Origin of the sequence: Candidatus Nitrosocosmicus oleophilus (assembly GCF_000802205.1) — an archaeon.
GTDB classification, from domain to species: Archaea; Thermoproteota; Nitrososphaeria; order Nitrososphaerales; family Nitrososphaeraceae; genus Nitrosocosmicus; species Nitrosocosmicus oleophilus.
Genome location: NZ_CP012850.1, coordinates 2,768,230 through 2,825,900 on the forward strand (window position 1 = coordinate 2,768,230; position 57,671 = coordinate 2,825,900).

The following is a 57,671-nucleotide window of genomic DNA, read 5'->3' on the forward strand; positions in this document are numbered from 1 at the left end:
CAATCTGGTCCAACAAGTATAACTAATGAGATTGACTAAATTTCTTGGTGTGATATGTTTAATACAAATTTTAAGGCTTGAATCTCGCCTTGCGTTTCTTTCTGTCGTATGACCCTCATAACCACAAAATTCTTCTATTTCAAGTAGCCTATCTCCGATTTGTTTCTCTGTTTGAGTAATATTATCGCTGGATTGTACTATTTAAAATAACATAAGAATATGGATCTCGACTCATCAAATATCCATATAGTCAGATTACAAAATACAATTAGTTCTTTTCATAAAGGAGCTAAAATGTATGTTCTTTATATCTCAGAACTTGGTTTATCTAACGCAAACTCTAAACCTGGATCTCCACTTGTAACTCTGCTGTACAATATTCCTCAATATTACAAAATATTTTAGCTTCGTAGACTTTTGCTTGCAGTGCTTTCTTTATCTTCGTAATTACCGTAGGTGAACATACTTTTTAAGACAGAAACGAGTTGATGGCCCGTTTTATGTTTTAATATTCGGCATATTCGTCTATAGCCTTTTGAGTCAAGTAAATGGAATCAGCATCATTTGGATCTATGAATATATACCCACTGCTAAGCAGGTTATCTCGGACATGTTGTCTCAGCTGCAAGTCTGACTCTTCCTTATTGTACCTGCCCCCTCGCCTCCTGCAAACATCATTATAGATATCAACAAACTTTACTGATACTTTCAATTCATTGTTGGTACTTTCAATCAAAACCTTGACAGATGCTAAGGTCAGACCTTGTATCTCCTCAGAAATATCTTGTTGTTCCAATCATATTGATATGGATAATATACCTTATAAGATACAAGGTAATCGTTCAATCTCGAAGAAATTTGAAAAAGGTTAACAAAGGGATACAATTACGTTTGATTAGATAGAAAAAGCTTAATTCATCAATTGTGTCATTATCTCTACTATCATGTTATCAAAAGCAGAGATTCTATTTCTCCAAGGGCAAAAGATTGTATCAAAGCCCTATGAAAGAAAGTTGAAATGTTTAATCAAAAGGAAGATAGATGTGTTTAGAAAGGAAACTCCTTTATTATCGAAGTTAATTCTTGATAATTCTTGTAAATCTGAAGATATAATATATAGAGTTAAGGAAGCTGGCAAGCTGAGCAATTTTGATAATCGTAATTCTAACAGAGCTTAATCAGCAAACTACTGACAATCAAGCTACTAAATATGGTAATATCAATTCTGAAAACCTTCAATCTGGTATTAAGAAGATTGCGGCCCAAGAGGACCTCGAGAGTTAAAAAGCCCGTTATCAAAGTCAAAACATACAAGATGCTAACGAATTTAGTAATACTAGGTATAATACCCCACGGTCTACTAAAATAATAGCAAGAATCAACCCAAGAAGCAACATGGTTTAAGAGACTTCCCGGTGGGAATAAATGCCTAAAGCAAGTTACAAGCGGCACTATTTACCAGTTAGTACCTGATATTGGGGAATTGGAGGGACCAGAACCAAAGTATTATATTAATAACCCCTCAAGTTTAATAGAAACCGCAGTAAGCTCCGGTGGTGTAGAGGTTATTAATTAAATTAACCACACAGTCCGGCTAAGCATTTCGCCCTCTCAAGGCGACGATCCCGGGTTCAAATCCCGGCCGGAGCATCCTCTGTTTGGAATTTATGAATAAAATGGTAAGAAATGATAATAATTTATCAAAATATACATTAAATGATAAATATTCTGAACATAATCAAAATGAGTCATCTGGGTGTAAGAGGGATGAAAAAGACACCTTACCAAATTCAGTAAGATTTTCAAACGATGACAAATTTTGGAATGATTTTAAGATTTATTTAATCAATGAAAAGCATAGTCAGTCTAGTATACGAGATAAGATTAGTTACGCTAGACGATTTTACCATGTATTAGAGAAGAATGATGCATCCTCATTATCTCTTTTAACCACAGATGTAAAATCTCACGCGATGAAGGCTTTGGCTGCTTTATCAAAATTCATAGGAATGTATGATTCTTGGCTTACTCTAATCAAGAAGTACAATCTCAAGTGGTCAAATGGAAGTGGCTCTCTTGCTACCTTCAAGACAATATTTGAAGATAATGGTAAAGACCTCAAATCGATGATTGATTGGATAAAGAAGGTATCGGCAATTTTACCGGATGAATACAAGAATATATTATTATTCAATACATTAACCGGCCTTCGGCCGGATGAAGCTCAGAAATCAATATGGTTGATAAAGACAAAAGAAAAGGAGTATATTGACAAAGAAAGAGGAATTTTAAAACACTATCAATTTCCTTCTATCTTTCTTAGACAAACTAAGAATGCTTATGTTAGTGTATTCAATGATCAAATTCTCGAAATTGCAAAAAGAACACCAAAAAGAGAATCCTACTATAATTCGTTACGGAAGAAAATAGCAATCAAAAATGGGTATGACATGAATATGTATTATTGTCGCAAGGTATTTGCCACTTATTTTCGTAATAAAGGAATAGAACCTGAGATAATAGATTTGTTACAGGGAAGGATTAGTAGTTCTGTATTTGTTAATCATTACTATAGACCAGACATAAACGAGATAATTACGAAAAGGATAAGACCAGTGTTGGATGAGTTAAGAAATGATCTAATTCAATAAATTCTATTAATTATGATCATCCTAAATATTAAATCTACTCTAGATCATCTAATGGACCACTTGTTCAGACTAAAAATAACAGAAACCTTTGATACTGACATTCAAGATGATCTGGGGCGCGCATTACATATACACGAATCTGATTGTGAAAGGGTTAGGGCCTCTAGTCACAATCAGTTCCAACACTATGGAGGTTTTTACGTTGAATAATAATGACAATTCGGATTATTTAATAATTGAGTTTATTATTGCATTGAAAATATTATTTGAGGCCATAAATGCAAATTCGAATCTAAACATTCTTACAAAATTCAAAGATAGAAATAGGACTAATATCGTATCAATAAAAATTAGTCAGGAGGTTGGAGTATAATGTCTGAGATTCTTAAGGACCTAGTCAAAGAAGACATCGACGATGATAAGAATTTAGAAGAATATGAGAATCCTAATGTAGTTTTCCGCGCCCCGCTCATTGATTCTAGTCTAGAGAAAACCTTGACCACTATGTTTATCACAACAGAATCCGAATTGTGTATCGTAGATAACAAAGGTAATAAGTTCAGAAGCAAAATAGTTTGGTACAAAAACCAATCTGACGAAATCAAAGTGGATTGGTCAAAAACAGGAGAGGACATAAGAGTTACAATTCGTAATAGTGGTGCAAGTGGAATAAACACTGAAAAGCTGTTGGCAGTTTTAAAAAAGATAGAAGAACCTATTGAATTATTTATGTCTGCAATATCAAATAAAATAGGATTAGATTCGGTTGTAGATTACATATGCACACCAAAAATTTCAGAAATGGCAATAACAAGATTTGGTGAATCCGATGATCAACTCAATAATTATGGTAAGACAGATCCAAAAAGAGAATTTTCTACCTACAAATACACAGTAAATAATCAAATTTATGAAGCCGTGTTAATCGAAGGTCTTCCATACTTCATAACAATTAATGGCAAAGGTCAACTTGAAATTGTAGACAAGATAGTTGAAGAAACCCGTATATTGAAACCCCCATTCAAAGAAGATTACATTTATCAACCTATTGCCTTTGAAAGTATAGAAGAATTGGAGAGTTACATAGAAACAGCTAGACACCTAACTTTTGATGATTTGTTTAGGAAAATTAGAAAATATGTTTCTAGATTCATAGTTCACCACGAACACGTTTTAGATTATATTTCTGCTTTGATAATTTTCACATATTTCCAAGATAAGTTTCCAACTGTACCTTATACCATGTTTGTTTCTGATAACGGAAGCGGAAAAAGCACAATAGGAGACATGTTTGAAGTTATAGCTTATAGATGCGTAAATATGACAGATCCAACTACGGCAAATGTCTATAGAATATTAGGTAACATCGAGACTGGTCAATGCACTCTGGTGTTTGATGAAGTTGATAAGATAGACCAAAGCGATATGATGAGCGTAATAAAGTCAGGATATGAGAAAAATAAGATAATAACTAGAACTAATACCAACTCAGGAAAACAGGAACATTTTCATGCTTATGGAGTTAAGGTAATGTTAGGAGAAAGGACTCCGGATCCTTCAAGGGCAAAGGGTGTTTTGGATAGGACATTCATAATTTCCAATTTTAAAGGTAAGCCGGAATTAGACATAAAGGAAATAAAAAATCCTGAGAATAAAGTCCATATCCGAACTGCTAAAGAATTAGACACCATTAGAAAAACTCTGATGGCATACAGGTTGATTCATTTTAATGATGAAATAATAAATATAGAAACAGGCCTTGAAGGGAGAGATAAGGAACTGTCTAAACCTATTCTTCAACGCTTTTATGGTACCAAGTGTTTGCAAGATATTGAAAATGCTCTCGAAAAGTTGCTAAACGAGAAACATGATAGAAAAGCTCATTCTCTCGAAAGAGATGCATTGGAAGTAATAGTTAAACTATTTGAAGAGTATCAAGATGGAGTAATCCCATTCTCTGAAATCTGGTATTCTATGGAAGTGAAGACTAATGGACATATCAATGAATATAAAAGACATCAATTAGAAACTGAAGTACATGGTACCCTCTATAAAACTTCGTTCTCAAAAATGTTAAGGGACAAATTCGGTGCAAAAGATCCATCTACCAGGGAAGCAAATACACGTTCTCTTGCATTTGACATAGACAAGACTATGAAATATTTAGAATCATATACAAAAGAAAATGGGCCAACACAGATAGAATGTTCTTTAGTAAAGAGTGACAGCAGTGACAGCAGTGACAGCAGTTCGGAATGCTCCGTGGAGAAGTTTTGGGATAGTGGATCATCAACCAAAGATTACAGGCATGAGGCAGAGAAAATTATGGCTGATATGGGTCTGATCTAGTTATTAACCATATTTTTTGACTTTCACATTTATTGGATCTGGTATTACCAAATTGATAATTTTGAATTATGATCTGGCATGGTGGAACAATCTGAGATATAGTATATTGTATCTCGGGTATGATGATAAATTGACCTGGCAATTTGAATAAGAGCGGGTAGTAAGTAACCAAACTATAAAACCAACAACAATATTTATTATCTTAATTAATGGTGATTTTATCAATGATTACCTTTTCCTAGGCACTGTCATTATTGTCACTAGTGTCATTTTCTGATACAAGATCTATTATCACGATTTTCACCTCTATAGGGACTGGGAAATTAACTAAGAAAAGAAAATGAGCCTCTATCTACCGGTAACAAATGATCAATTTTTTTTAACAAATAGAACTCATATAAGTAGATCAAATGCAACCATTTTTGTACATAACTGATAACGTTTTAAAGGGGAAAATAGAGTGCATTTTTATGATAAATAAGCAATTCAATTTGTTAATCATTGAAGGAGCAGATGCAATAGACCCTAATTCCAATGTTTTTACACTATATGATGCTCTTGATTCAAAAACATTTCAAAATGATACATATTCATTTGATCTTTTAGTTGAGGAAATCAGTAGAAAAACATTTACTGACATATCAGTAAAGACAGAAAAAATTCGTGGAACAGCATTGGCGAGTCTACTTAATTTCTTAGTAACGCTAGATTGTAAATTAACAAATAAACCGAATTATGAATACAAAGATTTCGAAGAGTTGCTTGATACTCCCACAACAAAATTGTTATATCCAACAACATTAAATTTGAAAAAGGATTAGTTTTTTCATCTTATCATAAATTTAATCCATATCTTATTCCAAGAGCTTTCACTGCTTCTACCTTTTTTTGGTCTGGTCCAATTTGAAGTTGATCTAAAGACAAAAATAAACCATGAATAATTTTGAAAAAAATCAAATGAGTTACTCAGATTAGCTAACTTGAGGAGATTTTGCAAAAAAACCAATAGAAGTTTACAGAAAAGAATGTTTATGGAGAATTATTGGACCTTATTTGTTAAATGTAAAGAATCTATCTGAATTAGAAGCTTCCAAAGTGATGGAAGAATGGTTAGATAAATGTGATATAGTCCGAAAATTGGATTTTGAACCGCGGATAAAAATCCATAGCATAATAAAAGGAAATAAAGGGTATAACCCTATTTCATATCAAAAACTTATCGTAGATAATAATGCACTATATTTTCTATTGGAATCAAGGATAGATATTGTCAGATAGAAAAGTCTATTTTGACATAACCACCATTGTATTTATGGACCCAGTGCCAGTATAACTAGTTGTAGTATAAGAAACCACATCATCAATCTTGTAACCATGTTTCTTAATAACATCAACACCTTTCCAGATCAAATCAATGTAGTCTGAGGAAAGTGCAACCGTATTAGGACTTTCGTATAATACGTCTACCCTATTTGAACACGTAGGACACAATCGTAATTCCTTATCTTCTGATATTATTTTGGTCAAATTTACGGTTGGAGTTGATTGCGCATATGATGACTGTTCCGACAATAACAGAATGACACTTACAGTAATCGCAAAAATGAAAATTATCTTAATCATTTCGTAAGAATATGAAAGAGGCTTTATTTAAAGCTAATATTTAACTTTAAGTGAATTGTTAGAACTCTAGTGATTGCGGTTCTTCATTTAGCAGGTATTATCTCTTTGTAGAAAATCAATAGGGATTCAGTTAATTCCTTACTTTGCTTTTATTTACAATTCTTTATTGTACTAGGAAAGTAATAGTCGAAACTTTCTGTTCTATCCTGCAAATCTTTAATTTATTCAAAACGATACTTAACTGGATATGGATTTTTCGTTTTTCAACCATCCAGTAATTTCGTTTAGTAGTAATAACGACGAATGGTGGCAAATTCTGATTCTTTTTATACCATTAATTATATCAGGTATTACCTTAGCATACACCGTTAATACATTTTATAAAACTATCCCGAGAATGAAGAAATCAGAACAGATTAAGATGGTTCATGACATTCAAACAATGTATTTGAGTGCTTTTGACAAATATGTGAAATCAATCAAAGATAATGATGAACATAGGTATATAGTTATTTGTTATACGAGTCTACTGAATGCCTTGGAATGGTATATGTTTCTGAAAGATACTGGCCAGCTAGAGGATGTATTCGATAATCACTTTGAAACATATTTCATTGCAACTTGCAAGGTATTTGAGGACTATAAAGACGATATAAAGGATAGAAACTACATAAGGGTTAGAAAAAAGTGGGAAAAAATGAAGTCTCAAGATCCACATATCATGGATTAATTTCTATGACTTTCTTCCCTTCATGAATGTTTCATTCTAAGTAAAGCACTATGATATCTATTTGAAACGTTGATGAGGTGTGAAACTAATCTTATGAAATGAAAAATGTAAAGGTTTTTGCAATAGTTAATAATTTCGACCAGATCTATACTCAGCTAAGATTTCGGGTTATGATTACAGTTTACCCTTTTAGAATCTTCACAACGTTCACTACCTCCACCTTTTATCCACATGAGATTTTTTGAACAAATATTTACCACGTCATCGTTAGAAATGACAATAATTGATCACTGATAAAAGATACCAAGTTTTCGTAAGCTCTACGTATGAAGACTTAATAGAAGAGCGTCAGTCTGTTTTACTGGCTCTACAAAAATTGGGTTGCATCCCATCAGGTATGGAACTTTTCACAGCGGCCAACGAAGATCAATGGAGTATTATACAAAAGGTTATAGATGAATGTGATTATTACATTACTATCATTGGAGGACGATATGGCAGTATGTCCCAATCTGGAATTAGTTTTACAGAAATGGAATATAAATATGCGGAAACGATTAAAAAACCAGTCATTGCTTTTCTATTTAAGAATATCAATTCTCTGCCTGCGAACAAAATTGAGTTAGAACCGAAGTCTAGAAAGAAGCTTGATAATTTTAGACTATATGTTGAAAAAAGAATGTGCCAATATTGGATATCACCTGCGGATCTTAGCTATCAGGTAAGTGTTGCTATGATTAAATTGATTGAAAATAATCCTGCAATTGGCTGGAAACGTGCTAATGAATCAATGTCAGAAGATCTCATACTTGAAAACTCAAAACTAAAATCACAAATCGAACATCTAAGTCTGGAATTGTCTTTATTAAAGAACTCTGTGACAAACGGAATTAATAGTATTCCTTTTGAAGAAAAGAAATTACATTCTAAATATATATCTGATATTTTTAAAAAAATTCAATATTTACACTTGAGTCATTATTTTAATCCCATTCAAATCGACTATTGCGTTCCAAATAATCCAAACGAATTTGGATCCTACATAAATGATCCTGAGCCTGATGAACGTTTGGATAGATCTACAAGACTACTCAGGTCTATAAACCATAGTACTTGGGCATTGGATCATATTAGGACGGGACAATATGGTAGTATCTATGACAATTGGTCATACTTAGTAGAGAAGAGAGATGAATATAATTCAACGTTAGAATATAAAATGAATTTATTCAGAAATTACGTGGAAAAACGACTACAAGAGAACGAAGAAACAATCAAATTACTTGTCGATTCCATAAAGAGTTTTGGAAACGGAACCCATATTACTTATAATTTTTGTAATAAAGTTTATAATCGAATTAACTCATTACCTGATCCTGAAATCTTGTATGGATGGGCACAAAACGAAACATATTTCGACAGTTATTCACTAAATCCATTAGAGTACTACTTTAAGGAGCAACAATCACTAATTGCATTAGATAAAGAAAATACATTTGATATGAAAAATGTTTCTCAAGAAATAAGGCAATTGACACTTGCTGCTAGAAATATTTTCAAGCATCAAATGATATTATTGTATGATATATCAAAAGTAATTCCCATGTTTGCGAATAAAATAGGAGAAATAGCTATAGATATAGAAGCTGGAGAGATAATTAAGGGGACCTGCAAGTTGAACTACTAATAGCTATCTAATCGGGTCTAAATTACCTTAAATCATACAGATTGAGTGGATTCTTCTAATAACGAAAATGTGATTTCGCGCACATAGCCGATCAAGAATATATACTTGCGCAACGACTGTAAATCGCCGTTAATAATTTTGGTCACGTTAAGTAACAGAATTATCATAATCCTATTTTTTTAACACTGCCTCTAAGGGCTTCACTGCTTTCATTTCATTAGACATTTAGTCATATCTTATTTTTTAACTACCCTCTTTACTACATAGATTTCATGAACGGCAGCCTTAAATTTACCTAATAGAGCTTTATCTTTCTCCAATGCATCCAAATATTTGTGCATCGATTTGATTATGTCATTAGAAAGAGTTTCTATATGAATTACGAATTTATGATCATATTCTAAATTTATTCTCGTATTTCCAATTGGTATTATGCCACTCTCAGTTATGGATCTTGGTAATATCTGTAAATGGTTTGCTTTATTATCGTCATTTAATTCCCAAGAAATTCTTCTATTATCAAATTCAAATACTGTTTCTGGCATTGATACATGAATGGTTTTATGTCTAAACATTTGCCATATTATTTCAATAGAATCATATTCATAGCCTAAAAATTGCAAAGACATTTTCTTTGCGTTATTACTCGTGTCGACGTTCTTGTTATTCATATCCTTTTTACCCCCTTGTCCAGCGTACAATGCACCCATAAAATCAATCATTGCGAAACAGTATAACAAGGCTGATAATGGGGCATTTCCTTCACTATCTTTCATCATACACCTATTAACGTCAAAACGTAGATTCTTGGTTTTATCATTAACAATCGCCTGGGCTAATCCTATAGCTTGATCATCAGTTATCTTTTCTAAATTGAACAAGATGCATTTATATTTAAATCATCTTAAATTTGTATTTTGCATTAGAAATGTACTAAATCATCAGATTATCTCGGCTCCATACCAAAATTGGTAAAGAATTCTTAGCGAAACTACGTTGGTGTTAAGAAAAACTACCCCCAAGCGGCCCGAAACAATTTATTATCTCCAAGATTTCCAAGGCGTCACGATGTAGTAAATAGTCTGTATCACAAACTTACCTTAGTTAAATTCTCATTATCAAGAATGAGAATGATAAATCTGATTACATAAATATAGTAGACAATTAGCAACTGAACCTGACAACACAAATGTAATTATTGCAAGTTTACCATTTTTGGAATGAATTCTTTTTTAGAAAAATATATAAAGATACTCCCATATTTGGGAAGTAATGTATTTTAAATACTATTTTCTGTTTGCGATCATATTAGGTATGATGGGATACTATGCTGTATCAAATATTATTCCATCAACTGCATTTTCCATTGAAATCCCGATAGTAAAAAGCACCAATGAAGATAGCGATACCGCATCTTCCTCTGGCATTGCTACAAATTCTACAAATACTTCTGGTACTAGTACTGAGGAATTTGCTTTACAAGCGACATTGGAACCACATGAGAATAAATTCTTAGCGGAAGATGGATATTATCAAACTGATGGATTTGGGCTAAATCTAAGTCCCAATTCTGATTTATGTCCTGCAAATAATTGCGAATTTGAGATTGAAGATGGACAGTTACGATCCGACCTATCAGGAGGTTATGTGTTTGACGGCAGATTGAAGATAGGTATTGAATCAGATGAAGGTACACGCTCAAAAATATTTGATATTTACAGCAAATTGGATAGAGTAGAAACATTGGAAAATGATGATGGAACAACAGATTATTTGAAGGGCGAATTTAATTTAGGATCGGAATTCGAGGCAATTTATAATCCCGATTACAGTTACACCATTAACAATGGAACGTTAACTTTTGAAGATGATGAAGGCACTCTCGTATTGCAAGGTGATAGGTAATTTACAACGTCTCAAATAGTAAACTATTTCTTATCTTCTTAGTGGCTACAGCTTTCATTATTATAGGACCAAGTTTACATAGTTTCGTTGATGCTCAGGTAGAAATTCCCGAAGCTCGGACAATTAATGAAGACAATACATCCGAAAGTCAAACTAATGATACAAATACTTCTTATCTTTCTCACACGGACAATGACTTAGGATTCAGCCTAGAATATCCTGATTCTTGGGAAATTGGTGTAGGAGGAAACGCGTACCAGATCGTATCATTTAGCTCTCCTGATGATACGGCATCTGCATATGTTATGTTTGTCCCACGAGAAGATGATCAATCTCTAAGAAGCTTTGGAGATGCATTTGTGAAGGAAAATGAAGATTTTAAATTCAACACATATTACAGAAACAGTACTACACTGTTAGCAGACCAACCAGCCTTCAGAGCATCGGGAACTTATTTCAATACGGTAACCCCAATCGAACGTTCTTTGGGGTATGAATCATCCAACACAAAAACTCTTCAGACTGTCACACTTGACGAAAAGAATGATGGATTCATTGGAATTATCTATCATGCAGATGACCAAGTCACCTATGATAAGTATTTGCCTCTACTTGAACACATGATTTCTTCATTAACTTTGTCTTCATCAGGTCCCGTTATAAGCGAGGACGAGTGATCTAATAATTTACTTTTTTATCACTCAGCGAAGAAATAGTGCAATAGTACACAATTCTTTTTTCTGACTGATTTCAGATCAAAATAATTCGGTCGCTATTGAAAAAGAGCAAATAGATGATCTGTTGGATCAATTGCACTTTTCGTGCTAATGTCTCTTCTAAGTTTATCACAGTCTTTATCTTTGATTGGTAACAGCAATTGGACAAAATGAGGATTACTATTGGGCGAAGACAATTGAATAGCATTAAGAAAAAACTCCCCCACGCCACATTAGTTTATAATTAGTGTCACAATGGCGTCTACAAAATTTACTGCTCCATTTAATTATTAGCCTAAATACCGTAGGCATTTTCTAGTTCCTCTTTCTATTTTAAATCTATAACGTTTCTCTGTTATACTCATCTTTTTCCCATTTTAATTCTACAAATGCAACTAGTTCTTTGGTATCATCATTTATTACAGGAAAACCAGTTAGTACCATAGTAAGATCTACTGAATCCCGCTTTACGATAATCCTGTGTTTAAACTTGTGAGAGCCTTCAGGCAAGGGGTTAAAGTCAACAGCTGAGTTAACCACAATTATACTTCTCATCAAAATCCAATAAGGTGTTAGTAAAATCATACTGTTAAATTGTAAAGATAAAAAGGACAATAGCTATTAAATTATCAAATTAATGGTTATTGTTATTGAAATTAAATAGGAAAAATCTAACTATTACATTATTCGTATTTTTGACTCTAAGTATAGGAGTCATGTCAACAAATTCTGTAGTAAAATCAGTACATGCTCAGTCTAATACTTTGGCACAAAAGGGGAATAGTCAAGCAGAGCAAGTTATAGATCAATTACAATCCTCTAATCAAGATGACCAAGTAGTCTCAGGTGATAGTAGTATTTTATCTGGAAATAATTTACAATGTCAAAATCAAGACAATTCACAAGGTTTTGACGAAGGTTGTAATTTAGGACAAACAAATTTACCGCCAAATGGTCCTACTGCCAAACTGATTGTAGATGCCACAGTTAAAGATGGACAATGTACGATTGCAAAATCATGTAGTATCACAATAACTTATGGTTCAAAATTAATAACTCAATCCGTGACTCATTCAATGCTCTTTGACATAGACGTACTGATTGACTCGAGATTTGCTATAACTGTTACAAGTTTTGGACCACTTACTGCTTCTGTAACCAATTCTGATTGCGAAATATTTTCCACAGAACCTTACTTTCAGTGTAGAGGAATTAAAAACCCACAACCGACTCAACTTAACGCCATATTTTTTTCAAGATAGCAAATTTTTTTATTTTGATATTTATAACCATCTTTGCCAAATCATTATAGTTATCCAAAATCAGATTATTAGTCCTAAGATATAGTTTGAATGTAATATTCACATCTATTCTCTAATTCTGTATCAATAGATCATGATACACTCGGGGGTGAATTTTCTTTACACCTCAATCCATGGAGAGTTACGACGAAGTCATAATACCCTTCGATCAAGTGAGACAGGGCCCACAAAAATTATCATCAGCTTCATATTAAATGTAGATAACAGAATCTATAGATGAAAGTGGTTCGGGTAATATGTCAAAGTCTCATAAAGTGGCTTCTCTCTTTCAGAGAATTAATATCCAAAAAATGATTTGATATGTTGCTACTTATAACTTTAGCTGCATATATCCCGCATCCAATACCCCCGATTTCAGACCCTACTGGACCTGTTGAAGGTTACGGTGCTGCTTTAGTCACACACTCGACTAATTGGCCTAGATCATCACCAAGACTATCCCTTCCTTGAGCTTGTTGTGGTTGCTAGTAATAGCTTCCACCACTATTGCCTCCGCAAGAGTTCACTCCTGAGTAATATCCATTCATAAATTCCGAAGTATGAAATGATGGTCCTTTTTCAGGTTGATTAATGTATTTATCTGAAGAATCTGATATTCCAGCATCATCACATCCATGATCGTATCCTGAATCATATGGACTTTTAGACGAGGCTAGCACCGAAGGGAGAGGGGCAGAAAAAACAAGGATCACGGTGAAGAATGCTGCAAGAAGAGCTTTTTGTGACGTAAATTTTACTATTGAATTCACCAGTAAAATTATTAGGACTAAATATATATAATTTATTAGATTGGAATTTATTAACAAATTCATGCACTTACTCTTTACAACGAACGAACTTCATAGTCTTGGACAAAGACTCGAGAGATGTTCCAACTGACAATGACCGTTTTTCAAGACCACAAGAACAAGTAGTGTTAAGAAAAACTACCCCCACGTAGTCAACATTTGTTTCCAACGAATATATCAAGATTGCGATAAGCATAATTTGGAGATTACAGCACCCAATCCTTTCAACTATTGTCTCTTCTAAAGCCTTCACAACCTTCACTACTTTCACCTTCACATAAATTATTTTGGTATCATTTCCGTAATGAAATATCCAAGGATAACGGGACCAATTATAGTAATGATTGGAAGAATAAAGGTTTTAAAAACTTCTACTATTATCTCACCAATCGTTATATGAATTAGAAAGTTCTGTGGTTCTTCCTCTATTAATAGTGCCAAGGGATGAAGAATATGATATCTATCATAATTCAAAGAAGAAAGTAGCTTATTTATTATATTTTCTTGTTCTACATTAGACATAAACGGGATTTTTGAAAAAATTTCGGTTTTTTTCTTTAGTTTCATATTTATAGTGCGGGATAAAAAAGAATCATAAAGAGCGATCCCTTTTTGAAAAGATATTATACGATCATCGCCAAGACCCTTTAAGGAAAGAAGTAGATAACCTTGAACGATCTTAACTAAGTATTCGTTATGAAATAACTTGCGACCATAATAATAATTTAAGCTAGACCAACTGACAATAGAAACAAAAGTTACAGCAAAGATAAAATTATCATATCCGTGCGGATAATCGAATGTAGAAGTAGTAAATACTACAAAATATGAAATAAAAGTGATTACTAAGTAAAACGTTTTCAAGGGTTTGATTAGATCGTATTCTAACGAAAGAGTTTCGGCATTTCGCGATGATAAATACCTTGAGTAAACAATAACAAAAATTATTACTAAAAACATGTAGAATAAGAGAAACCACAGAATTCCATTTCCTACAAAATTAACTAGATAGGGATTATCAGATTCTTCAAATCTGATGATCTCACTACTTAGTAAAAAATTAAAAGTTAAGTAGATAATTGGAATAAATATATAAACTATTTTTATTATTATCTTTCCAATTCTCATGTAGCTGACTCTTTTTTATTTTTATCTATCTTCTCTTAAATATATGATTTGATTGATTTGTCCATAAGAACATACCTTCAATATTTGAATACACTAAAAGTTACAAACTTCTGGATTATGATATAGTTTCAAATCAATGTGTAACTTGGGACAAAAGAACAATGAATATTCTATTTATGCTAACTGATATCAAAATCTTTACTTGGTGATATGATACGTAATCAACAGTAAATATATATGGTAAAAACCTTTCCTATTTTAAGAAAAAACTACACCCTAGCCTTCATGATTCATATATTTATTTGATATTTGATATTTGAGATAGTCGCTAATATTGCTATATTCAGCATTGCAATCTATAAATATCCTTCAGCGATATGGGACTAAACTGATAATATCACAGTGTGCTTTGGCGTTATCAATTAACAAAAAATTTGATTAAGAAAGATAAGACGAGCTAATTGCATCTTTATCTTGATGTGATCACATATGTAATCGTTTCTTATGGTAGCAACGCAACAATAAAAATAATTGAAATTGTGAAGAATCAATGTGCGTACGGGGTAATTTTCTTAACACCTATTTACGCAAAAAGTTTGGAAAGAATTCTCACCTATTGAGGTCAAGATTTCTAACCATTGATATACTCCTGTGCCTCTGTTTGTGAATTGAAGTTTGCGGCAACGTTCTTCCCATCTTCATCTATAACCTTATACTGTCCTCGGTGATCAGAATCAGTCATTGCGACAATAGACCATGTCGAAGGGTCACCCGGGTTAGTTGACCATTTGCTTCCACCTGATGTTTGAACATGATTGGGTATTGAATATGGCTTTGAAGCTTCTTCGGTTGGTATTTTACTCGTTATCAAATCACATGGTGAACCACCACCTATATAGCCCCCTAAAGTGCAACCGATACCAGATTCAATAGGGACCTGAGTGCATTCATAAGTAAATCCGCATTGATCAGGGATTTTACCTGGAATTGGCACAAGGCTGGTAACTACTGGTTGTTGAGTATTTCCATCTTCCGTAGTGGGTCCATTATGACGATAATTACAGGTTTCGCTATTATATCCATAGTTACAGTTTTCAAGATCTGTCTCCGTACTTTTTTGGAAATTGTTTCCAACTTTTTTACCCGCCATACATCCTGCTGCAGCTCCATCTGTGGTCTCTGTAAGTAATCCGCCGAGGATTCCTCCAATTACACACCCAGCATCCCCTGCTACTTTTGGATCTTCACCACCACTTAAAGCTCCGCCGATACCCCCTAGCGGATTTGAATCTCCACCACCACTTAAAGCTCCGCCGATACCCCCTAGCGGATTTGAATCTCCACCACCACTTAAAGCTCCGCCGATACCCCCTAGCGGATTTGAATCTCCACCACCACTTAAAGCTCCGCCGATACCCCCTAGCGGATTTGAATCTCCACCACCACTTAAAGCTCCGCCGATACCCCCTAGCGGATTTGAATCTCCACCACCACTTAAAGCTCCGCCGATACCCCCTAGCGGATTTGAATCTCCACCACCACTTAAAGCTCCGCCGATACCCCCTAGCGGATTTGAATCTCCACCACCGAAGGGAGTAGCATTTATTTGTTGATATGTCCCTATTGGAAAAATCATCGCTGCTATTGCAAAAATTATTAATGTAGTTGTTTGTATTGTCATTACAATATCTAATCTGCTGTGTTATTTATAGATATTGGTATTACAATACAATTACATACAATTACATACTCTCAATTCGAATATGCTTATAAGTAGAAATATAATTACTATGTCCTTCTTTCAAAAAAATGAATTTGACCTCTTTCAAAGAGATAGGCCCAGTTTAATGTTAAGAAAAAATACCCTCGAGTCGTGGCAAAATTCAAATGTTTAATTGATATTTACTTTGACCACTACTAGCTAATTTTTGGCTATACTACGGAGAATCAACTTTAGACAACACAAGATCGGGATCGATACTACTTTCATTAAATTTAGAATTACCCATTAATAATGGGCTAAATAATGTTTGTAATAAAAAAAGGTAGCTATGACAAATTAATATTGTTGTTATCACTCATATAATCGTTTCTTATGGTAGCAACGCAACAATAAAAATAACTAGTCTTGTAAAGAATCAATATGCGAGGGGGTTAATTTTCTTAACACCAATCATCAGGGCGGTTAATTACAATCTAAGTGTTAAGAAAACTACACCCAAGCGGCCCGAAACAATTTTTTATCTCTAAGATTTCCAAGCCTTCATGCTCTAGTCAATGGTCTGTATCACAAACTCACCTTCGTTAAATTCTCATTATCAGGAATGAGAAAGAAGACGTAGATATAATAAATACAGTGAGCAATTTGCAACAAAATGCACAAAATGATAACTTTTGGGTTTTTAACAGTATTGGGATTTATTAGTATCATTTGTCCGCTTATACCTCAACAAATTAATGGATTAGAAATTGTCAGCATTACGTTAGATGATGAGAGAAAACATTCTTCTGATACAGGGAGGATTATTTATAATGGAATATTGGACATAAAAACAAATTCCTCAGACTTGAAAGGTATTGAGGAGGGAAGTGGCAGAGTCTATATCTCAGTAGCTGAGGATCAAATAGGTGTCAAATTTCCTCTCAAAGTACCGGACGCTCTAAATTCAAATAAGATGAATGTAGAAGATTTGAACTTTAGATTAGACGTTAATTCAGTCGAAACTTCAGAATCGTCTGATCTCAAAATATATCATGCATACATGAGATCATCCTCCGATGCAAAAATGGGTGACAAGAATATTAGAGAAGCAATAGTGGAACAATCGGACGATGGAAATAAGGCTAACTTGATTCTAATTCTGTATTGAAATGTTACATCCAATCCATTTCAATTTCCTGATTGGATAGAACCTATTAAGAAAAAACTCCCCCACGCACTCAAGAATAATTCATTAATTACAAGCAATCATTCCTATCCTGTGGATACTTATAGGAATCTTGAACAAAATTATCTTAGGCGGTTTAACTCTTTTTTCAACAATGAAAAACTTTCGAGCACTTACAAACCTGTTTTTCTAAAAGCATTATTAGATATTTCAGATTACGACGATGACTTTACAGGAAGAAAACCAATAGGTCATCAGTGGATTGAAAAGAATGGCGAACAATTACGAGTAGATCTTAATTTTATTGCCATTAGATATATCAAATACTACTGGGAGTTTTTATTCAAGTTCAAGCTTAGACAGTCCCACAATCCCTTAGATGCCAACATAAACGCGATCCTAAGTAATGTTAACAATGAACCAAAAACTCCCTCACTCGAACAATTAGTAACTAATGAATTCCAAAAACTTAGAAAAGAAGTAATCAACAAGAGTATAAAACCAGAAGTTCTTTTTCATCTAGATCCTATTGGTGATTTATACAAGCGCAATGAGAGGAGCGATTCGATCACAATTGACAAACCGCTCGTTGACTTTTTCATAAATCACCGTGGAATATTATTGTGGGCTCTTAATTTCATGATTACTCACTACTTAGAAAAGATAAACTTTGTTCCCAGAATTGCAGAAAAAGTCGCAGGTTCAAATCCAAGGACTCATTAAAATAATAAAGAAAAAACTATTCTTTTAGAGTTACATGATTCCTGTTCTTACTGTCAAACTAAATCTCAAAAAGGATATCATATGGATCATGTTATTCCATTTAATTATCTATATCAAACTGAAATCTTTAATATTGTACCTGCATGTATTGCCTGTAATTCATCAAAAAACGATAGATTACCTATACAAGAAATATTTGAAAGAGTAAAGAATCGAAATGATAGACTAGTAATAAGAAAAGACTACAACCATGAATGGTACCAAAAGTTATATGAAACTTGTCTCACTTCTTATCACGGAAATAGACCTTTATTTGAATTGACAACAGATAATCTTAACTGACTCGAGGGTATTTTTTCTTAACGATCCTTATTAGAACAATAGACTGGAGATAGAATTTGATCTTTTAAACAAAATTGGAAAAAATTTAATGAGCCTCTCGGTGATAGATGTCTCTAAATAGTTCTATGAATCTTGCTAAAGTCTTAACAGCCTTCATTTTTTACCAAGTACCTTTTTCAGTAAATAGTTTTGACGCCATTTGAAAAATGCTAATAATATGATGAAATCTCATTGATTCCTGCTCGAAAATAAGAATCAAGAGTGATTATATATATTGGCCAAGATTTCTGAATCTGATGCCTAAGTATACAGGTGATATTAGAAATTTGATAATGTCGTCTACTACGATAATTATTGGCCTTCTGGGTTTTAATTCAGTTAATACATTTGATAATGCGAATGCGCAAATAGACGCTCCAATCACCATTGATATTTATGAGACTCAATTTATTCCGATTGATGATGCAACTAGTTACCTAGCCGTATTAGTGAACTACACTACAAACGATCCTTCCTTAGTTGATTCGAGGATTCAGGTTAAGATGGAGAGTTTTGCACCTAACGGGACTCTAGTTTAGACATCCTCGTTCCCAAATGGATTTGGAATAACTGAATCTGGAACGATCGTCATGAGTACAAAGTTTAATGATAAAACTCTAACCAGTTTAATAGTTAATGTAACTCTCACTGATCTTGCAAAAACATGGTCACTATCTGATACAGATACTGCAACAGTCCCATTTAACGATGAAGAAGGACAAGAAAAGTTATCAGAAAAATTCGCTAGACAAGTAGAAGAAGAACTTCAGAAGCAAGAAAGTGGTGCTGATAATAGAGAAATAGAGAGAATTGAATCTACTTCGCAATCGGAATTAGACATTACAAGTGCGACTACGTACTTCAGAGATGATTATTTTCGTATAGTAGGAGAAGTACATAACACAGGTTCAGAAGATAAAGAATTTGTCAAAGTAACCGCTACTATTTATGACGAAGATAACGAGGTTATAGGCACTGATACCACCTTTACTAGTCCATCTACTATTTCATCTCAGGAATCAGCGCCTTTTGAGTTCATGATAGGTGAAAGCGACGCGAGTAATTTAGGTGCAATAAATAGCTACAAAATCATTGCTAGCGATGAGTAAGAACTTTAGCTATTTTATTGCATTTGATTTGGAATTACAGGTTTGTACACTTAACCTATACTTTTAATAATAATGCACTCGGGGGTAAATATTCTTAATACTCCAGTAACTGTAATAAATGTCTGTGACTAATAATACTTGAGGAGTAAATGTCCTATTTAATAAATTACTTTTAACCAACAATTGCTTATGTACTGACTTATTACTATTATTAGGTAATACTTAAATATAATCGATGTTATAAATATGATATGTCTAACAGTAACAAAAGTTACAAACAAATCTTGATTGATGACGACAATTACAATGCACTAAAGAAATTAGGCCAAACTGGTGATTCATTTAATTCTGTAATTAGTAAATTAATCAATAACTTCAAGGAAGGAGAGATGAACTAAGTGTCTGAACTTAAAGATGTAATAATAAAAGATTCTAACAAGCAATTTAGATTACGAATTACTGGATTCCTCAGAGCCATAGGAGTTTCTCAAATTATTGGCACCAAAGAATATCTAGAAATAGAATTCATTGGTGGTGAATTAAGTGTCAGAGTTCTTTATCCTAGGAACCTAGGGGATCTAAATAAGCAAGTAAATACGGAATTATTAACTGAGACAAATTTAATGCCTAATGAGATTGACAATATTAGATATTATATAGATGAGCATATTGAAGAAATTGAAAACACATTAAAAGAGATAAAGAACATCAAAAATAACTAAAAACATGTAACATAATTATTATCTTTTTTAGGTATTTGCTATCTAATTATTTTGAGTAGATCAAAATAGGAGCCAACATAAAATTATTCAATACAATCGAATAATAAACAAAAAGAAGTTAGGGGTTGTCGAAGCACAAAGCATAGGCTGTGACTTGAAATCTTATTCCCGAGTCTCCTTGAATCTCAGAAATCCATGATGAGGTGCCCTCTGCTCGACTGAGCGTCACATATTCAGGTGTACCAAGATTATTGAACAGAAATCCTCCCGAGAGAACGCTATCCCCACTATTGCACTCGGCTATTGAAGAGGCCTCTCCTATGCCGGTATCGGTTTCACCTGTTATAGAATATGTCTTCCCAACTAGGGAAAATGAAACTTGATCCGTTTCTCCCGAATTGGAAGCACCTACTGAAGAAGAAGACAAGGTATTGCAACTTAGTGATGTACTATCACCCGAAATGCACATACTGTCCTGATTTGTTTTTTGAGTGTTTTCCTCATTTTGACCGGAGATCGGATTTGAAACCGTGTAAGACAAGATAAGAAATGTAGCTATAGCAATTATGAGTTTAATCAATCATTAACGGATTTTAAGAGAGAAATTTAAATTCTGGACTCAATTTTCTTAATTGAGAATTTAGTTTACTACGTTTGATTTAAGTTAAAAATTATTTTAAGATTTGAGTGATATTGTCTGGTTTAATTACAGGTAACCGGGTCTTGCATAGGCGGCTTGGGGAAGAACTATGGATGCAAGACCCTTATGGAATTGCTGTGGAATTAGATTAGACATTATTGAAAAGAGGAGTTTAAAAGCTCATTGTATCATCAAATAGCTTCGCTATGGTTACGATTTCATTTTGAACATCCATCCTAATTTTCGCTAGAGAATAAGGGAATTTGTCCTTTAGTTAATCAAGTTTAATCTTTGATATGTCTTCTAATCCTTGCCCATGCTTGTTTAGTCTTATGGTCCACAGGACGAATATCAGATTCTTTGAGTTTTCCATATCTTTCAAATTCTCTAGCAAAATGAATTTGCATCCAATCTAAGACCTCTTCTCTTTCAATTCCAACTATCACAGATTCAGTAGTATTTATCCCAAAATCATCAAGAAATTCTTCTGTAGGAATCTTGATTATTCCCAAGTGAATGTCAATAGGAATTGGATTAAATTCGTATCCATCAATTGGATCTGGTTGAAACAAAAATTTTGACATTCTAGTTTGGTTTAATATATTATGTATTAGTAAAATCTTACTACGAAATCATAATAGAATATGGTTCAATAGTCATTATATTGATAATTCAATGGTAATGGTTATTGACAATCAAAAGATTAAGTTTAACTTCCTTTTTCATAATTTTGACATTATCTACAGGTCTATTTTCTGTTAATTTACCAATTACAGCAAATGCGCAGAACAACGCCTTATCTCAAAGAGGGGGGGTGGGAACTCTGACCAGCAAACCGAACAATCTCAAACGTCTGAACAGAACAGTCAGGTTGGTTCTGGAGGAAATACAGTAGGTGCTGGCAACAACATTGACTGTAAGGTTAACAGTAATTCTGACACCCTTCAGCGAGATGTTATTGATAACTTACTAGATATTTGCCTACAACATCAGGAAGAAGAACCACCCTCATCAGCAAGTGGAACTCTAATAACAACTAAAATAACAAAATGCAATGATGAAAGTTCCACTGCTCCTGGTGAAGTATGCTCACAAATAACAAATGATAATGAACCACAGGATTGGTTAGTTTCTGTTTTTGGTAGTGACGTGAACAAAGCAATAAACAGTTTTCCAGGTTCTGAGTCAGGAGTCTCAACTACTTTACCTGTAGGTCTATATTCTGTAGATGAAGAGTATGCATTATCTGATGGACTCCCACAAGTACCTGGAAATGATGTAAAACACGAAAGTGAATTTTCCACTGAATGTAAGGGGACCATTGAAGCAGGCCAAAAAATAACGTGTATTATTACAAACACATTAGTATACACGGCTAAACCTGCTACGCTAATAGTAACTAAAATTGTAACATGTCAAGACGATAATATTTTTACAGACTGCGAAGACGTGGATAGCAACTTTGAACCGCAAGATTTTATGATTACAGTTGCAGATAAAGATCAAGATTCCACAACATTTGGAGGTTCATCATCTGGAACCGTAGTTACTTTAGAACCTGGTTCTTATTCTGTAACAGAGGATTTTAGTGGAGTTGGAAAAATAGTCACGGTCGATGATATTGGGAATAGATTGCGAAGCCCTATAACTATTTTTGTAAACTCCCCGGCTATAACACTTTCAGGCGATTGTTCTGGAACCATTGCTGCTGGAGAGACTAAAACCTGCACAATAACTAATCCTGTAATCTTGAGCCCATAACAATGACCAGTCTCTTTGGTTTGAATATGATGTCGATCAAAAAGGAGTCAGGGGTTGTCAAAACAGGTTATGATCGCCTCAAAGTCAAAAGAGAAATCAGCCTCATTCCTTAGATAGAACGCCCAGCCTTCAAAACCTTCTTCTAATGGGGTCTCGCCTAACATCCTAAAACTTGAATCAAAACCTGCAAGATACCCGTGTTCCAAAACTATATCCCCCGGATCACATTCTACTGTGACTAAGACTGGGTTCATATTGAATGGAATTTCGGTTTCATTATTTACTATGTACAAGTTAGAATCATCTATTTGATTAGGACCTGCTGGTCCCTCAGGTCCAATTGAACCAATAGCTCCTTGTGGTCCTTGTGGTCCTTGATTGCCCATCGGTCCAGCTGAACCAGTATCGCCTTTCGTACCTTGAGGCCCTGCCGGTCCTCTTTCTCCATTAGATCCTGGTATGCCCTGTGGACCTCGCTCCCCTTGAGGTCCCTGCGGCCCTGCTGGTCCCTCAGGTCCCTCTTTACCGACTTGAGCGGAACCAATATTTTGACCGGACAAATTATTACAACTTTGTGATGTGCTTTCACCGGAAACACACATGCTGTTCTGGTTTGTCTCCTGAGAACTTGTTTCACTTTGAGATGCTTTATTGCCTTCGCCTTTTTGACCCAAAGAATTACCTGATTGACCAAATACTAAATTAGACATTGAAGAATCAACAAAGCCAAATGAGATACCAATTATCAAAATTGACAATACAATAACAACAAATGTAATTTTCACAAGAAGGGAACCCTGAAGGAATTATTAAGCATTCTTTAGATTTTCTATTGGCTTTTTTGCTTAACGAAAATACGCTAGCTTTCCCTTTTTCTTACTGGCTGATGATGAAATAATAAGTATATGGAAGTCAATATCCACATAAAATCCAAAAGATCTTTTAACATCTTTCTGTAAACACTACTATGTCACTTCTCTCAAAAGCTGAAATACGATATTTAGAAGGCAGTAAGAAAATATCAAAATCATATGAGTATAAACTCAAGTCTATTCTCAAAAAGAAACTCGCCACTCTCTTGGATAAAGAATTGCCATTGCTAACCTCTTTATTTCCTAACCCAGATCTTACCAAATTTAGTAAGGGGAGGAGCCCTCTCAAGGCGACGATCCCGGGTTCAAATCCCGGCCGGAGCATCCTCTGTTTGGAAAAAGAAGCCCAGTCTGAGTTTCTTTTAAGGATCTCTGTTTTATGAGAATTTGTATACAGTTTTTTATCGTAGTGTATATCGCAGTATAAACATGAATAACCAATCTTTTTAAATGATCCGAGACTTCCTATTCTGACATATGTAGAATTTAGGCCCCCTATTGCAGATCTTACATTTGGTCATAGACTATGAATATTTGAAACAATTGGGTTTAAAGCTTTTTTGAATGTATCCAATGGAGATAGTAATGGTGTCGTCATTTGAGAGCGCGAAATGCTTAGCCGGACTGTGTGGTTAATTTAATTAATAACCTCTACACTCCAGAAGTCTTTGGATTTTTTTGTTCTATACGCATTGTTACACTGCGTAAAAGTTAAACCGTATAATTGTATATTCAAATCTAATGGGTCGAAGCATCCCTTCATTTAGACACTTAATTGAGATAGAGCGGGCTAACTGGTCTGAATTTAAGAAAGGACTATTAACAAAGAATGCGAGAGAAGCATTTGATATCATCTTTGAAAACGCTAAACTGTACACTCAGTATCTATCTAATGCCAACAGACCAGTACCAATAGAGCCTATCATGATTGGTGCTTTGTTCCATAATTATAAAACACTTTTTAAGTTGAATAGTGAGTGTAAGTTAAGCGAACAATCAATATTAAAGAAAGTAGCAGAGTTGGAAAGAGAGAAACCTGTAGTCAAAGCATTGTTTGATAAAACTTGCGAAAAATGGCTCGGTTTACTATACGCACTTCATAAAGATGATAGGGAACAACTACTAAGAATGCTAGTTGATTGTTGTAATAATTTGGACGATGGGGCGGCCAAGGCAGTAATGGACAAAGTTTCAGAGTCGAATATTTCAGTACTTTTCTTTTTCGGTCTTGTCTTGCAGAATCAAAAGATGATAGAGAGAATTAGGAATTCATCTGAGAACAGGGAGAATATCAAAGCGAATGGTACATTATTTGACTATGTAGATTGATATGTTCTAAGCTTAGGTTATGGCGGCCGCTTTATCGAAACTAGAAATTCTTTTTTGTAATTGATGAAGACTATTTTAGTGTGCTATCGGCAAAACTTTTGAAGTTAAAAAACTAGAATTTAGATGTTTTTCATTAACTAAAATTCCTGATTTTGAGTAACATGCTATGCAAGTTAAATAGCGGATTAACGTAACAAAACAATATGATTTAATAATGTTAAAGGTTTTTGGTTTGATAACAATTACAATAACGGCCTTGATTTTCTTAACGATATGGGCCCCAACAATTTTAGCCCAACAGCAAACAACAGACTGGACAACATATTATAGCCCAGATTATAAATTCTCCTTTGATTATCCAGACAATAGCAATATTTCAGACTTGCAGGGGACATGGTTTGATAAAAGTTTCATATCCCCTAATGTTTCATATGTGGTCAATATTGACAAATCTTCATTGATAGATCCACATGAGCTTGCAGTGATTAACTCATTAACGTTACCTCCTCATCAAACACTAATGGAAGGTGGGGTTCAACGTTTGGATCAAGGTGGAATAAAAGGTTATTACTATTCGGTAATGAATCATAAGACTCCAAGTATCATGACTTTTGTACACTTTAGCAACAATGGCAATGTATATTCATTCAAAATATTAGGTCCAAATGGTAGTTTAGACACGAGGAATATTGATAAAGTGGTAAGTTCGATAAAGTTTTTCGATTAGGGATTTTTGTAACAAAATCAGTTCTTCTTCTTAAACAAATTGCCGGTGACTGATCTGAAGTTCCAGTTATTGCAGTTAGGTTGTGTGGGGCTTTTTGTTTCTCATAAATCGACTTGATTTTATGTATTTTTTATAAAGTTTTTGTACATCAAGTTAATTTGTTATCAGATAACTAGTAAAAAAAGGAGGAAGAAGAAAAAAGATTAATCGCTACTTCTCACAGTTCCCAGTTTTTTATCTCCACCAGCTTTGTTATAATCTGTTATCGTATCACTTCCCTTACCACAATTGAACTTGTCAGCAGCAGCAGCACCTGTCAAGGTATCGTCACCCTTGCCAGCTTTAATCTTGTCATTTCCTGCTTCGCCATAGTTAAAGTCATTACCCTTACCGCGAGTGATTCTATCATTTCCTGCTTCGCCATAGTTGAAATCATTTCCATCTCCACTGTTTATAGTGTCATCTCCTCCTACACCACTGCCTTCATAGTTATCTCCAAAATTGTCATCATCACCATCTCCACTGTTTATTACATCATCTCCACCATCACCAGCACCATTATCATTATCACCAAGGTTGACATCATTTCCATCTCCGCTATCTATATTGTCGTCGCCTGCTTTACCGCTGTTAGTGTCATACCCATCTCCGCTATCTATATTGTCGTCGCCTGCTTTACCGCTGTTAGTGTCATACCCATCTCCGCTATCTATGTTATCATCTCCAACAGTTCCTTCAATATTATCATTACCAGGCGTGCCCTCGAAATCATCAACAAATACGTTAAATGAAGAAACTGGAGGCATAAAGAATCCAGAAAATACAACTACTGTGAATAAGAGTATAATCATTTTTTTAAGAGCATTAATTTTGTAAAGTTTTGAGAATATTAACTGTGTGAACATGTTGGTAACTTTGCATATAAATGATTGTATAATATTGGAAAAAATTGTCGACAAAATGAAATATATTTACATTACGTTTATATCTCTTCGCAAGGGTGTATTCGAAACTTAATTACAACTTTATCTGACCATATTAGTGATAAGATGAGAGTTCTACAACCAAATACCATTAACAGGTTTTTATGATTATTTCATTAAACTTTTTGTCTAATTCATACATGCAGAGAGGATAAGCATGCATTAATCAATTCTATTATGATTAGATATGAAATAAATAGTCCAAATACTTGTCAAAATTTGAACAAATTTCACTTGTTCGGATTGTTATAATAAAGATATGTCAATAGTTTTATGTAACAAAGTACTAGAAGATCAAAGGTATGTAAATTGAATATTAGCATATCGGAATCTGATAGATGCTTTGTAAAATATGAAAAGTTAAAAGACAATTTCAAATGGTTTTATTCAAATCATGAAGAATTGAAAAGAGATTATAACGATCAGTACATCGCTATTAAGAATAGAAAACAAATAGACAGTGATTTCAATTTAGATCTATTACTCCATAGGTTGAATTTAAACAACTGTGATGAATCAATAGCCATCGAATATGTAAACAATTGATATCATACGATTAATGATTAGCGAATGAAGATATAACAAAAGGATTGTAGTTTAGAAAAAAATGGTAGAATGAACAATTAGCAACTATAGTCTCAAAACTCCGAATTTACAGTTTGTTATAGCGATGGCATAGATCTTCCTACAGCATCTTTTCATGTGGATCCGAGGTTATAGTGCTGAAAGAAAAAACTATCCCTAGCACAACAACCTAAAGCAGTCATCTGATTCTGACAAATGAGATGATGGATAACACATCATATCGACAAAAATTTCATTGTTGTTTATCAATACAAAGCTGCCTTAGTACCGCTTTATGGTTTCTTCCCTGTATTTCTTTCTCATTCCCAAGCCACGAAATGACCTTGTTCTTAGCTTATAGTTACAACAAGGACAACATGGTTTTCCATCCCAGTGTATGAAAATTTCACATACGCTACATCTTTTCTGTCCTTCCTTGTATCTAGATGGGATATTGGGATTTCTTTTAGCTTTGTATCTTTCACAGATTCCGTTACAACTCAATTACTATATTTCGGGAGAACTAATCTAGATGGGAAATAAATATTTTATTGCATTTCTCCCATGTCAACACATTTCATACCTTCATGGGCCCCAAAAAACACATAAACTTCAAAGATTTATCTTTCAAAGAAATTCATTAGTAACCTATTTTTCGCCTTATGATTTAAGATTTGTATAGGGGTCTTCCATTAGCATAATAGATACCACGTCAAAAGCGTAGGATAGGGACTTTTGTTTTTGAGGCCGCTGCTAGGTTTTAATTAAACAATTACATTAAGCATTTAGAACTGGGTTATTGGCTTCATTCTATCATGCATTGGAATTGAAATATATAGTTTAGAAATAACTTAAATATTTATGATGGTTTTGTAAGGTATTGGATGAGTTTGAAATTACCAGTGTTGTAAAAGATAAAAACGGCATTATATCACACTGTAATGTTAAAGGGTATGGCATCCAAGATGTTTCAACGATAGAGAGATTGATTAGCGAAGATGCTTGTTCCTTTTTTATCTATGATGGAGAACAAAAGAAAAATGTGTTGGCTAAAACTTCAAATGGAGAAATATATCTTACCACCAATGCTAGCGGCACTGGTACAAACGGATTAGACTTTTTACCCCTATTCGATGAAATTTTATTAAGACAGCTGATAGAATCTGTTCGCTGAAGTAGATTTCTTCAGATTTACAACAAACTCATAACCATCAGCAAAAAGTCAAGATTTCTTATAATTATCAGATTTTACTGTTACTACTTGCAGGTTTGTTCTTGGAACATAGTTGAAGTATATGGGGCCCCAAGTTCTCCAAGTTTACTGGCTTTTGAATCACTCAGAAATTTGGGCCCTCTTAAAGTCGATACTATCTAATAAATCCCCTTTGCAATCTCCTGTAATTAAGAGAATTTTTACATGAGAGTTGTATTTCCTAATCTCTTTAGCCTATTCCAGCCCATCCAAACTAACCATAATCATATCTACAAGTATCAAACACTATCTCCCTGGACACGGTTTAAAATGGTCAGTAATGGTTACTAATGTATTTAAACACTGAAGATTCGATTAAAAGTTTCAAAAAGTATAGTACTTTAGAACTGCAAGATAACTCGCTATCTAGCATGGACATATATCATCCAACTCGATTAAACGGCCTAGAAGTAGTTACCCCATCTATCCGGAAACATGATTTCACATCCTCTTACTAGTGAATAATGTAGTTTAGTCAACCTTGTGTTATCGGATCACATCTGGAAAATCGATCTAAAAATAGCAGGCGCTGCTTATAAAAACAGAATTTGTTCCTCTTAATAACCTAAAAAAGGTGATAAACAGTTAAGAGATAAAGAATTGAACTACCTCGGGTTTCTCTGCAGGAGAGTTTTTCCCAAATATGTACTGATTATAGTCGTCACCATAATCAAGATTTACCTCAAATTCAATCCCTATAGGAACGTCGCTTGATTTGAATGTAAATGTCTTTGAAACAGTTTGTCCAGCTGGGAAATAGACACCGTATACCGGCTTGAAGATGTTTTCGGGGAAATGAACTACACTAACGGTGATTCCACCGTACGTATCCCGTGGTAACTGGTTTGTAACTTCAACAATCACCTTAAAGGTTCCCTCTGAATTTGAGAGTGGCTGGTTGCTTCCATTAGAACAAATTTCAAATCCATCATTGTATCCACTCATGAATTCTGGTGTGTGATAGTTAGGTCCCTTCCCTGCTTGATTTATGTATCTCTTAGAGGGATCAGATATTTTTGCATCCGAACAACCATGGGTGTATCCTGAATTGTAAGCGAGATTATTCGAACCACCGTTACCACCTTCATCTACCTTGCAGTCCGCAAGGTAAGGATATGTCCTACATACATCTTCTTTGTATCCACATGTTTTCATTTCAGGTCTAAATATCATGCCAGATGGACATCCATCCGAATTGGGAATGCATCTTCCAGTTTCATCATCATCTGCACTATGATACCCGTCAGGACATTCATCATGTTCCGGAAAACACTGACCATCCTCATTCATATTAAAGCCTTCAGGACAATTACCATTTTCATCAGGAGCACATTTGGGTAATGATGGGTCAAACAAACAATCTTCATCAGGTTGTGAATCAGAAGATCCACTCAATGTATTTGATCCGCCGGCTATGTCTTGTTCATCATTTATAACATCTGACCTATTTTCTGCAGAGCCAGTTTCTGATGTAGGTTGCTCATTTGTACTTTCAGTGATTCCTTCTTGAGAAGTATGTGGAATAGATGGAATTACTTTTTCAGTTTGAGAATTTGTTTCATTAGGTTGTCCATACACATTCCAGTTTGAAGTGGCTGAGCCCAGAATAAGAGTGGATAAAATTGTGAATATTAAAAGAATACTAACAATATGTTGTATTTTTTTTATATTTATATTGCTAAATTTAATATAAGGATATCGATCAACACTTTTTATCAATATTTAATATTGTAAATGCAATTCTAAAAAGATTTCTTATAGGACATCAAGAACAGGTGATATAGTTGAATCGCTGTTAGCAAATGTATATAATTGAATTGATACTAAACTAAGAAAAACATAAGATTGAAAATGTAATATTTGTATTAAATCCTCGTATTCGATCTCTACAAGGTTAGATACTAATCGCTAAGGGGTATTTTTTCTATCAGCCATGGAGATATTGTCGTTTTTGAAAGGGGGAATAAGAATCATTTTATACCCTTGTAACTTTGACGAAGGTTCATTAAATGACAAGGCCTCGCACTATGTAGAGTGCAAGACCTTTGAGGAAGTAATGGTTGCCGTCGCGTAGAATTCTCATAATAGATTTAATAATATTATGGTACTTTTTTTTATTCAAAAATTCTTCTATCTACTTATACTTTGTTGTCATAGGAATGATCTAAATGGATACTGTTCATAGCTTCAAGTCCATATCATATTTGATATAGCTTAGGAGATAACCGTCCACATTATGAATGGTTCAAGTGATGCAAGTGACGCAAATATAGAGTCCCTGTTCAGATCTTTTGATAAAGTGTGATGTCGGCCCCACTGCCAAAATCAATATTAATATTTCAAATGTGTAATCATGCAGATGTGTCGTAATGGTAGTAAAGGTAAGCCGTCGTCAAGATATTCAATAAATCTTAGACAATATTTATACCCATTTTCATTCCCAAGTAATTCTACATATCTAAGAAAATCGCCGAACCTGCACATGATCCCCTTTTAGGTTTTATACCGGCTAATTTTTCTAACTTTAACGGCGCTATTTAGTCAAAATACGAATCATATTCAATCTTCATAATAGTCAGCATCATAGTGCTTATACATTTCCAACCAAGTTCTAAAAATGTATTCTTTGATATCTTTATCTTTAATCAATCCAATAACATATTGAGTTCTTGTGTGATTACTTGGAGGGGGCCAGTATTTTTTCCCTCTCGGCTCTACGTTTAAATCAGGACCATACAATCCACCGCCTAAAGTCATCTTGGTACCCCTCCAGTTTTTTTCATGAAAAAATTTCCAGTGGCTTTAGGACACAAAATTAGCCAATAATATTTGCCAAATTGCAATCAATAGTCTCCAGTTTTTTAGTTCTATGAATATATAAGCATATATTGTTTCGTTGAATTATTGGACTGAATAGTAGCAGTTCTCAGAATGGGACGATTCGGAAGGGTTTCAGAAATAGTCCCTAAACAGAGAACCAATCCACTTTTGATAATTCATGGGGTTTAACGTTACACGAACTTTAGCCATCTACAAAACTGTAAATCATTGAATCGAATGGTTACCTAGATATTTTGACCATCCAAGATTAATCATGGGTTATAATAGTATTGAAAACCATTTGTAGGTTTTGCAAGTTAGTGTAGACATTATGTGGTACTCTATCCCAAGCTTAATCTATCTTTATCTCTTTTCCCTTTCGCTTTGCGTTATCTCTTTTGTTAAATACAATCTCTAGTATTCCGTTTTGGTATGTGGACTTGGCGGCCTCAGGATTGGCTTCCTTCGGTAGATCTATTGTTTTGTGATATTTTCTTTGGGAGTTGTTTGCTGATACCTCCACTGTTTCTTCAAAGGCGCTTATCTTGATGTCTTCTTTTTTTACACCAGGCAATTCCAGCACAACTTTGACCTCTTTATCACTTGTGTTCAGGTCAACGAGAGGTTCTCTCTCGGCGGATATCTGTTGTGAAGATTCTGTTACATTTCCGAATGTACCTGTAACCCCCGATTGGTTAGGTGATCTTACGTTTCCAAACTCTCTCACTTTGGGTTTGCCATAGGGTCCAATAGTCATTGAGTAGCCATACACTAACGGTCCAACTTCTCTTACCATTGAACCATCAGAAGTTTGATACTCCCTTACCAACTCTTTTGGAGCATTGGTTTGGATATCCCTTAAACGTCCAAACATGCTATCCAGTTCTCTATCCATATCATCAAATTCTTTGAAAGGGTCCATGCCAAACAAATTGCGGTGCCAATCTAACATTCTCTTTGTTCTCCTCATGCCACTACCAAAGTCAAAAAATCTGTTATACCAATCGTTATCATTGTTGTCTATGGGTTTAATGCTCATATTTATCAAGAATGTAATATATATTACAATATATATTTTTTTCTAACATAGTTGGTCATAATTTCACAATACGTAAAAATATATATTGTCTATTGCAGATCTAAGGAGATAAAATGGGTCCAGAGTTTTGTTGCGAGAAATTTAAGGAAGAGCGTGAAAGTGAATGTATTAAACAGGATACAGAGATTTTCAAGTATTCAGGGGATCAGAAAGGAGTGTACTATCTAATGTTTGGACGCAATATTGCAAGTGCACCATTGGAGTTTTGTCCATATTGCGGGAAGAGATTGGTTGTTGCCCAGAATCATGAATCAAATGATCGTTAAGGCGGCCCCATTTTTCAGATCGACGTTAATATTTCAAATGTGTGTCTTTGCAGATATCGTAATGGTAGTAAAGGTAAGCCGTCGCCAAAATATGGAGACAACAGCAGAATATACAGATGTCTCCTTTTTATCCACACAACACTAAACTTATCTCAATACGAATAAAAATTAGATAGTAACTTATCGACCCCATTATCCATTACTTGCCATTTAGACTAGGAATCCTCAGTTGTCTTTAGTATAGTGACTATTTTGGTATACAATCTGATTATGTTTGGCCCGGCCAGCCACCTTACAATAGAATAGAAATAGAATCACGCTTTGAAAGTTTAATATCGCTTTATGGTAGCTTCTCTGTATTTCTCCCTCATTAGGCCCTTGCGATATGGCTTTGTTCTTAATCTATGGTTACAACATGGACAATATAGATTATCATCCCATTTTATGAATATCTCTCATAAGGTGCATCTTTTCTGTCCTTCCGGGTATCTAGTTGGGAATTCAGGATTCCTTTTGGCCCTAAACCTTTCACATATTCCGTTACAAATCAAAGAGCACATTGTAGAAGGAAATTTATGCTTATAATCATTCTGGTACTTTTTTTATTCAAAATTTCTATTACATATTTATACATTGTAGATGTGGGAGTTAAATTCAAGAGATAAAATAGCGGCGCAAAAGACAAGATTAGAATATTTGTTCAATACTTTTAGTTAAAATGGGGATAACTCCCTCTTTAATGCAATTAATTTCAATGTGGATATATTAGAAAGTAGTCTAAATCAAGCCCCTTGATAGTTTTGACTGGAAAACCGAAAAAGCAATATCATCAAGTTTTACCAAGGGATTGGAAAATAGTGTCATTCCTGTCAGTCCGGTCACTATCCATTAATTAACTAGCAAATCGTGCAATCTAGTTAACTTCTCCCGTATCTCATCGAATTTTGACATGTCTGGTCTATAATAGTGTCTAACAAATATCGAATTAGCTATTCTACCTTGTAATAGATCTATCAACTCTGTCTCTACTCCTTCGTTTCTCAAGAAGGTAGCAAAGATCTTTCTACAATAGGACATGTAAAATTTTTGATGGTTTCGTTCAAAAGTTAATCTAACTTTGTCATAATTCAAAACTTCATCTCCATGTTCTTCGACAAGATTCAATATATCCTCATTCATAATCGAGATAAATGTCTTTTTGGTCCTTCTCAGGGATATGGACGGAAATCTAAAATGTTCTAAAACTTTTCTATCCTTAGAGAGATATTCTTTCTTTGGTTCCCTAATTGGAAGTAAATTGAATGATTCCAAAGTTTCGGCCGGCCGCAAGCCTGTCAAAACCCCAAATTACATGATATTTGAAAATCGCGGATATTTTTCAATTGACTTTTTAACTCAGTCGACCATATTACTGAATTCATTGTCTAGATTCGTCATGATCTGAAAACTCGCGAGCGAGTCTCTGCTTACGGTCCATTTCAACTGATACCTATTCTTGTAATCTTGCCACCTATCGTAACAACCCAAATATTTAGACAACAATGCCAATGATTTCATTATGTGCTTCTTCTTGTCATTAGAAAACTCCATTATCTCTGAGAAATCTCCTGTTACCATCAAATGATCATACCTCCTTGCATATGCGATCCTAGTTTTCATTGTGACACGGTTTAGACCAATTGATTCCATGTACTGCAAGAATTTATTATAATCTATATGTTTTTAGTCGTTGGAGTTACTATAATCGTTAATTTGTCCTCTCAAGGCGACGATCCCGGGTTCAAAACCCGGCCGGAGCATCCTCTGTTTGGAATTTCCAAATTTGGAGGCTTAAGATAGTAATAATTTATCAATATCTAGTTCAAATGATGAAAATTATAGCGTTATCAATCATTCAAACGAGAAGGGAAGGATTGAAAAAGAAAACACGTTATCAAAATAAACGTCAATAAGTAAGAACACTCATGAATTATTATAAGAGAGTAATGGATTCTTAAGCACGGAAATGAGGAAATAAACTAATCCAATGATGTATTCGTTTAAAAGCTTGGCCTAAGAGAAAATGTTTAAAGGATTAACATAAAAATATTCTGATGAGTTTTGAGGATAATATCCTCATCAAAAGTAATCTTGTTGTATGCGGACAGTTACTAGGAATTTACGATTCTAAAAAAACACTTTGGACAATAGAACAATTATACCAGAAGATATTTGATGACTTTAGACTAAATCAAAATAGGCTAAGTTTAAAACGATTCGTAAAAGATGTAAATTGGATTATAGGACACCACCTAATCTCCTTTCAAGATCTTAAGGTTCAGCCACTTTCAAATAAATAATAATAATCAACACATATTCTTTTATGTATTGTATAAAGATTTTGGGAAACCATGTCCTTGGTGTATGTCTTGGGTTAAAAGTGAAATTAAGATAGAAGTCTCGCTAGTGAATTGGAATAATCGAACTGGACTGTTTACTGTGTATGGTAGGGCCGAATGCCGCTATTGTAAAAAAACGATGAATGGGAAGAATAGATTCAACAAATTCAGTCAGGATAATAACCCATCGAATTGGTGGACGGATTGGAAAATAATTCCTTTGGCTCTCATGGAGCATGCTGAATGCCCCAAATGTGGTTCGAAAAATATTACCACAGAGAATATTGAGGCTATCACTACGAATGAGGGTATTGACATTTTAGTCTCCTTTAGGTGTAAAAATTGCAATAATACCAAATTTCAAATTATTAGAGAATTTCAAAGTTTATGGGATGAAATTGAATCAATCAAAATAAGTCCAGACAATATAGAAATTGTTAAGGTTCATTCAGACCAAATAAATCAATCTTTCAATGATTAAAATATCTTAGGAGGAAATAAGACATATGAGGCTTATAACTTAGAAGTAAGATTTTCCTAATCCCTTATGAGGGTTTAATGGGAATCATAATTGTGGTTAGTTCGACTGTTGACTTTGACCCATTACCAGATAACTCACACAAATTTAAACACAGAATTATAGTAAAGAGAGATTCTAAAGATTTTACTAAGGTATTGACTGCTTTTCCTGTAATAAATGATAAAACAAAAGAATTAGTCGCTTTTGTAGAATTATAATGGGAAAAAGACGACTATAATAGGGATACGACGTAAGCCTAAAATGAGTTTTGATGAAATTCCTAGTCCTACATCTATTTCATAATCTTAGATTTTTTTGACTTCTGTTTAATATAATTTGTATTATAGATCTGAAATTAATACTGTTTCGTGGGGGTAAGTTTTTCTTAACATTATTGGATTGTTTACTTCAATGACGATTGCTAAATTCCTACTTAATTTCAACAAGAGTAGCCTAAGGATTATTAATTTAATGTCTACTGTTATCCATAGCTTTATTTTCTAGCAGTAAGATTTTACTAATACATTACTCGATAGACTTACTATAAAAGATGATTGTAACAAAAGAGATGAAAGAAAAGATTGATAAAAACGGTTTTCCAGATGATTTTATTTTTTGTTCTAATTGTGTAACCTTTAATTCTATTGCACATAAGAAAGTAGGAGATGAAGTAGTTTGTATCAATTGTCATACTGATAAATATTTTTCATAATAGACCATAATCATTTCTGTCAATCGCAATTATCCTTCCAATAGGATCAAAAAGAGTAAAGGTTGTGAAGATTCTAGAAATGGAATTGTACAAAAATAGGTGAGGTCAGTGGCTTAATTACTTCAAATTATTGTTCTATTACATGGCATATTAACAAATTGACTACTCTCTTTGACTAATTCCTAATATTTCATTTGATGGTAAAAAATGAGTGTTAAGATTAAAACGAGATAATATAAGAAATTCGACCTTATTGCCTTTTACGGTTGGATTTTTGTTAATGACAAGTTTTGGTATTTTGAACATGTCATTTTAATCCAACAATCAAGCTTATGCTACCTTAGAAGATAATAACAAGATAGTCAATTCAATTAAAAAAGCTTGTCCAAATTATGAAGGCAATGGCAATATCAGAGTTTTAGCATCTGATATTTTTGAGGTGTGTTTAGGACACAATAACCAACCTCCAGCTACTCCAGGTCCTAATCCAACTGCATTCCCTCATAATTATGTGAACTTTGTGGCCACTGCGGTTGCTTTTGAGGACGAAGCATTTGAGGCGAATATTACTATTAGGGACAATAGTAGTAATTATTTACAATCTTATTTGATATCTGTAGACGGAGATGATCCCACTACATCAAATGAAAAAGTCCGATGAATTTGTAATTCCAGTTGAAGACGAATTCGGTGTTAGTGTCGCAGTAAAATCCCTATTTGAGCAAAGACCTTACACCATTGTCCTTGGGTCAGAATCTTGTCAACAAGGGTCCAATACTACGTGCGTTGGGACCATGGGCATCTCTAATTAACACCTTGAAATTGAGATACTAGGCCAGGATGAGAATAGCAACAATTGATTCATAAAATGAACAATCATTGAAGACCTGTAATATGAAAGGTGAATATCTATGGCATTCTAGAGGTCACCACGTAAATAGCTAATAGTGCCTCTATGATTGAGCGAAAATGGTTTCTTCTGAATTTTTACACAGGTTCATCAGATAGTGCTTTAACACTACCATAATCGAATAGCAAGAATATTTTGTTGGATCAAATCGACTTAATTTTGTCTTGTAAACTTTTTTGATTAATTTTTATTAGAAGACTTTCATTTACGCTGTAATATAGCTCATATATTTTTGTCGAAAAATTTGTTAATGAATTCGTGGCAGAGAGCCAAAGATATCAGAACATAATATTGGGTTTTAATAATCGATACCTGCTGCCCAGAACTAATTTACTCAAAGTATTGATTTTACAAATAAGTTTAATGGATTAGATGTTTTACTGTTTGCCAACCGATCTGACAATTATTCTTTTGTATTTGTGTGAAAAAAAGGAAGGAATGGTTTCGATCCGATTATCTCACATCCACTTTGTCTTCCTGATGTTGACTAAGGACTGGACTCTATTGAAGTTAAGTTATTGCTTCTAGCATTACTAGTCTGATTTGAATTAGGATTGGTCACAGAGGTATTGTTCATTTGATTGCTGGCATTGCTTGTGTCTATGCTGGATATTGTGGAGGCTATTGCTGAAAGTCCTGCTGTGGCACATTCCTCGTCGATTTTACCACTAGGAGCTCCACTTACACCAATCCCGCCGACGACCTCATCGCCTGCTCTAATGGGGAGACCACCAGGAAGGACAGTGAACCCTTCAACTGCTATTATTCCAGGGTTAGAGGTCTTTGCACGCTCCTCCAATCCAGATGTAGGTGACTGGAAGCCCACAGCAGCATATGCTTTGTCTTGTGCAACATCTACTGAAGCGCCGGTAGTTCCGTCACCCCTGGCCAGCAGAATATCTATACCGTCTCGATTCAAAACAGACACGGTGACAGGAAATCCTTTATCGGTACAGGCATCTTGTGTGGCCATTGCTAACTGTTGGGCGACTTTTAATGGAATCGTATGCTGGGTATTTAGAACCATTGATGTTGAATTATCCTCAGTTGCATTGGCATCGTTAATCATCGATGACATAAAGAAAAACCCGGGTCCTGATAATACCATCAGCAGCAAAAATTTTGAATCTCTAAATTTATTAAAAACTGGTAGTTTCATTTTCATTTAATAGCTAGTCGATAGATTATTTAAGAAGTATTTTGTCGAAGTTGTACTATTTTGATAATCTCCTTCTTTAGATTCGGAATGAATATCATGGTGTCAACAAAATCTGCCTCCAGTACATGAAGATCTTTTAGCATACTACAGCATAGTAAATAGCCTGAATGTAATCTAGGTCCAAGCTGATTATAATTCACATGTAATTGAGGCACTAATACTGAAACCAACATTCAAGTCGGCTGTATTAGTAATGTGTTAACAAGAAAAGACATCAAAAAAAAATAAATTAGGCACTCGAATTAATTGTAATAAATACCCATTTCGAAAGATTACCTTTCTTCAATTATCAGAAATCATAGCCCTGTCAGCATGAGGATCAATGTGGACCCTATGCTTTTCCACACATTCGAAAGATCTTTAAACTTGTGATTATTGGATGCAATTGTCTCCCCTCTCGAGCCAAAGTTCAATTCTTTGAAGACCAAAAACTAATCTCTAAGATGAGTGTGAATTCGTCCATCATGAAGGAGAATTAGGAGTAGAATATAGCCAAACCTCTTCATCTTCATTGGTTGAAATAGTTTAGATAAATTTACAAATTCCATCACGTTCTCCCTGCTGTCAAGAGAAAATACTTCAAATCCAGATTGATGACATTTTGTGAAAAAATCTCGAGACAGTCTGTTAACTTCTACCATTTCATCATGGTTTTTCTTAGCTCGACAAAAGAAAATTTTAATCTGCCCACACAAACGTTTTTTATTTGAAAAAGCAGTAGTGCTATTAATGACGAGTCATATCTAAAGAAGGATATCAAAATTATTCAGGGATCGAAGGTACACTTACAAATAATAGGGAGTTTGATCTTTATTCTAATATTGATTTTTTATGAAAATTCTAACTCTTGATCCCAAGGATCATTGAAATTGGGAAATAGAAGAAAATTTCTCCATTTTTCAAATGACTTTTCATGCCCAGATTATCCAACGTAATATCGATCTTAAATAATTGTCTAATTTTGGGTATGTCCTCAGGATTTGGAAATGACGATTCTAATATGCTCTCGAGTCCCATTTCTAACTCATGATGCCTGGATTTTAAATTAGTTAGGCCGGCCTCATGCATTAATCCTCTTAACATATCAAAAGTCATTGCTCCGGTGTGTGAGCTATCGCGTAATTTCTCTACTTGGTTATACGCCTCAACTTTATTTTTATCTGGAGTAACATCAATTATGAAGATTTTTCCTTTTGGTTTGCAAACACGCTTCATTTCTTCAAGTACTTGTTTTGGTTCAATCAAATGATGAAAGCTATATCTTGTTACCACCAAAGAAAAGGAATCATCCCCAAAGGGAAGTCTAGCTACATCCCCTACCTTCCAATCTATATTACTAAGTTTTCTTTCTATCTGGAGATTTTTTGCTTCTTCAATCATAGCAGGAGTTATGTCAATACCTGTAACGTGATTTACTTTATTAGCGAACTCGCAAGCTATAATTCCTGGCCCACATGCCACGTCCAAAACTTTGTCATCGATTTGTGGGAGGCTCATTTCAAACATCAAATCTAATCCATAATGATTTGAATGTTGAGCCATTTGTGAAAATGGAATGGCCTGTTTTGTAAATTGAGATACTATAATGTCATTATGGGATACACCATTCTCATGAGTATTTGAATCCACATTAAGGACATGATTTTGCCAAATATAAAAATTATTCATATGAACCAGTCCAAAGTCAAATACACTACAAATATCCCTTCTAGAAAGTCATGAGCCCGGTGGTAGGAGCGAATTCGCTCATCTATTCCCGAAATTCAAACAAAATCTTTTAGATCCATAAGTCAACACATATCTCTGTTTTCTTATACTCCGACAAGATCTTATCACTTTAAATTTATATGTTTTTTTACCAAAGATAATAATCCTGCAAGTTAGATAATATTCAACATATGCTAGTAACTTTCCGTACAATAATATTCCATTCTTAAACCATGTAAATCTCTATAGGTTGTACGCACTTTCAGGACCTTTTGCAATCAAATCAGCATCTAATCTATGGGAACTCATTTTCATTTTAGTAACTTGCTTCCGTCTGGTCTGCACAAGCTAATAGGAACTAATGGCATTGCAACCGTTGTAAGAGTGATCATTGTTTTAAGCCGTCAATGCAATACCATGTGAGATTATGCATATTTAAAACCTTTCATACAATAGTAACCATATTATTTACTTGGATTGAAATTTGTATCTAGAAATATCAAAACTTTGGTTTCTGAAACTTATCTTTAAGCTTGATAATTAAATAAATTGGATTTCTAGGTCATATAACTACATTCTCAGTAAACATTTATATTCTGATATATGTTTCTATTGAAAGTATTAGATGATTTGTACCAAATGCAAAACAGACTATGAGGTGGAGAAATCATTTTATGATAACAAATTACACCGCTTTGTTTGTCCCACTTGTAAGGCATAAACTCCATATTAAATAATTTAGCCCGTTAATAAATATGAGCCGTTAGATATTTTTGTACATAATCACCTAGGTACAATTAGGTGAATTACTATTACCATGTAGGAAATTACAATTTATATGACATGATGTGACGTGGTGAAGAATTGGCTTAGATTCACACATCTGGTTAGGCATCAATCTTAATACTTTTTATATGTTGAAAAGTTTCAAACAGGTGAATATATTTTTGACACCCTTATTTTGAAGTCGATAGGAAAAGTCAAAATTTTTCATATCGTCTTTATGGATATTTGTGGAATAATTATTAGAAAAAAATTTACTACATCAGAATTTCATTTGTTATCTTGAAGATGTAGAGTCTATTGACCTAGGTCATCAAAAATTGATCCCAAAACATACTCCGGTATTCAAAAAACAATATTGATTGAGCGTGGTTTAGACATCTAACACATCAATGAACAATTGGAATTGACAAAAAGTGTTGGTCAAATTAACTATAATACTTTTAGCATCCAAAGAGGATATTGACAACATGAAAGATTTTGAGGATATGACTCTTGATGAAAGGGAGGAAATTCTTGAACAGGTAAGAAATCTTCCAGATGAACCAAGTGATCCAATAGATGTTTTTACACATTCTTTTAATGAACTCTCTCAGAATTGGTCTAATGTTTTAAAAGAATTTGATAGCATTTATTCAGACTGCAATATAGGGAGTCATAAGAATATTGAGGAAAAAGATGAGAATAGTTGGTGTGCGAGAATCTACCGATATTTTTACTAACAATGTTTTGAGGTCGTAAGCAGTACCTCATGATCCACTAGATTGCAATGTCGACAAAAAATAGCATCACTCATTACCGAGGCTTGCGAAGCATCGGAAAAATGGGAGGAAATTCTTTTACTTGAATCGTACCAAGCAAATCAAAGCCGTGTCGTTTGTAAAAGGAAATGTTCCTTGGATTTGATGATTCGAGATATGCCAATGAATTATCTTTATCACACATAGTCAGTGCATGTAACATCAAAAAGGAACCTAACCCTTTACCATGGTGATGAGGATCCACTCCTAGAAGTGGTAAGTACCAATGGGGTTCATTTGGATGATACTCACCCATTTTCTCAAATACTTCTGGAACAACTTTTTGAGATTCTTCGGATGTAGTTTCTTGAAGTAGTCCAAGAATGGCGTCAACATCAGGATCAACATTTGGAGGTAGCCAAAGTGCAGCACCATGATAATTTCCGATATAGTATGCAGTTTTGTGTTTAAATGCTTTTCCTCCAAAGGCCTTGGCAAATTTGAAAAAATGTAAAAGGTATTTCTGTGAATCTGGCCATACCCACCGAGTGGCAGGATCGGCTACAAAAGCTAATTTTAAAGCATCAATAACAGCATTTTCTTCAAATCCTGTAGCTGTTTTGACCAATGGTATCGTCATTAATTTCCTCTTCTTCTATATGAAACCATAACATTTTAAGATTTATTCCAGATCTCAAAATTTGAAATGGTTAACACGTCATATATCTTGTATTGCCGGACCTAATTAAAGAAAGATTTATTTGAAAAATCAGATGATATTACAAACTTGAATAATTCATCACAATCACCCAAACCGGAAAAAGGGTCGAAGTTCCACAATGCAACCAATAATTTGGGACGTAAGTATGTGAACCGCTTCTTATTACTTTCCTTAGGATCTTAAACTGTGTTTGTATTGGATCATAACTGTAATCTAATAAGGTTAATTTTAGATTTTCAGAATTTGAATGTACCTTTGAATAGAACTTGCAAAAAACCATAAGGTAGACCAACACCAGAGCAAAAATCTTGTTGTAAAAGGCTTCTGATTCATCGGAATAGGGGGATAAGTAATACTTTAGAAAGGCAAGAACTGATGACCTATTCAAAAACCAATTGACCTTTTGGGCTTTGATCATAGAATAATTACTCTAATAACCTTAAAGATCTACTAATTAGAATTTCGATGAACGCTAATTTAATAATTAAAATTTTATTTCAGATTTGAAATGTAAAATGACTGAGTCTTTAATCTTATCCAAAAAGGATTATATATCATATAGTCTCTTGATAAGTATCATCAAGAATTTTCAGCAATTTATTTCATAGAAAATAACTAAAAAAATGTGGAGGAATTATTGTTGTCCTGCGGCTATGTTACCGTCTTGGAATTGAAGGCCTAAACCTACGTTGTTACAATCTAACAATGATATTGTACCAGTGACACACTGTCCATTTTGTTTATTTGATTGTGCTTGTTCGATTTCTTGTTCTGAATCATTGTGTTTCTTCTTCCCACCTGCATATGCCATGTTATCACCAAAAGATACTACTGAACCAATTAGGGCTGCTGCAATAAATATTGCGAATATTCCTACTTTTTGAGTTTTTGTTATGTTGCTCATTATAGTCAGAATATATAATTGAAATTAATTATATCATAGCTTAGATGCTTACTACTGTTTGATTTCAATAAAACTAAATTATAGTATTTTGCTCGCATAAATAATTTAGTAATATTGTGCAACTTACTTTGGAATTAATATCCACGAGTTGTTTAGTGTGATATTTATAATTCATTCTCCAGTGTTCTTAACTGCAGATACGATACTTTTACATGAAGCCTGGAATCATACTTTAATATTGTAATAATTAGCTAGGGAAGGATGTAGGTGAGCCCACAATCATAAATTTGAATGAAAAAAATTATTCATGTTTATTAACTTTTCCTCCCGGTAATTATTAAGAAATTAGCCAAAAAAAGAAAAAGATTGATGATAGATGTGTTTTTCTAACTGGTTCAAGTATTTAGAATATAAAAGTAGAGATACTTTAGGAAACATCAGGATGAACTACCTCAAAATCAGATTATGAGATCTTGAAAAACCAACTTCATAGCGAATCCTTAGTTGTTCTAAGAAAAAAATAGAAATAATTCAAGAATTTTTTGATAAAAGTATATAATGGATTCAAGTGCTAAAACTGTTAGTTGGAATATTGATTAAAATTCTTGTTGTAGTAACACTTTTGACATTTATCACCATAATTATTGCTGTGCCAAGCTCATTAGCTCAACCAACATGGGAGGCTTATGAAAATAACAACTGTGGTATATCATTAAAACACCCTTATTCTTCCGATATTGTGTTAGATAATGACAAGTCTAACAATAGTTTTAAAATCCAAAGTTTCCAGAACCTTGCGGATCCTGATTCATTGAACATGACCTTGATGGTTTCATGTATCGACAAAGCAATTCCAATAACTCAGGAAAATATGGAATTAGCAAGATCGAGTCTGTTAAAGGATTCCAAAGCTATTGTTATTGAAGATATTTCATTTAATAGAACAGCAGTTGACGGTGAAAAAGCAGGATCAGTGGCAATTAGCAAACCCATCGGCTTAACAGACATCAAAGAGATCGACAAAATCATAGAAACCAATCATTCTGACCATACCTATATATTCAAACTAAATTTTGCCGGAAATGAAGGGGTTAGCGGATTTTACAACAATTATAGGTATTTGTCGGACAATCTTATTGACTCGATAAAATTTTCTCAGTAATTACGTCATTGCAAAAATTGGTGTTAGACATGAAGTAATTTAACCACATCTAGGACAGAACAAGGATAATCGTATGTAATCGTATGATTACCATTATCTGGGTTATCTAAAGAACAATAATTATCCGTAAGTTGCATAAGGTAGCAATCTATTGTTTGACCGATCTGTTCATTATTCACGATGCTCTCTTAGCTTATTCAATTTACCCTCCTATCATGAAGCTACCTGGTTCAAAAGACCTAAGGAATCAGATTCAAGATATGTTCAAAGGCACCTGAGCATTTGTTTATCGCAGTAATTTTATCTAGCTGATTGGCGGAGTCTAATTACAAGCCCAATGATTTAAACAACTTAAAATCGGTTTTTTAAAGGTAGATTCATTTGTAGTTATTTAATATTATTCGTTGCATTACATTGCTCTCGTTTTTTTACTATCGGACTGAGCACACGATAAGAGATCTCTAAGTAATTGAAATGGTGATACTATCCAAATTTGGTTTCATGAAAGTATAGCGAAACAAACTCGATCTTGGCAAGGGTTGAGAGAACTTAATCCAAAATCATCGCTTCAGCCGCTTAATAATTTCAACTAGTTCATATACTAATTCTACCTCTTCTTTAAGAATATCATGTTCCTTGAGATAATATTCATATTCGTTCTCCAATAGAACAATACCACGATCTAAATCTTTCCCATATATATTGAGAACACTTCTCAAAAACACGGTATTCAAATATTGACTTTTTCCATAATTTTCAGATTTGTCAAAAAGAATACCTATATTATCTAAAATAGTCTTCTTATTCAAATCCAATGAATTCAATATGAGATTTGTTTGGGCGATTACTATTGGATTATTATTATTTTGTTGTTCTAGTTTTATTAAGCTGCGGAGGCTATTCTTGTAAAAATCAAACGCATTTTCAACCATTCTAGAATAGCGTATAAAACCATTAAGATAATCTTCATCTATCATTTTATTATAGATAAGAAAGCGTATTTGTCTCTATAAATACTTCAAATATGATAAAAGTTTTCATTTCTGTTGAAAACACGATATTCATATGTGGACCAATTTTTATCCACAATATCAATCAGGAATACAGTGGATCACTTAACGAACATCTAATTTATTACTGGTGGGTCATTTTGTTCCTTCGTGATATAACCTAGTTTAACTATATATCTCAAATTCCTTATCAAATATTTGAAGATGTAATTATATGAAGACCTATTGTAAATCTAATTGCATCAGTCTAGCCAAAAAAGCCTTCATCTGAATTCATAACAAAGGAACAAGAGTTTGAATTGGTGACGACCCGTTTGATTTTTCGACCACTCTTGAGGCGCGAGTCGAGTTCTAACAACCAATTATTCTGTGGATTCATTTTGGCCCTTAATTTACTGAAAATTAGGACTGAAGTATCATATACCAACAACTAATTTGGGATGAAAACGCCGTTGCATAAAAATAATTATGAATGCAGGTGTCCAAATGCATCGAATTGAACTACGCGTACTATGAATACGTAGCAAAATTATTTCAAACAAATAGAAAATTAGTTGGTACTATTTGTTGTTTGCTTCTTTTTTGGTTGTTTGAATATATTCATTATTTTGTCTATGAATGAGTTATTAGTTTTTGTCATTTACTACTTGTATATATAGGACGGATGTCTATCTTAAACCTTCTTATGGCTTTTTGGCTGTCATATAGGCGTTTTCAAGTCAATGGGTCAAATAGTTACTATTACTATTTCTAGTCTGAGGAAAATACTTCCTCATTGTACACAAAAATATTTTTTGATCGGATGTACAAAGAAACTTTTGAAATGGTCTGAAATAAAACGGTTGGTTAGATCCGGAAAGCAAACTTTAGGCTTTAGTGAATCCAGTGACCGTGTTCAAAACTGAATTCAGAATACTTCGTGTTTTTTATTTTTGAGATTTCAAATGAGAGAGTGTAATTTATGTGATTAATTTTGGGAAAGATTGAATTCAGGGATTTGCCACTTTCAAATTCACACGATGAGCTGACCGAATGAAATTCTAGTAAATAGAACTTCTGTAGTTCCACTATAGCATTGACCGTATCCTTTTCTTGAAATGGTTAAGAGTTAGTAGGATTTGTTGTCGATTTGGAAACATTTTTTTTCATTTTATATACCTTGAAAATATCCTTTTTGCAATCAAGTCCATAATACTTAAATTCAATTACTATATGTTAAATCAAGTCGATTATGAAATTCCCACTATCAGGTTCACAAATCTAGTAGTAAAAAACCAGACAATTATTCTAGAAAAAATTTAACTATCAATCATAGTATAGCATTGTATTAAACCTAATTATACATATATTTTCACATAGTGAGTTATGGCGATTACCTTGTCATCATCTGCATCAACCACAAATTCGCTTATGGAAGAAGATGAAATGAGGTTCCGTTTAGAGAAAATAGAAGAATGTAACTTGCTCCTTAGAAGATTAGATGGAGGAATACACCATGTAAAATGGGATGGAATCTTGCCATTGGCAAAATATTCAGAAAAGTCAAATATACAAAAAAAAATAGAAATAAGAATTGAATCAGATATTGAATATGGCAGATTTATTTATCTAAGAAAACCATACATTACCAAAAAAATAAGGATATGTGGAAGAGATTCATCATGGATAAAATCTTGGAAAACTGAGCAAATAAGCGAATTAGTATCAAAGCTTTCTTTTCTAAAATGAATTAGGATAGTATGACTTCAAGCTTTTTTACTGAGAACTAACTACATAGGTGTTAATTGCTTACTCAACTTTATAGAAAATGCAAAACTTTTGAAATCCATATCAAATTGAAAACGCTTTATTGATTTATTTCTGTTTAAGACTAATGATCGGTCAGGGACTTGGCAGATTTAATTTCAAACAAATTTACATATAATTAGCAATAATTAAATCGACTAGATCTCTTGTGTAATTAGTTCAAACACCTTTTGAAAAGACGTGTGTGAATATGTCGCAATTTCTCTAAATTATTTTAAAGCTGATGCAAGAAGACAGATCAAACGATATTCGTGTTACAAATAAGGCTGAAGGTGTTGACTGACCGTTTGATTTAAATTTAAGCCGAATCGTGTATAGATGTATTAAGGGAAATTAATTAAATGAATGTGTTTCAAGTGACAAGTGACACAGGTTAACTTTTCTTAGAAAAACAAATTTATTCCTACTATTGATAAAAAGATTCAATCCAACGACCACCACCAGATTGTGACTATATACTAAATATATGTTAATCAAGTTATAAAAGATAGAAAGAAGATCTACTTTGTGTAATTAGTCCAAAACAGATTATTTCTGTACATCTTATGTAAAGATGTCTTTTCCATTTGTTATCCTACGATAGGTTATCCAGGAAATCAGCACTTTTTAAGTCATTCACCGGTCTGTCAGTCAAGCAGTTTGATGATATTTATAAAGTAATATATCAAATATCCTATCCAAATCATGAGATAATGTGCTTCTCAAAATAAGAGAAATAGAGAGAAAGAGATATTTGGAGCTGGCTGGTAGACGACGTTTCAAACTGGATGTTAAAGTCAGGTTATCATTATCATGGTCTTGGGTATACTATCGTCTATGTACCTCACCTATGTCTTGACAGGTTTTATGTTTGACCTTGGCTTTCTAGGAGTGGAAAAAAACTTTCCTAAACAAAAATCATCAATACCTATCAAGAAGGAAAAAGGTTCCCAGCTAACTGCATAATAGAAAAAGATTACAACAAGAACCATTCTGCAAAAAGAATAGTGGTAGAACACGTCATGCATTCTGCAGAATAAGAAAGGTACAGGGTAATGGATGATGTGCTTAGGATTAGGTTAAGAAAGTATGATAAGATATCAGTCATGGTATCTTGATTGATAAACTAGAGAATAACGAAAATCGGTTAGCTACAGAGACAGATGATGGTCAGAAGAGATTGCTATCTTTAATAATTACGCAAGAGGTCTGCTATTTAATCTTGTTCCTCACGAGATATATCGACATAATACAAAATCTCTAATGTCTTATTGATCGAAAATTAAGTTAGAATGAAAGCATATTTAACAGGTTAAGTATAACTAAATAAAAAATTGAATAGAGTTTAAATAGTACATTTTATCCCACATTGAATTAAAAATCACCTATCATAACTAGGTTTGGTGTATAAATTGATACGTTCTATGCATGTGACACACACATCATCCATAATACCTGATAAATTAGATAAAGATTGTTCAAATGAATATCTGAAATTATTGTATCTTGTAATTATTAAATGGCGAAATCAATTATTTAATTGATATTAAATTGCTATATGCGTGAAAGAATATCTGAATTCAGTAAACTAATAACTATCCGTAGCATTAATCGAAATAACACTCATTTTCCGTTGAGTTAAATTATCCGAATGACTGAAATCTAAGTTAAATAGTAGGCAACAAAAGTTCTGCAGGTCAACAACGAAAATAGGATGAGCCTGTTCCTGACCAATATTTCTAATTATAAACATCTATGTAAGTTACAGCGTAATTTTAGAACTTGTCATCAGCGGATATGTCATGAACACCATGTATCTAAATACAAATTAATTGATGATTTAAAACTAAAGGTAGAACAAAACAAAAAAACTAAAAAAAAGATTATGGAACTGATCTGCTGTAGAGTTTTCCTTCTAATGCTAGTTTGTACATTTCTGCTACATAGGGGTTCCTTGCAGGAGTTTCGGCGCCAAGTTCCACCAAACGTGCGTATACTCTAACTACATAGGCCAAAGCACCCATGAAAGCTACTACTACACCCATGTTAAACATCCAGTGGTTAGGTACTGAAAATATTTCTTCAACAAACCAAAAGTGCCACATTTCATTGATACCAATGGTGAACATGGTAGCTAAATAACCGATAATGGTTATCTTTAGACCCGTATTCATTGAATTGTTTGGCCCTCTTAAAGCTGGTACTCTCCTGTCATACATTGCAACAAATCCCCAACCTAGTGGGAGTGCAATAAAGTGACTGTATAACCACCAATGAGCTGGTGTAAATGCACTGTCTCTGATGGCTGTTTGATGCAATGATCCGTCAACAAAGTTGTCTACTTCTACTGATGCAGCAATAGACCCTAGCATAATGACCATTAAATAGATCTTTTTTAGCCTTTGGATTTCTACTTCCTTTGGAATTAATGCAGGCATTTGTGCCATTTTACTATCATTATGTCTTCGTCGATTAAATATATAAGATGTGAACTAAAATATTTATAAATAATACTAGATATTGATGTAATATTATATGATTATTAGACTATTAATTAATTAATTAACTAAAATTCTGATGTTTTATCATAATTGCCAAGCTTATCTTCAATGATTATCATTAGTGATAATTTTGTTCAAAAAAAATTTGGAGATTATTTTATAGTTATGTTCTTGTTCAATTCGAAAGTTTTTCCAGAATTTTCATCCGTAATCTTGTAAATAATGACATAATCACCAGCGGGGAAAGGTACAGATTGTGTCACAGTAAATGGTATGAAAACCTCCTTATTCTGATTGTGTGATATTATGTTTCCGATTGGTACATTTTCCTGGCCTCCGAGAATGGTACCATTAGAACTTGTTATTAGAAAACTGGCACCAAAGTCGATGGAGAAAAGTGGGGTTCCATCTTCATCGGTAACATTATTATATTCAAAACCAACCGGTTCAATATACAATATTATTGATTCTCCAGGAGAATAAGAAGTAGAATTCTTTTCTTCATATATTCCGAAACCACTAGGTTCTGATGTCACAAATAAATCCTTATTTGAGTAAAAGCCACTTGAACTATTGGTGTCACCTGTACTATTGGTGTCACCTGTACTATTGGTGTCACCTGTACTATTGGTGTCACCTGTACTATTGGTGTCACCTGTACTATTGGTGTCGCTTAACCCCTGTGCGTTGGCCTGTTCATGGTTAGATCCATTTAAAGAGCTACCCATGACCGCAAGGAACAAAAGTGCAAATAAAAATACAATCTTTGATGATTTATTTTTCATACTACATTTCTTTAATTTTTGATAATTTATTAAGATAGCTGTGAAATGGTATGCAATTTTAGAATTAATTTAATAAATATTCTTGGTAAACGTACATGGATGATAAGTCTATTAGAATACCTCCCGATAATAACTTCGGGACTTTTGTTCCTGGCCATCCTAACCTTGGTTGCAAATAGAAAAAATTTGAGATTGCAGAGCGAATACCAAATATATGCAAGGATGATAGAGGCAAGACTGAAACTAGAGACCTCAGAGCCTTTTATAAAGATGGCAAGAGAAAGCCCATTCTATGCAGACAGATTTGCCCTAGTGGATAGCCCTGACCAATTCTACATGCTGAGGGCCTTCATAGACTTATACGAATTCATTTATAGACTTCACAAGACTCATGTAATTGATGATCAACTTTGGCTAAGGTGGATGTCATCTGCGAAAGCCATGAAATCAATTCCTAAATTCTTGAATGTATGGGAAAAAACTAAGTCAGTCCATTCACCTGAGTTCGTCAAGTTTATTGATTCCTTATAGCCGAGAAGACTCTAGATAATCTTCAAGAAATGAGCTTGGAGGCTTATCCCTTCATTCGTTTATTACGAAATAAACATAACAATCATCAATTACAAATCCAATGTCCTTTCTTATTAGAAAATTACTGAAAATCGATATATTTTTTTAAAATATACATAATGTAAATGGCAATACAACACAAGAAAATCTTATCGATTGCAATACTAGCATCTTTACTAGTTTTTAGCTTCACCGTTTCATCTTCAACGGCTATTTCCTTTGCTCAACGGGATGGAAGTAGCGGAGGAAACCAAGCTGCAGCTCAAAACAGTCAAGACGGAAATAATGACTCAGAAAGTGGAATAAGTCAATCTAGCTCCAGTTCTCAAAGCTCTGAATGTCTATCTGGAGGAAGTACCACAGGTAGCTGCAACAACATAAGTGTGCAAGCAAACCAGAATGGAAATGACGAAGAGGAACCAGTAAAGAAAGCACCAGTAACACCAGAAAGTGAAACACCAGCAACTGCCGAAGCAACAGGCCCAGTCAGTGCATCTGTCTCTTGCGGAGAGGTAATCAAACAAAGTGTCAAATTGACTTCCAATCTTGATTGTAAGACTGATGGTATAATCATTGGAGCAGACGGAATTACAGTAGACTTAAACGGTCACACGGTTTCTGGACCTGGTGTAACAACATCTAAAGTCGGATTCATGTTGAGCGACAAAGACAATGTTAACATTGTAGGCCCAGGTATAGTCCAAAACTTCCAAGCAGGAGCACTAAATACAGGCGGACAGGACGACAAGATATCTGCTGTAACATTTACCCAAAACCAAATAGGATCATTTAACACAGGCGCAGCAAGAACTACAATAGAAGACAATTTGTTCTTTAGTAACAACATTGGTGTAGCATCTCATTCCTCAACAGGGACCCATTTGATTACAAACCTATTCAAATCAAATGACCTTGCTGGAGCAACATTTGTAAACTCTGCAGCAAACGAGGTATCATTTAACACCATCCAAGGTTCAGTAAGTGGACTGTTCTTTGATGGGCAAAGTAGCGACAACACAGTCAACGCAAACAACATCTTAGACAACAAAGGCGTAGATATCAATAATGCAAACGGCCTCCCATTGAACGTGAACAACAACCTATTTAACGACAACAACTGTAATTCATCAATTCCAGTTGGCCTCTGTCTAGGTAAATAATACCACCTTTTTTTTCTTTAAATCTCAATTAAATACATAATTTTCTTACTAATAATCAATCTGCCTTTTGGATAAATATACTCCTTAGTTATAGAATATTTGAAAAAAGATCATTATTCTGTTTGTTTTCTACTTTTGCACATCTTGAACTATAAGTTGTCTTTTATAGCAAGTTCATATAGCTGATCTGAGAGTATTGTGAACCCCAGATCGAAATTAGAAGTTGAATTATTTAGAGCCCAAGTGTTTAATACTAAGGTAACCTTGTCCCTATCAATATGAATAATTGGGTGATGGTTTAACATTTGGGCCAATTCGCTAACCATGTACGAAAATTTGACAGATTTAGGGAAGCTGTCAAAGATAAAAACTTTTGATAAATTCTGGGTTTCATTAATACTATCTCCTAACGCTTTCCAACCATCAGACTTTGTTAAATAGTCTAGGATAGTATCATATTTAATAGATTGATAATTATTTGTCAAATTCTTTTGTAATTGTATTAAGTTTTGTTTCAAAATTTCCCCAATACTAATATTTGTACTTATTAATCCTCCGCTTGAGTAAGTGAAATTCTTATTATTGATGTATGAATGAGAAGGAATCACCAACAGGTCATAGCGGGTTTCATAATCCCATCCTATTGGAAGTCCGAATGACATACTCTCATTAGTAACGCCATTACGTTCTTTAGAAGTATTAGAAAAACCGCCTTCAAAGGTGATTGTGTGTTTTCCTACAGTTAATGGTTTCAGAAAAACCCAGTTGCCGTCAGAAATGGCAGCACTTATTTCACCTTTAGTCAGATTCAAAAAATTATTCGCAGGCAGTGAAAAATTAAACAAAGGAGATTGAATTCGGTATTCATCTAGATTCAACAAAGGTCGATCATCTAATGTTGCATTCAAGTGATTAACATGATTCTGAATAGATTGCGCACACTCCATTAATCCATCCTCATTTTTTATCAATGGATATTCAATGTAAGAACATTCGGAATTAAGTATAGGAAACAGAATTCCTATATTATCAGGTATAAGACAGGATCGATTTGCTGAATGATTAAAAGTTCCATCAAGAAACCAGACCGGACCATATTGGTTAATGTTGCAATTGATTCCATAGACATCATATGCAGGATTTTTGTTAAGAGGGATTGAATATGCCCACTTCCACCATTCAGCAGTCCAATCTTTATATGATTTTCCAAATATTTGAGATTTGTTATCATACATAACATCGGAAGTTGGAAGATTAGCGCGGTAGTCATAAGAATGTTCCTTACCATAGGCATTTTCCATCATGTAGACTAAGGGGAGCAACTGACTCAAACCAAGAAATATCATTATCAAAAAAGGGAATAGAATATTTGTTGTAGTGCTAAAGTGTCCAAATAAATTAAATCCAGAGATGAAGTTATTTGTCATGGTGATATCGCCAATCTAGGATTATATAAATATGATTTTACTGATTAGAGACATTTAAGTAAATGAGCAGTAAGGATACAATAACAGAAGTTTTGTAGCATTACTCTATTGAATCAATAACATCTTGAATGTATTACTATTGAAAGCTGCACGATTTCGGATAATTATATTTATGATGAAAGGTATAGATAGCTAAATACCATATATTATTCCTTTTCTCACAGATTGATAGCTAAGATTCGATAAATTATTATACAAATTATGTATTTAAAAAATGGATGAGCGGCATTGACACTATTGTAAAGAAATTTGATGAATTTGAAAATTCAATGAAAGAGGGACTTCCAAAAGTGGATCAGAGGTTGGTTATTGATATGCTTCATCGAATGAAAAGGGATGACTCACCAATGTATACGATTGAAATATTTCTCAAGGAAAAACCAAACACTGAAGAAATAAGGTCCATTATTGAACAAGGTTTGGGGGTAATGCCTGCGTTTTACGATCATGGAACTCACATAGTGGTAGCACATCGATTTAATCTGCAGATGCTTGATTATGTATCAAATAATTTGAATGTTGAGAAGATCAGAGGGACATTTACAGGAGCAGGCAGAGGGGCTTCTATAGGTCCTGTATTTGAAAGAGACGATAGACCAGATTACTAGTGCAAAGTATAGGCAAGGAAAAGCGAAATCTGATATTCACTGGATAGGAACATGTTTCTTATTTTTGGTTATACACAAATTAAACTTTCCTAGTTCCTAAAAGCTCACTTTCTTTGCTTTTTAACAAGCCGGTATTTAAGTGGTAGTAAGGATAGGATAGGTTAAAGAAAGTAAAGCTACTATGTAGATATCTAAAAAAAGGAGCACGCAAGTGGAAGATGGCTGATCAAACCCGATATGCGTTACTTTCACAATGTACTAGCTTAGAAATACTATCAAGTCAGCTCAAGTTCTTTATTATTTTACTGTGTTTAAAATAACCATTTGAGGTATCATGTCTATCGAGTTGCAAATTTAGAAAAGTGGAAATTAATCTAGTATGAATCAATTTCAAAATCAAACCAAAATAGGAATTTACGTGAACAAAAACCCCCATTTAGCCCTATAGAAATCAAGATTTTCGTTTCCTACTATGTACATTTACAAATTTGCCGTATTACTCTAATCCTCAAAAAATACTAATATTCCCAATAATCAAAGAGGAAAATTGATAAATTTGTTCGTAATTTATTAACTACTTGGAGTAAATTGATTTTAATATCCGACCAATTAATTTAATGTGAGCATTTATGGACAAACATATTTCTTATTTGTTGGGATCAAAATTTCCTGGATTGGATTCCATTTTAATAGGGTGTCATGCCGATAATGGAATAGTTCCCCATGAATGTTGCGAATACGATATTATAACTTTACATGATAAAAACATGCCATTACATCAAGATCTGATCCATAAAAAAGGACCTATTTTGGTACGTAACAATGAAAGTATTTATGAGATCTCGATATTATCCGTACAAGAGTTTATCGAAAATTCAAATATTAATTATGCCAAATTTGTTCAATTTCCAAGCCAGATTCTGAGATCCAACATTGTTAACCATTTTGTTGATAAATGTAACAAATATCACAAATCATTTAACTTCAACTTGAAAACTAATACTATTAGAAATATTTGCGAAATCACAAATTTGCACAATTTACTTTCAAGTGAAATTGTAGATGAAAAATTCATTTCATTCCAATTAAAGATGATTTCGCTTAAAACCTTAAAGATAATTATTCAGTATCACCTTAATTCAGAAGATAGACCTTCTCATCTTAAATATCAAATAAACCTTGTCAAGCAAAATGAGAATTTGAAAACTAGGGAACATATCGATCTTCTTTTAGAATATATTGGAACTGATAGAGCAAACATTTCTACATTAACTAGGAGCGAAAAATCATTAAGGTTTTTAATTAGAGGTGAAGACATGTCAAGTAATAGTATACTGTTAGACAAGCTAGATTTTTTTAAGAAAAGATCAATGTATGTGGATGGCGTTCTACTAATTAGTAATTTTATTCTAGACAGAACATTTGATAATGATCAATTAATTAAAAAATACAATAAATTATTGAACCTAATAACCGACATTCAAATTAAAGAAAAAATAACGATGTTAAAGGAAGTAAACTTACTATTAGAAATTAATAAAAACCTAATCTAAAGTAATTATTGAATCACTATTGCTTGTTCTAGTGGTTCAACTGTTTTGTTTCTTGCCCTCAATTTTGCTTTATATTTTAAGTTTCTTGGTTTAGTTCTTAGCCTATATCCACAGCATGGACACCATAAACCATCCCATTTTATGAAAATTTCACAAATTTGACATCGCTTTTGACCGCTTGCGTAACGGCCCGATCCCACCGGCTTTTGAGCTTTATGTCTGATACAAATACCTTTACAAGTCATACTTGAAAACCATATCAATGTCGGCGATCTCACTTATAAACTTATATAAGCTTCAATAGATATTTATAACTAAATAAAAAATGGAGTTGATGTAGTCTAACTTGTCACTGATACATTCTTTGGTTGGAATAGCTCATGCATAGTCAGGTATTCATCTAATTTCATCCTTATATCATCCTCTGTCGTGTCATCCATGCCAGAAAACCCTGCTTTAAAACTGATTTTATTTCCTGAAACGTTTACATCTGAAACCTCCATATCTGCATAAACATTCCCCATTTCATTAACCCATTCTTGTGCTTCGTTTGTATCAAATCCCTCTGCTTCTATGTTCACATTAAACATCTTGGTCACATTATACCACTGCTTTTTTTTTATTTAGGATATTAATAAAGATGACGTAATGCGATGCAATCAGCAGAACGATTCATCTTCATTTCTCCTCCTCAAATCCCCAATATTTCATCAAGTCTTTTGTAAACTTTGAGGCTTGGTCCTCACTAAGAGGGTCGCCGCAATTTTTGCAAGAAGGGACTACCTTCATACCGTATAATTTAAAATCCACATCATAAAAGTGAATTTTTGCGCAATTACACATCTTATGAGTGTATACATTCGATTTGCTAATTTATCTCTTCTTACTTCTATCCATAAGAACCCGAGTATGTAGTAAACATTTAAAGAGTAAATAACCCTAATTATATGATACAAATGAATAGGAAAAAAACGGTAACTAAAATAACAGTATTTTTTCTAATAGGAATGCTAGTGGCATCAGCCGCACAGGTTAATCAATTAATTGGTATGGCTTTTGCTCAATCAGAAAACTGGTATGTAGGCAAAGGTGTAAAGCCAGATACTTATTATACTTATGAAATCAAAAATTCAGATACTAATCAAGGACAGCCCTTTACGATGACTATTTACTTTAAAGAATATAATGAAACGGGAAAATATTGGGTAGCTCCAACGTTTGTAGTTGATCAGGGTAAAGTAATCAATGGTACACTGTACCTCAGTGATTTGGATCTTACTGCCTTAGGATCTTCACCTATTCCTTCTGAGATGATCCCATATCGTAGTGCTTATGCTACAACATTGACATGGCTTTCAGCGTTTGTACCAAAGCCTGGGCAGTCATTAAGTTCTCCAACTTGGGGTAAAATAGCTGCAATA

The 57,671-nt window shown here is 33.8% G+C and carries 71 protein-coding genes and 1 tRNA gene (1 of these 72 running past the window's edge); 42 read left to right on the forward strand and 30 right to left on the reverse strand.

Features of this window, described 5'->3' with window-relative positions; translation table 11 throughout:
- Positions 1–505 precede the first annotated feature (505 nt).
- Entirely contained in the window at positions 506–796 is a 291-nt protein-coding gene (locus tag NMY3_RS13300) for a hypothetical protein (protein WP_196816314.1), read from the reverse strand.
- A gap of 353 nt (positions 797–1,149) precedes the next feature.
- Between NMY3_RS13300 and NMY3_RS16920 the strand changes: the two genes are divergently transcribed.
- The 6 genes from NMY3_RS16920 to NMY3_RS13325 all read left to right on the forward strand — a co-directional run bounded on the left by NMY3_RS16920 (position 1,150) and on the right by NMY3_RS13325 (position 5,821).
- Positions 1,150–1,284, forward strand: a complete 135-nt coding sequence (locus tag NMY3_RS16920) for a hypothetical protein (protein ID WP_257719986.1) — start codon at positions 1,150–1,152, stop codon at positions 1,282–1,284.
- Positions 1,285–1,547: 263 nt separating this feature from the next.
- Positions 1,548–1,650: transfer RNA gene (locus NMY3_RS13305), tRNA-Glu, on the forward strand.
- Positions 1,651–1,658: 8 nt separating this feature from the next.
- Positions 1,659–2,651, forward strand: a complete 993-nt coding sequence (locus tag NMY3_RS13310) for a hypothetical protein (RefSeq protein ID WP_196816315.1) — start codon at positions 1,659–1,661, stop codon at positions 2,649–2,651.
- Between the two features lie 202 nt (positions 2,652–2,853).
- Positions 2,854–3,024, forward strand: a complete 171-nt coding sequence (locus tag NMY3_RS13315; protein WP_196816316.1) for a hypothetical protein — start codon at positions 2,854–2,856, stop codon at positions 3,022–3,024.
- Positions 3,024–5,000 (forward strand): hypothetical protein, encoded by a 1,977-nt coding sequence (locus tag NMY3_RS13320; RefSeq protein WP_196816317.1) that lies wholly within the window; start codon positions 3,024–3,026, stop codon positions 4,998–5,000. Before NMY3_RS13315 ends, NMY3_RS13320 begins: the two co-directional genes overlap by 1 nt.
- A 410-nt stretch (positions 5,001–5,410) precedes the next feature.
- On the forward strand, positions 5,411–5,821 hold the full coding sequence (locus NMY3_RS13325; RefSeq protein ID WP_196816318.1) for a hypothetical protein: 411 nt from the start codon (positions 5,411–5,413) through the stop codon (positions 5,819–5,821).
- A 463-nt stretch (positions 5,822–6,284) separates the two neighbouring features.
- Here the strand turns inward: NMY3_RS13325 and NMY3_RS13335 are convergent, their stop codons facing one another.
- Positions 6,285–6,623 (reverse strand): hypothetical protein, encoded by a 339-nt coding sequence (locus tag NMY3_RS13335; protein WP_196816319.1) that lies wholly within the window; start codon positions 6,621–6,623, stop codon positions 6,285–6,287.
- Between the two features lie 247 nt (positions 6,624–6,870).
- Here NMY3_RS13335 and NMY3_RS13340 point away from each other — a divergent pair, with 247 nt between their 5' ends.
- Both NMY3_RS13340 and NMY3_RS13345 read left to right on the forward strand, forming a co-directional pair.
- Positions 6,871–7,353 carry a hypothetical protein gene (locus NMY3_RS13340; protein WP_196816320.1) on the forward strand — a complete coding sequence of 161 codons (483 nt, stop codon included), beginning with the start codon at positions 6,871–6,873 and terminating at the stop codon, positions 7,351–7,353.
- Between the two features lie 283 nt (positions 7,354–7,636).
- Positions 7,637–9,040 (forward strand): DUF4062 domain-containing protein, encoded by a 1,404-nt coding sequence (locus tag NMY3_RS13345; RefSeq protein ID WP_196816321.1) that lies wholly within the window; start codon positions 7,637–7,639, stop codon positions 9,038–9,040.
- Between the two features lie 236 nt (positions 9,041–9,276).
- Here NMY3_RS13345 and NMY3_RS13350 read toward each other — a convergent pair whose 3' ends face one another.
- Entirely contained in the window at positions 9,277–9,921 is a 645-nt protein-coding gene (locus NMY3_RS13350; protein ID WP_196816322.1) for a hypothetical protein, read from the reverse strand.
- 391 nt (positions 9,922–10,312) lie between these two features.
- On the opposite strand from NMY3_RS13350, the gene NMY3_RS13355 reads away from it, so the two are divergent.
- Entirely contained in the window at positions 10,313–10,945 is a 633-nt protein-coding gene (locus NMY3_RS13355) for a hypothetical protein (protein WP_196816323.1), read from the forward strand.
- A 41-nt stretch (positions 10,946–10,986) separates the two neighbouring features.
- Positions 10,987–11,622, forward strand: coding sequence for a hypothetical protein (locus tag NMY3_RS13360; protein ID WP_196816324.1), 636 nt, complete (start codon positions 10,987–10,989; stop codon positions 11,620–11,622).
- Positions 11,623–12,000: 378 nt separating this feature from the next.
- Here NMY3_RS13360 and NMY3_RS13365 read toward each other — a convergent pair whose 3' ends face one another.
- Entirely contained in the window at positions 12,001–12,201 is a 201-nt protein-coding gene (locus NMY3_RS13365) for a hypothetical protein (RefSeq protein ID WP_196816325.1), read from the reverse strand.
- Positions 12,202–12,377: 176 nt separating this feature from the next.
- Here NMY3_RS13365 and NMY3_RS13370 point away from each other — a divergent pair, with 176 nt between their 5' ends.
- Both NMY3_RS13370 and NMY3_RS13375 read left to right on the forward strand, forming a co-directional pair.
- Positions 12,378–12,923 (forward strand): hypothetical protein, encoded by a 546-nt coding sequence (locus NMY3_RS13370; protein WP_196816326.1) that lies wholly within the window; start codon positions 12,378–12,380, stop codon positions 12,921–12,923.
- A 360-nt stretch (positions 12,924–13,283) separates the two neighbouring features.
- Entirely contained in the window at positions 13,284–13,433 is a 150-nt protein-coding gene (locus tag NMY3_RS13375; protein WP_196816327.1) for a hypothetical protein, read from the forward strand.
- Positions 13,434–13,447: 14 nt separating this feature from the next.
- Here NMY3_RS13375 and NMY3_RS13380 read toward each other — a convergent pair whose 3' ends face one another.
- The 4 genes from NMY3_RS13380 to NMY3_RS13395 form a co-directional block, all read right to left on the reverse strand.
- Entirely contained in the window at positions 13,448–13,732 is a 285-nt protein-coding gene (locus NMY3_RS13380) for a hypothetical protein (protein WP_196816328.1), read from the reverse strand.
- A gap of 67 nt (positions 13,733–13,799) precedes the next feature.
- On the reverse strand, positions 13,800–14,033 hold the full coding sequence (locus NMY3_RS13385) for a hypothetical protein (RefSeq protein WP_196816329.1): 234 nt from the start codon (positions 14,031–14,033) through the stop codon (positions 13,800–13,802).
- 20 nt (positions 14,034–14,053) lie between these two features.
- A complete protein-coding gene (locus NMY3_RS13390; protein WP_196816330.1) occupies positions 14,054–14,899 on the reverse strand; it encodes a hypothetical protein in 846 nt (281 codons plus the stop codon).
- A gap of 631 nt (positions 14,900–15,530) precedes the next feature.
- Positions 15,531–16,580, reverse strand: coding sequence for a hypothetical protein (locus NMY3_RS13395; protein WP_196816331.1), 1,050 nt, complete (start codon positions 16,578–16,580; stop codon positions 15,531–15,533).
- A 694-nt stretch (positions 16,581–17,274) separates the two neighbouring features.
- On the opposite strand from NMY3_RS13395, the gene NMY3_RS13400 reads away from it, so the two are divergent.
- The 7 genes from NMY3_RS13400 (at position 17,275) to NMY3_RS13430 (ending at position 20,722) form a co-directional block, all read left to right on the forward strand.
- Positions 17,275–17,769, forward strand: coding sequence for a hypothetical protein (locus NMY3_RS13400; protein ID WP_196816332.1), 495 nt, complete (start codon positions 17,275–17,277; stop codon positions 17,767–17,769).
- A gap of 111 nt (positions 17,770–17,880) precedes the next feature.
- Positions 17,881–18,510 carry a hypothetical protein gene (locus tag NMY3_RS13405; protein WP_196816333.1) on the forward strand — a complete coding sequence of 210 codons (630 nt, stop codon included), beginning with the start codon at positions 17,881–17,883 and terminating at the stop codon, positions 18,508–18,510.
- 18 nt (positions 18,511–18,528) lie between these two features.
- Positions 18,529–18,852 (forward strand): HNH endonuclease, encoded by a 324-nt coding sequence (locus tag NMY3_RS13410; protein WP_257720031.1) that lies wholly within the window; start codon positions 18,529–18,531, stop codon positions 18,850–18,852.
- A gap of 296 nt (positions 18,853–19,148) precedes the next feature.
- On the forward strand, positions 19,149–19,430 hold the full coding sequence (locus tag NMY3_RS13415) for a hypothetical protein (RefSeq protein WP_196816335.1): 282 nt from the start codon (positions 19,149–19,151) through the stop codon (positions 19,428–19,430).
- A gap of 51 nt (positions 19,431–19,481) precedes the next feature.
- Entirely contained in the window at positions 19,482–20,000 is a 519-nt protein-coding gene (locus NMY3_RS13420; protein ID WP_196816336.1) for an FxLYD domain-containing protein, read from the forward strand.
- 251 nt (positions 20,001–20,251) lie between these two features.
- The gene (locus tag NMY3_RS13425; protein WP_196816337.1) at positions 20,252–20,398 is read left to right on the forward strand and encodes an antitoxin VapB family protein; all 147 of its coding nucleotides are present in this window, start codon (positions 20,252–20,254) and stop codon (positions 20,396–20,398) included.
- Entirely contained in the window at positions 20,399–20,722 is a 324-nt protein-coding gene (locus NMY3_RS13430; RefSeq protein WP_196816338.1) for a hypothetical protein, read from the forward strand.
- Between the two features lie 118 nt (positions 20,723–20,840).
- Here the strand turns inward: NMY3_RS13430 and NMY3_RS13435 are convergent, their stop codons facing one another.
- On the reverse strand, positions 20,841–21,302 hold the full coding sequence (locus NMY3_RS13435) for a hypothetical protein (protein WP_231100083.1): 462 nt from the start codon (positions 21,300–21,302) through the stop codon (positions 20,841–20,843).
- A gap of 344 nt (positions 21,303–21,646) precedes the next feature.
- On the reverse strand, positions 21,647–21,946 hold the full coding sequence (locus NMY3_RS13440; protein ID WP_196816340.1) for a hypothetical protein: 300 nt from the start codon (positions 21,944–21,946) through the stop codon (positions 21,647–21,649).
- A gap of 104 nt (positions 21,947–22,050) precedes the next feature.
- On the opposite strand from NMY3_RS13440, the gene NMY3_RS13445 reads away from it, so the two are divergent.
- On the forward strand, positions 22,051–22,257 hold the full coding sequence (locus tag NMY3_RS13445; protein WP_196816341.1) for a hypothetical protein: 207 nt from the start codon (positions 22,051–22,053) through the stop codon (positions 22,255–22,257).
- Positions 22,258–22,351: 94 nt separating this feature from the next.
- On the opposite strand, the gene NMY3_RS13450 is transcribed toward NMY3_RS13445, so the two are convergent.
- Positions 22,352–22,519, reverse strand: coding sequence for a hypothetical protein (locus tag NMY3_RS13450; RefSeq protein ID WP_196816342.1), 168 nt, complete (start codon positions 22,517–22,519; stop codon positions 22,352–22,354).
- On the opposite strand from NMY3_RS13450, the gene NMY3_RS13455 reads away from it, so the two are divergent.
- A complete protein-coding gene (locus NMY3_RS13455; protein WP_196816343.1) occupies positions 22,512–23,123 on the forward strand; it encodes a hypothetical protein in 612 nt (203 codons plus the stop codon). The genes NMY3_RS13450 and NMY3_RS13455 overlap by 8 nt on opposite strands.
- 47 nt (positions 23,124–23,170) lie before the next feature.
- Here NMY3_RS13455 and NMY3_RS16955 read toward each other — a convergent pair whose 3' ends face one another.
- On the reverse strand, positions 23,171–23,908 hold the full coding sequence (locus NMY3_RS16955) for a collagen-like protein (RefSeq protein WP_231100084.1): 738 nt from the start codon (positions 23,906–23,908) through the stop codon (positions 23,171–23,173).
- Between the two features lie 182 nt (positions 23,909–24,090).
- Between NMY3_RS16955 and NMY3_RS13465 the strand changes: the two genes are divergently transcribed.
- The 3 genes from NMY3_RS13465 to NMY3_RS13475 all read left to right on the forward strand — a co-directional run bounded on the left by NMY3_RS13465 (position 24,091) and on the right by NMY3_RS13475 (position 26,051).
- A complete protein-coding gene (locus tag NMY3_RS13465; RefSeq protein WP_196816344.1) occupies positions 24,091–24,378 on the forward strand; it encodes a hypothetical protein in 288 nt (95 codons plus the stop codon).
- Positions 24,379–24,736: 358 nt separating this feature from the next.
- The gene (locus NMY3_RS13470; RefSeq protein WP_196816345.1) at positions 24,737–25,324 is read left to right on the forward strand and encodes a hypothetical protein; all 588 of its coding nucleotides are present in this window, start codon (positions 24,737–24,739) and stop codon (positions 25,322–25,324) included.
- A 214-nt stretch (positions 25,325–25,538) separates the two neighbouring features.
- Positions 25,539–26,051, forward strand: coding sequence for a hypothetical protein (locus NMY3_RS13475; protein ID WP_196816346.1), 513 nt, complete (start codon positions 25,539–25,541; stop codon positions 26,049–26,051).
- Positions 26,052–26,254: 203 nt separating this feature from the next.
- Here NMY3_RS13475 and NMY3_RS13480 read toward each other — a convergent pair whose 3' ends face one another.
- A complete protein-coding gene (locus NMY3_RS13480) occupies positions 26,255–26,857 on the reverse strand; it encodes a calcium-binding protein (protein WP_196816347.1) in 603 nt (200 codons plus the stop codon).
- 486 nt (positions 26,858–27,343) lie between these two features.
- On the opposite strand from NMY3_RS13480, the gene NMY3_RS13485 reads away from it, so the two are divergent.
- Complete coding sequence (locus NMY3_RS13485; RefSeq protein ID WP_196816348.1) at positions 27,344–27,580, forward strand: hypothetical protein; 237 nt, start codon at positions 27,344–27,346, stop codon at positions 27,578–27,580.
- Positions 27,581–27,948: 368 nt separating this feature from the next.
- Here the strand turns inward: NMY3_RS13485 and NMY3_RS16925 are convergent, their stop codons facing one another.
- Positions 27,949–28,083 (reverse strand): hypothetical protein, encoded by a 135-nt coding sequence (locus NMY3_RS16925; RefSeq protein WP_257719987.1) that lies wholly within the window; start codon positions 28,081–28,083, stop codon positions 27,949–27,951.
- Positions 28,084–28,478: 395 nt separating this feature from the next.
- Between NMY3_RS16925 and NMY3_RS13490 the strand changes: the two genes are divergently transcribed.
- Positions 28,479–28,772, forward strand: a complete 294-nt coding sequence (locus NMY3_RS13490; RefSeq protein ID WP_196816349.1) for a DUF3892 domain-containing protein — start codon at positions 28,479–28,481, stop codon at positions 28,770–28,772.
- Positions 28,773–29,435: 663 nt separating this feature from the next.
- Here the strand turns inward: NMY3_RS13490 and NMY3_RS13495 are convergent.
- Positions 29,436–30,569 (reverse strand): hypothetical protein, encoded by a 1,134-nt coding sequence (locus tag NMY3_RS13495; RefSeq protein ID WP_196816350.1) that lies wholly within the window; start codon positions 30,567–30,569, stop codon positions 29,436–29,438.
- 214 nt (positions 30,570–30,783) lie between these two features.
- Between NMY3_RS13495 and NMY3_RS16755 the strand changes: the two genes are divergently transcribed.
- Positions 30,784–30,924 (forward strand): hypothetical protein, encoded by a 141-nt coding sequence (locus NMY3_RS16755; RefSeq protein WP_231100085.1) that lies wholly within the window; start codon positions 30,784–30,786, stop codon positions 30,922–30,924.
- Positions 30,925–31,409: 485 nt separating this feature from the next.
- On the opposite strand, the gene NMY3_RS13500 is transcribed toward NMY3_RS16755, so the two are convergent.
- Positions 31,410–31,607 carry a hypothetical protein gene (locus tag NMY3_RS13500; protein ID WP_196816351.1) on the reverse strand — a complete coding sequence of 66 codons (198 nt, stop codon included), beginning with the start codon at positions 31,605–31,607 and terminating at the stop codon, positions 31,410–31,412.
- 415 nt (positions 31,608–32,022) lie between these two features.
- Positions 32,023–32,709 carry an archaeal heat shock protein Hsp20 gene (hsp20, locus tag NMY3_RS13505; RefSeq protein ID WP_231100086.1) on the reverse strand — a complete coding sequence of 229 codons (687 nt, stop codon included), beginning with the start codon at positions 32,707–32,709 and terminating at the stop codon, positions 32,023–32,025.
- Between the two features lie 113 nt (positions 32,710–32,822).
- On the opposite strand from hsp20, the gene NMY3_RS13510 reads away from it, so the two are divergent.
- On the forward strand, positions 32,823–33,035 hold the full coding sequence (locus tag NMY3_RS13510) for a hypothetical protein (RefSeq protein ID WP_196816352.1): 213 nt from the start codon (positions 32,823–32,825) through the stop codon (positions 33,033–33,035).
- An 888-nt stretch (positions 33,036–33,923) separates the two neighbouring features.
- On the opposite strand, the gene NMY3_RS13515 is transcribed toward NMY3_RS13510, so the two are convergent.
- Together NMY3_RS13515 and NMY3_RS13520 are read right to left on the reverse strand one after the other, a co-directional pair.
- Positions 33,924–34,364, reverse strand: a complete 441-nt coding sequence (locus NMY3_RS13515) for an integrase (protein ID WP_196816353.1) — start codon at positions 34,362–34,364, stop codon at positions 33,924–33,926.
- 66 nt (positions 34,365–34,430) lie between these two features.
- Positions 34,431–34,655: a hypothetical protein gene (locus tag NMY3_RS13520; RefSeq protein WP_231100087.1), complete on the reverse strand. Its 225-nt coding sequence runs from the start codon at positions 34,653–34,655 to the stop codon at positions 34,431–34,433.
- 96 nt (positions 34,656–34,751) lie between these two features.
- Between NMY3_RS13520 and NMY3_RS16930 the strand changes: the two genes are divergently transcribed.
- The 6 genes from NMY3_RS16930 (at position 34,752) to NMY3_RS13545 (ending at position 37,457) form a co-directional block, all read left to right on the forward strand.
- A complete protein-coding gene (locus tag NMY3_RS16930) occupies positions 34,752–34,874 on the forward strand; it encodes a hypothetical protein (protein ID WP_257719988.1) in 123 nt (40 codons plus the stop codon).
- Between the two features lie 254 nt (positions 34,875–35,128).
- Positions 35,129–35,374 (forward strand): hypothetical protein, encoded by a 246-nt coding sequence (locus NMY3_RS13525; protein WP_196816355.1) that lies wholly within the window; start codon positions 35,129–35,131, stop codon positions 35,372–35,374.
- A 64-nt stretch (positions 35,375–35,438) separates the two neighbouring features.
- Entirely contained in the window at positions 35,439–35,894 is a 456-nt protein-coding gene (locus NMY3_RS13530) for a hypothetical protein (RefSeq protein ID WP_196816356.1), read from the forward strand.
- 77 nt (positions 35,895–35,971) lie between these two features.
- Entirely contained in the window at positions 35,972–36,151 is a 180-nt protein-coding gene (locus NMY3_RS13535; RefSeq protein WP_196816357.1) for a hypothetical protein, read from the forward strand.
- Positions 36,152–37,084: 933 nt separating this feature from the next.
- The gene (locus NMY3_RS13540; protein WP_196816358.1) at positions 37,085–37,306 is read left to right on the forward strand and encodes a hypothetical protein; all 222 of its coding nucleotides are present in this window, start codon (positions 37,085–37,087) and stop codon (positions 37,304–37,306) included.
- Entirely contained in the window at positions 37,290–37,457 is a 168-nt protein-coding gene (locus tag NMY3_RS13545; protein WP_196816359.1) for a hypothetical protein, read from the forward strand. Before NMY3_RS13540 ends, NMY3_RS13545 begins: the two co-directional genes overlap by 17 nt.
- 585 nt (positions 37,458–38,042) lie before the next feature.
- Here the strand turns inward: NMY3_RS13545 and NMY3_RS13550 are convergent.
- Both NMY3_RS13550 and NMY3_RS13555 read right to left on the reverse strand, forming a co-directional pair.
- Positions 38,043–38,714 carry a GlcG/HbpS family heme-binding protein gene (locus NMY3_RS13550; protein WP_196816360.1) on the reverse strand — a complete coding sequence of 224 codons (672 nt, stop codon included), beginning with the start codon at positions 38,712–38,714 and terminating at the stop codon, positions 38,043–38,045.
- A gap of 900 nt (positions 38,715–39,614) precedes the next feature.
- Positions 39,615–40,403 (reverse strand): class I SAM-dependent methyltransferase, encoded by a 789-nt coding sequence (locus tag NMY3_RS13555; RefSeq protein WP_196816361.1) that lies wholly within the window; start codon positions 40,401–40,403, stop codon positions 39,615–39,617.
- Positions 40,404–41,680: 1,277 nt separating this feature from the next.
- Between NMY3_RS13555 and NMY3_RS13560 the strand changes: the two genes are divergently transcribed.
- The gene (locus tag NMY3_RS13560) at positions 41,681–41,986 is read left to right on the forward strand and encodes a hypothetical protein (protein WP_196816362.1); all 306 of its coding nucleotides are present in this window, start codon (positions 41,681–41,683) and stop codon (positions 41,984–41,986) included.
- 73 nt (positions 41,987–42,059) lie between these two features.
- Here NMY3_RS13560 and NMY3_RS13565 read toward each other — a convergent pair whose 3' ends face one another.
- The 3 genes from NMY3_RS13565 to NMY3_RS13575 form a co-directional block, all read right to left on the reverse strand.
- Positions 42,060–42,644 carry a GNAT family N-acetyltransferase gene (locus tag NMY3_RS13565; RefSeq protein WP_196816363.1) on the reverse strand — a complete coding sequence of 195 codons (585 nt, stop codon included), beginning with the start codon at positions 42,642–42,644 and terminating at the stop codon, positions 42,060–42,062.
- 139 nt (positions 42,645–42,783) lie between these two features.
- The gene (locus tag NMY3_RS13570; protein WP_196816364.1) at positions 42,784–43,113 is read right to left on the reverse strand and encodes a hypothetical protein; all 330 of its coding nucleotides are present in this window, start codon (positions 43,111–43,113) and stop codon (positions 42,784–42,786) included.
- Positions 43,114–43,359: 246 nt separating this feature from the next.
- Positions 43,360–43,629, reverse strand: a complete 270-nt coding sequence (locus tag NMY3_RS13575) for a hypothetical protein (RefSeq protein ID WP_196816365.1) — start codon at positions 43,627–43,629, stop codon at positions 43,360–43,362.
- 568 nt (positions 43,630–44,197) lie between these two features.
- Here NMY3_RS13575 and NMY3_RS13580 point away from each other — a divergent pair.
- Positions 44,198–44,791 carry a hypothetical protein gene (locus NMY3_RS13580; RefSeq protein WP_196816366.1) on the forward strand — a complete coding sequence of 198 codons (594 nt, stop codon included), beginning with the start codon at positions 44,198–44,200 and terminating at the stop codon, positions 44,789–44,791.
- Between the two features lie 560 nt (positions 44,792–45,351).
- On the opposite strand, the gene NMY3_RS13585 is transcribed toward NMY3_RS13580, so the two are convergent.
- Positions 45,352–45,723 carry a hypothetical protein gene (locus tag NMY3_RS13585; protein ID WP_231100088.1) on the reverse strand — a complete coding sequence of 124 codons (372 nt, stop codon included), beginning with the start codon at positions 45,721–45,723 and terminating at the stop codon, positions 45,352–45,354.
- Positions 45,724–47,178: 1,455 nt separating this feature from the next.
- On the opposite strand from NMY3_RS13585, the gene NMY3_RS13590 reads away from it, so the two are divergent.
- Positions 47,179–47,529: a hypothetical protein gene (locus NMY3_RS13590; protein ID WP_196816368.1), complete on the forward strand. Its 351-nt coding sequence runs from the start codon at positions 47,179–47,181 to the stop codon at positions 47,527–47,529.
- A 1,940-nt stretch (positions 47,530–49,469) separates the two neighbouring features.
- On the opposite strand, the gene NMY3_RS13595 is transcribed toward NMY3_RS13590, so the two are convergent.
- Complete coding sequence (locus tag NMY3_RS13595; RefSeq protein ID WP_196816369.1) at positions 49,470–50,033, reverse strand: methane monooxygenase/ammonia monooxygenase subunit C; 564 nt, start codon at positions 50,031–50,033, stop codon at positions 49,470–49,472.
- 206 nt (positions 50,034–50,239) lie between these two features.
- Entirely contained in the window at positions 50,240–50,872 is a 633-nt protein-coding gene (locus NMY3_RS13600; protein WP_196816370.1) for a hypothetical protein, read from the reverse strand.
- A 99-nt stretch (positions 50,873–50,971) separates the two neighbouring features.
- On the opposite strand from NMY3_RS13600, the gene NMY3_RS13605 reads away from it, so the two are divergent.
- Together NMY3_RS13605 and NMY3_RS13610 are read left to right on the forward strand one after the other, a co-directional pair.
- Positions 50,972–51,403, forward strand: coding sequence for a hypothetical protein (locus NMY3_RS13605; RefSeq protein WP_196816371.1), 432 nt, complete (start codon positions 50,972–50,974; stop codon positions 51,401–51,403).
- A gap of 164 nt (positions 51,404–51,567) precedes the next feature.
- Positions 51,568–52,602 carry a NosD domain-containing protein gene (locus NMY3_RS13610; RefSeq protein ID WP_196816372.1) on the forward strand — a complete coding sequence of 345 codons (1,035 nt, stop codon included), beginning with the start codon at positions 51,568–51,570 and terminating at the stop codon, positions 52,600–52,602.
- A gap of 149 nt (positions 52,603–52,751) precedes the next feature.
- Here the strand turns inward: NMY3_RS13610 and NMY3_RS13615 are convergent, their stop codons facing one another.
- Positions 52,752–54,029, reverse strand: a complete 1,278-nt coding sequence (locus NMY3_RS13615; protein WP_196816373.1) for a 4a-hydroxytetrahydrobiopterin dehydratase — start codon at positions 54,027–54,029, stop codon at positions 52,752–52,754.
- A 278-nt stretch (positions 54,030–54,307) separates the two neighbouring features.
- Here NMY3_RS13615 and NMY3_RS13620 point away from each other — a divergent pair, with 278 nt between their 5' ends.
- Together NMY3_RS13620 and NMY3_RS13625 are read left to right on the forward strand one after the other, a co-directional pair.
- Positions 54,308–54,697, forward strand: coding sequence for a hypothetical protein (locus NMY3_RS13620; RefSeq protein ID WP_196816374.1), 390 nt, complete (start codon positions 54,308–54,310; stop codon positions 54,695–54,697).
- 629 nt (positions 54,698–55,326) lie between these two features.
- The gene (locus NMY3_RS13625; protein WP_196816375.1) at positions 55,327–56,250 is read left to right on the forward strand and encodes a hypothetical protein; all 924 of its coding nucleotides are present in this window, start codon (positions 55,327–55,329) and stop codon (positions 56,248–56,250) included.
- A 5-nt stretch (positions 56,251–56,255) separates the two neighbouring features.
- On the opposite strand, the gene NMY3_RS13630 is transcribed toward NMY3_RS13625, so the two are convergent.
- Both NMY3_RS13630 and NMY3_RS13635 read right to left on the reverse strand, forming a co-directional pair.
- Positions 56,256–56,495 carry a hypothetical protein gene (locus tag NMY3_RS13630; RefSeq protein WP_134482855.1) on the reverse strand — a complete coding sequence of 80 codons (240 nt, stop codon included), beginning with the start codon at positions 56,493–56,495 and terminating at the stop codon, positions 56,256–56,258.
- 96 nt (positions 56,496–56,591) lie between these two features.
- Positions 56,592–56,849, reverse strand: a complete 258-nt coding sequence (locus NMY3_RS13635; protein ID WP_196816376.1) for a hypothetical protein — start codon at positions 56,847–56,849, stop codon at positions 56,592–56,594.
- A 357-nt stretch (positions 56,850–57,206) separates the two neighbouring features.
- Between NMY3_RS13635 and NMY3_RS13640 the strand changes: the two genes are divergently transcribed.
- On the forward strand, positions 57,207–57,671 hold the 5' end (the start) of the coding sequence (locus NMY3_RS13640) for a hypothetical protein (RefSeq protein ID WP_196816377.1). The gene runs 597 nt beyond the window's last position; 465 of the gene's 1,062 nt are visible here — the first part of the coding sequence; the start codon lies at positions 57,207–57,209; the stop codon falls past the right edge of the window.

Excerpts from the sequence above, each read along its gene's own strand:
- NMY3_RS13375 (WP_196816327.1), top strand. The coding sequence starts at position 13,284 with ATGTTGCTACTTATAACTTTAGCTGCATATATCCCGCATCCAATACCC.
- NMY3_RS13615 (WP_196816373.1), bottom strand. The coding sequence starts at position 54,029 with ATGACAAATAACTTCATCTCTGGATTTAATTTATTTGGACACTTTAGC.
- NMY3_RS13500 (WP_196816351.1), bottom strand. The coding sequence starts at position 31,607 with ATGACTTTAGGCGGTGGATTGTATGGTCCTGATTTAAACGTAGAGCCG.
- NMY3_RS13475 (WP_196816346.1), top strand. The coding sequence starts at position 25,539 with ATGTTAAAGGTTTTTGGTTTGATAACAATTACAATAACGGCCTTGATT.
- NMY3_RS13370 (WP_196816326.1), top strand. The coding sequence starts at position 12,378 with ATGTCAACAAATTCTGTAGTAAAATCAGTACATGCTCAGTCTAATACT.
- NMY3_RS13565 (WP_196816363.1), bottom strand. The coding sequence starts at position 42,644 with ATGACGATACCATTGGTCAAAACAGCTACAGGATTTGAAGAAAATGCT.
- NMY3_RS13470 (WP_196816345.1), top strand. The coding sequence starts at position 24,737 with ATGGGTCGAAGCATCCCTTCATTTAGACACTTAATTGAGATAGAGCGG.
- NMY3_RS13625 (WP_196816375.1), top strand. The coding sequence starts at position 55,327 with ATGGACAAACATATTTCTTATTTGTTGGGATCAAAATTTCCTGGATTG.
- NMY3_RS13340 (WP_196816320.1), top strand. The coding sequence starts at position 6,871 with ATGGATTTTTCGTTTTTCAACCATCCAGTAATTTCGTTTAGTAGTAAT.
- NMY3_RS13525 (WP_196816355.1), top strand. The coding sequence starts at position 35,129 with ATGAGTTTTGAGGATAATATCCTCATCAAAAGTAATCTTGTTGTATGC.
- NMY3_RS13335 (WP_196816319.1), bottom strand. The coding sequence starts at position 6,623 with ATGATTAAGATAATTTTCATTTTTGCGATTACTGTAAGTGTCATTCTG.
- NMY3_RS13415 (WP_196816335.1), top strand. The coding sequence starts at position 19,149 with ATGCCTAAGTATACAGGTGATATTAGAAATTTGATAATGTCGTCTACT.
- NMY3_RS13320 (WP_196816317.1), top strand. The coding sequence starts at position 3,024 with ATGTCTGAGATTCTTAAGGACCTAGTCAAAGAAGACATCGACGATGAT.
- NMY3_RS16755 (WP_231100085.1), top strand. The coding sequence starts at position 30,784 with ATGGAGATATTGTCGTTTTTGAAAGGGGGAATAAGAATCATTTTATAC.
- NMY3_RS13550 (WP_196816360.1), bottom strand. The coding sequence starts at position 38,714 with ATGAAACTACCAGTTTTTAATAAATTTAGAGATTCAAAATTTTTGCTG.
- NMY3_RS13425 (WP_196816337.1), top strand. The coding sequence starts at position 20,252 with ATGTCTAACAGTAACAAAAGTTACAAACAAATCTTGATTGATGACGAC.
- NMY3_RS13480 (WP_196816347.1), bottom strand. The coding sequence starts at position 26,857 with ATGCCTCCAGTTTCTTCATTTAACGTATTTGTTGATGATTTCGAGGGC.
- NMY3_RS13535 (WP_196816357.1), top strand. The coding sequence starts at position 35,972 with ATGGGAATCATAATTGTGGTTAGTTCGACTGTTGACTTTGACCCATTA.
- hsp20 (WP_231100086.1), bottom strand. The coding sequence starts at position 32,709 with ATGAGCATTAAACCCATAGACAACAATGATAACGATTGGTATAACAGA.
- NMY3_RS13420 (WP_196816336.1), top strand. The coding sequence starts at position 19,482 with ATGAGTACAAAGTTTAATGATAAAACTCTAACCAGTTTAATAGTTAAT.
- NMY3_RS13390 (WP_196816330.1), bottom strand. The coding sequence starts at position 14,899 with ATGAGAATTGGAAAGATAATAATAAAAATAGTTTATATATTTATTCCA.
- NMY3_RS13465 (WP_196816344.1), top strand. The coding sequence starts at position 24,091 with ATGTCACTTCTCTCAAAAGCTGAAATACGATATTTAGAAGGCAGTAAG.
- NMY3_RS13400 (WP_196816332.1), top strand. The coding sequence starts at position 17,275 with ATGCACAAAATGATAACTTTTGGGTTTTTAACAGTATTGGGATTTATT.
- NMY3_RS13610 (WP_196816372.1), top strand. The coding sequence starts at position 51,568 with ATGGCAATACAACACAAGAAAATCTTATCGATTGCAATACTAGCATCT.
- NMY3_RS13620 (WP_196816374.1), top strand. The coding sequence starts at position 54,308 with ATGAGCGGCATTGACACTATTGTAAAGAAATTTGATGAATTTGAAAAT.
- NMY3_RS13575 (WP_196816365.1), bottom strand. The coding sequence starts at position 43,629 with ATGAGCAACATAACAAAAACTCAAAAAGTAGGAATATTCGCAATATTT.
- NMY3_RS13325 (WP_196816318.1), top strand. The coding sequence starts at position 5,411 with ATGCAACCATTTTTGTACATAACTGATAACGTTTTAAAGGGGAAAATA.
- NMY3_RS13510 (WP_196816352.1), top strand. The coding sequence starts at position 32,823 with ATGGGTCCAGAGTTTTGTTGCGAGAAATTTAAGGAAGAGCGTGAAAGT.
- NMY3_RS13595 (WP_196816369.1), bottom strand. The coding sequence starts at position 50,033 with ATGGCACAAATGCCTGCATTAATTCCAAAGGAAGTAGAAATCCAAAGG.
- NMY3_RS16930 (WP_257719988.1), top strand. The coding sequence starts at position 34,752 with ATGTTTTTAGTCGTTGGAGTTACTATAATCGTTAATTTGTCCTCTCAA.
- NMY3_RS13630 (WP_134482855.1), bottom strand. The coding sequence starts at position 56,495 with ATGACTTGTAAAGGTATTTGTATCAGACATAAAGCTCAAAAGCCGGTG.
- NMY3_RS13395 (WP_196816331.1), bottom strand. The coding sequence starts at position 16,580 with ATGACAATACAAACAACTACATTAATAATTTTTGCAATAGCAGCGATG.
- NMY3_RS13605 (WP_196816371.1), top strand. The coding sequence starts at position 50,972 with ATGATAAGTCTATTAGAATACCTCCCGATAATAACTTCGGGACTTTTG.
- NMY3_RS13545 (WP_196816359.1), top strand. The coding sequence starts at position 37,290 with ATGAAAAAGTCCGATGAATTTGTAATTCCAGTTGAAGACGAATTCGGT.
- NMY3_RS13440 (WP_196816340.1), bottom strand. The coding sequence starts at position 21,946 with ATGTCAAAATTTTTGTTTCAACCAGATCCAATTGATGGATACGAATTT.
- NMY3_RS13355 (WP_196816323.1), top strand. The coding sequence starts at position 10,313 with ATGTATTTTAAATACTATTTTCTGTTTGCGATCATATTAGGTATGATG.
- NMY3_RS13585 (WP_231100088.1), bottom strand. The coding sequence starts at position 45,723 with ATGGTTGAAAATGCGTTTGATTTTTACAAGAATAGCCTCCGCAGCTTA.
- NMY3_RS13600 (WP_196816370.1), bottom strand. The coding sequence starts at position 50,872 with ATGAAAAATAAATCATCAAAGATTGTATTTTTATTTGCACTTTTGTTC.
- NMY3_RS13530 (WP_196816356.1), top strand. The coding sequence starts at position 35,439 with ATGTCTTGGGTTAAAAGTGAAATTAAGATAGAAGTCTCGCTAGTGAAT.